The sequence below is a fragment of the Pseudomonas sp. NDM genome (assembly GCF_003105095.1).
Classification (GTDB): domain Bacteria; phylum Pseudomonadota; class Gammaproteobacteria; order Pseudomonadales; family Pseudomonadaceae; genus Aquipseudomonas; species Aquipseudomonas moraviensis_A.
This window is the reverse complement of sequence record NZ_QETJ01000001.1, coordinates 57,672-115,342: the sequence shown is the minus strand read 5'-3', so window position 1 is coordinate 115,342 and position 57,671 is coordinate 57,672. Positions and strand designations below refer to the sequence as shown.

Here is a 57,671-nt window from a genome sequence, read left to right as displayed (position 1 = left end):
GAGCTGACAAGACAATCTCCCGTCGTCATAGCGCATGCGACTACGGCCTCGGTAGAAAGGGGCGCCACAGGGCCACAATCGCTGGAGCGCTATCGAATCCCGGCTCCTGAACGCTTGTCCCTCGCCAATACCGAGGGTTTGAGGACGTACAAAGGACGCGAATACGTCGATGTCGCGGATGGCGGCATCGTGTTGGTCGGAGTCGATCCGCAGACCGGCCTCTACCGCGCCCAACTCGCCGCCGAGCGGGTTGCCTCGGGTCCGCTCATGCTGCGTGACACTGGCAGCGGACTGTGGCATTCGCTCAACGACGGTGACGCCGTTACGTTGGCCGACACTCACCTGCAGACGTTTCACAAGTCTGTGCATATCACCGACGCCAAGGTCGACAGCGACGGGTTGGTGCGCCATGAGGGTCGGCTATACCTGACCCTGCACAATCACGTTTATCAGGTCATGCACGATGTGAGCGCCTCCACTGCGACACAAAAAGCCTGGCGTATCGTCAACCAGAAAGACCCCGTGGCAGCCGACAGCGCAAACATCTACCGGGCCAGCCGCAGCGGCGAGACGCGGCCGGTCAGGCGCGATGACGGCAGTCGCTGGGTCTATCACCTGCCAGACCTGAAAAAAGTCATTCAGGACGCAGAGATTGCGCGCTTGAGTAAAGATACGCTGATGCAGATGTATGAGCCTTTTCACAAGGCCCACACCGATTTGACCAACTCGTCGGCACGTCATAACACCCTCTGGGAAGAAACCCGGAAACTGCCAGAGGGCAGCGCAGAGCGAAACGCAAAATTGCTGAGCCTTGAAGTGCACCTGCTCAAGCATGTGCAAAAGCAGGCGGATTTCGTGGAATCGCTGGTACTCAACAGGAAATGGCTGGTCCTTGCCAAAGCCGGCGGGTTGTTCAAGGAGGAACTGCACACCTTTCGCATAGAACGCGGCGAATTCCTCAACCGCCTCATGGCGGTCATGGACCTGAGGGTCAAGCCTACGATTTCCAGGCTGGATGCCGACAGTTGCAAAAAGATCATTCCTCACCTGAACAAGAAACTGAGGTTTATCGAAGAACGTGAAGTGGTGTTGGCAGAAATCAGAAAAGCCGCGCCTGGAGCGGAGCCGATACTCGAAGAAATCAGGCAGCAAGTACCGTCGGCCGAGCGCATCAACTTCAACAAGCTGACCCTTTACGTACACCTTTATGCGGGCACGCCAGACCATTCGCCCAATACCACCATGCCATCGCTTTCCTGTGTCGACCTGGTCACCGGAGACCTGAAAAACATTCCGCAACACGAGCACCCGATGGCGCTGCTCTTGAGCCTTGACCAGATCAGGGCGGACAGGTCCCGATTTGCAATGCAACTGGTCGCCAACGCTGACACCGATGCTGTGAAGGCCGGGTATCTCAGGGAAATCCTCAATCTGATTGATCCACTCGAGACGCGGATCGAAAACAGGCTCAGCGGCATTCTGGAATCGATCGGCCGCGATCGGGAACTGCCCGACATCGACCACGACATCGATTTCGATTTCCTGCCAGCGCAGCCCGACCCTTCCGAAAGTCCCCGCCCCCTGACACCGAGAAAAGTTTTCCGGGTCCGCCAACACGGCACCTACCGGGTTCTGGTCGGCGAAACGGAAACCGCTCAGGACGGCAATGTCATCGTCAGGGTTCCAGACCCGTTGCGCCCAGGCTCTCCCTCCGCCCGCTATGAAAAAAGACAGGGTGAATGGTTGCCAGTGCGACCGCCTATCGCCAGCACCCCAAGACCCCAGCTGGTCGCCGAGGCGAAACGGTTACTGACCGATGTCGAACAACACGTTGCCAAGGCCAGGGTGGATGAAACCAGAAAAGCCAATCCGAGCGAGATTGTCGAAGACCTGAGCAAAGAAACCGAGCGTATGAACGAGCAGGCGAGACGCCTGGAAGGCCATGAGGACGCGCCCGGTGACCGCGAAATCCTCGACCTGGCTGCGCGTTTGCGAACCGCTGCCAGGTTACTGGAAGCGCATGGCCGAAGCGTTCTTGTGCGCATGTACAAGAACAGCGACGTGCTCGACATCATGCGTTTGAATTATCTGATGGATGCCGACGAAGTCAGCGTGAGCAAAACCGTTGATCGCAAGCAGTTGGGCAAAGGCAAGAGCAAGTCGTTTCTCGACGTTTATTCGATCACTGATCGCGCCAATGACGCACCGCTGTGGGAGGCACATTTCCACTATGACCAGCGCGACGCCCCGCCCCTGAGTTTCACCACACGGGGCGGCCACCTTAAAACCCTAGAACAGAGCCGACGCGGCATCGACGCTCAGCGCCGTGACGAACAGGCCGGCTTGCCGCACGTGGCGATCTGGCGCCAGACCTTCGATGGCAAGACCGCGAGCAAAATATTTGCACTGGCCAACCCGGCTGCTGTGCCCGCCAGGGCTGAGTGAAGGACTCGGGACAACACGATCCATCAGGCAATGACGCCGACCCTGCCATCAGTTCCCGTTCAGTCGGGCTGATGCGCAAACCCTGCAAGGATAGAAAGACATGCCCGTTAAATCGCCTCCAAGAGGAAACAGTTCCGGCAACCCCCCGGTTCGGCAAAACGCTGTGCCAGACGTGGACACCCCGCGTCTCGACTTGCCACTGCGCACAGCTTCAGATATCTCGATACCCGGTGGGCAGTCATCACGACCGGGCCGCTTGCCAACGCCAGCCGATATCGACGCGATCGAGCCGGCACCAGGCGTCACGGTTCATCAGCCCGGGTCGCCCATTGATAATGCGCATGGGGCAAGTCAGTCCCTGGAGCACTACTGGGTGCCCGCGGCCAGCGGCTTGTCGGATCGCAATGCTGACGGTTTGAGAACGCACAAGGGCCGTCAGTACGTCGACGTGCCCGGTGGCATCGTACTGGTCGGCAAGGATCCGGAAACGGGACTGTACAGAGCCAGACGGCCCAGCGAGTCCAGCCCCTCGGGCCCGGTGCTGCTGCGCGACTCCAGTTCAGGTGTATGGCATGAGCTGGAACAATTCGAACCGATCGGTATCGCGTTGTCGGCCACCCGCCTGGAGGCATTCCGTACACCGCTGGACTTCAGCGGCTTGCAAAGCGGCAACGATGGTCTGCACCGGTTCAACGGCAAACTGTATGCGGTGATCGATAACCACAGCTATCAAGTGCTGCACGACGTTGATGCGTCAACCCCGTCGACGACGGTGATGCGTATCGTCCGTGCGCAGGATCCGGTTGCCCGCGACAGCGCCAATACGTATATCGCCACGCGTCCGGGGCGGTCGGAACCGATTATTTTCGATGCCCGCGAAGGCTGGCTGGGAACCGAGGTCGGCGGTGCCGGCGGCATGTTCCGTAGCGAGTCGGGCGCCCCCGCGCACCCAGGCCTGTTGCAACGGCTTGCCACGGCGATCAATCGTTTGCGTACCCCTGAGTCGCGTGCACAAAAGCTCTTTCCGGCACTCGACAGCGAGGGAATCACTCGACTTCTGCGCTCGAAGGGGGAAAACGTCAGCAGCTTTCTGAGCCAGCGCGAGAATGAATACACGTTGCTCAAGGCAGAACTCGCTGCCTGGATCAAGAAGACTTCCCCAGAGTCCGCCACCGACCCTGCGCACCCCTCGGTGGAGCGTGCGGTCGAAGAAATCAAACGCTGCTGGAAGCGCCAGACCGGGGAGACGCTGAAACTTGACCTGGGGGATGCAATCCTCGCCCCACTGACTGCCGATTTCAGCCATGTACGCACGCTGGAGTTGAAAGCGCTTGCCTGGACTGACAGCGCCGACACCTTCCTCGGCAGTTTTCCCAACCTCGAAAAACTCTCGGTCACCCACTCCTCTCTGGATAAGCTGCCCGCCGGCATTGCGAAGATGTCCGGTCTCAAAACCCTGGAGCTGAACTCCAATCACATCGAGCTGAGTGAGCAAACGGCGATAGAACTCGGCGCGCTCCACCAGCTCGAACAACTGGATCTGTCGGGTAACCCGCTCGGAAAAACGCCGGACTTCAGCGGCATGTCGCAACTGCGGTCATTGAACCTGAGCAACGCCGGATTGCAGAGCTGGCCCAGCGGTCTGCGCGAGCAGGGGGCACTGCAGGTGGTCGACCTGCGCAACAACCAACTGCGCGAAATTCCGCAGGCGATCCTCAATCCGCCCAGCGATCAATTCTTGGCCAGCGCCCGTATCAACTCGGTCACCCTGATTGAAGGCAACCCCTTCCCTGCCGGCTATTGGCGATCCCTCGAAGTGTACTGGCGGCGTGTGGCGAACGATTTTCCATCGATGCGCACTGACTCTCGAGCAGATGCGTTCAGACTGGATGGGGAAATTCCTGAATTAGCGATGGTACGACGCATGTACCCGGACAAGGATGTGCAAGCCGCCAGGGAGTATCTGATCGGCCTGGGTGATGACGCCGAGACTCGGATAGCCCAACGGATCGCCGGTTTCGAACTGCTGGAAACGCAACTGCAAGCTTATATAGCCGACAGTCAACCCGGCCCGGCCAGCGTCATGGGGCCGGACAGGATCAACGCAACGCGCCTGGCAAGAATCATCAGAGGCTGCTGGCTGGGCGACTCGGATGGCGTGCTGAAACTGCCACCGATGTACGGCCCGCTGCCGTTGCTGACCGTGGACTTCAGTCACGTCAGAACCCTCGAACTCGACTCGGTGATCTGGTCGGACACGGCCACTACTCTCCTGTCCAACTGCCCCAATCTGCAAAGCCTGACCATCGTCCACTCAGGCCTTGAAAAATTACCCGCCAGGATTGCCGAGCTGGACAAACTCAGCCATCTGAACCTGAGTTCAAACCGGATAAAGCTGGATGAGCAAAGCGCTTCGGCAGTGAGTGCATTGCATCAGTTGAAACACATCGATCTGTCCAACAACCAATTGCGCACAGTGCCCGACTTCAGCGCCATGCCCGGCTTGCAGGTCTTGAACCTGAAAAACACCGGCCTCAATCAGTGGCCGGCCGGGCTGCTGGATAAAACCGGGTTGACCAGCCTGGACCTGCGCGACAATCGCTTGAGCGAGGTTCCCCAGGCGAACCTCAACCCGACACCCGAGACGCTGTCCGTTGTCGCGCGAATCAACAATGTCACGCGGCTTGAAGGCAACGACTTTCCGTCTGCGTACTGGCGAAAATTCGACAGCTACTGGAAGCGCCTCAAAGAATCTCACCCCGAACTGATGGAGCCCGCCCACCCCGCCGTGTTCGATAGCGAAAACTCGAGGGCGCAACGCTATCGAACTCTGTATCCGGCCAAAACCATTAAAGAGTGCAGAGAATTCATCTGGAATCATGACCGAGGCACCGTTGCCCCGCGCTTGCTCGCGCTGGAACAAGAGTTCGAACAGCTGAAAGGCCAGCTCGACGATTGGGTGTTTTCCGGCGCTGGCAACAGGCAGCATTACGTGCGTGCCAATGAACTGCAAATCAACGCCATGACCCGCAATGACCGCACCACCGCGCGTGATCGAATCATCAGTTGCTGGCGGCGTGAAACGGCGCAGGTGCACGCTTTTGATGGCTCGCCAATTGGCCTGGAACTTGACTTGAGCGGCCTGACCTTGCCGACGCTGCCGGATCTGAGCATGGACTTCAGTCACGTTGGCTCACTGCGGTTGAGCGGAATGAGCCTGACGGCGTCTCCGGAAGGTTTCCTCACCCGCTTTCGTCATGTGCGCTGGCTCGACATGTCGAGCAACGGGCTGGGGGACTTACCGCCGGCCGTGGGCGAAATGCATGGGATGACGCGGCTGTTCTTGCAGAACAACCAACTTGAACTCAACGCGGAAACGGCGCAAATACTGGCCGAACGCACTACCCTCAGAGCACTCTGGATAGACAATAATCCGCATCTTGGCGTGCTACCGGACTTCAGCCAGATCCCCGATATGCGTGAAGCCAGTCTGGCGAACACCGGAATCTCACAGTGGCCGACCGGCCTGTTCGATCAACCCAGGCTGACCAGAATCGATCTGAGCGACAATCAGATCACCACGATTCCTGAGTTTGTCACCCCAGTGGCCGTCGAGCGCCTGGCGCATTCGGTTCAGGTCAACAGTGGCACGCTGGTGAGCAATAACCCGTTGTCTGACGCCAGCCGCCTGCAGTTGCAAGCCTACGGCGAGCGACTGAGGCTGGCGAGAACGCCACTGAACCGAAGATCCAACCTGATCTCGACGTCTGTCACCGTTACCCGGCGCCCCATTGCAAGAAACAACATGGAACCGGACCCGCAATGGACCGCGGGATTAACCGTCGATGAAGTCCCCCGCAGAAAAGCGCAATGGCGCACATTGCGCGAACATGAAGGCTCGGACGGCTTCTTCAACATCCTGGCAAGCCGCGTTCACCACGCCGATTTCCGGCGCCAGGCCTGGGACGTGATCGATGTCATCACCCAAGACAATCCGCAGTCGCGAACCTTGCGCAGGGAGCTGTTCGCTCGCGCATGCGAAGCCGGTTGCACTGACCTCGCCGCAGCGACGTTCACCGACCTGCAGGTGCTGGCCATGACGCACAAGGCTCGCGTGCAGGCCAGACAGGACCTGCAGGGCGGGCCATTGGTGGAATTGTCCAAAGGATTATTTCGTTTGAAGCACGTTGACGAGATTGCGGCGGCAGAGATCGCGTCGAGCAAGGCAATCATCGACAATCCGGCAACATCCCCGGAGCTGCGAAACAGCCACAGCCTGCGCATCCGCGATCCCCATGAAATGACCATGGCTTATCGCTTTGGCCTCAAGGATCGGCTGCAATTACCGTTTCAACCGCAATCCCTCACGTTTATCGGCATGGCCGGGGTGACTGCCGCCATGCTGGAGGTAGCTTATAAAAAAATCATTGCGCGGGACGGTTCGCCCGAAGAATTTCAGACGCTGGTATCGATGGATTTCTGGCAGGACTTCATCGTTCACAAATACCAGGCGCAATTCGATGCGAGCCGCCAGCCGTTTCAGGATCGGCAAGAGATGCTGGACAGCCAGTCAGCGCAACGCCTGCTGACCGACGCTCAATACAGATCAAAAACCGATGATGTGACGGCGCAGCTGGCGATTGTCGAAGCGACTTTGATTCAAACGCTGACGCGCAAGGAACTGCAGCCCCGAGCGACCATCGAGGCACCTGCTGTCGACGGCACGCCTGCGGATGAAAGTCCGGGACCAAGCGGCGCGACTGGGTAAGCGGTGCAGCGTGACAGCGGGCCGATCGATTTCGGCCTGCTGTCACTCGTCGTCGTCGAAGTTGTAGCTGCCAGGCGCAAGGTTTTCAAAACGCGTGTACTTGCCGATGAACGCCAGCCGAATGAACCCGATCGGACCGTTACGCTGCTTGCCGATGATGATTTCGGCGATGCCCTTGTGCTCGGTTTCCGGGTGATACACCTCGTCACGGTAAACGAACATGATCACGTCGGCGTCCTGCTCGATCGCTCCAGATTCCCGCAAGTCGGAGTTCACCGGGCGCTTGTTGGGACGTTGTTCAAGGGAACGGTTGAGCTGCGACAGGGCGACTACCGGGCAGTTGAATTCCTTGGCCAGCGCTTTCAGCGATCGCGAAATCTCGGAGATCTCGTTGGTTCGGTTATCACCGCTGGAACCGGGAATCTGCATCAGCTGCAGGTAGTCGATCATGATCAGGCCGACATCGCCATGCTCGCGCACCAGACGCCGGGTTCGCGCACGCATTTCCGACGGGCTGATGCCGGCGGTGTCATCGATGAACAGCTTGCGGTCGTTGAGCAAGTTGACCGCTGAGGTCAGGCGTGGCCAGTCATCGTCTTCGAGCTGACCGGAACGCACCTTGGTCTGGTCGATCCGGCCGAGCGACGACAGCATACGCATGATCAGCGATTCGCCTGGCATCTCGAGGGAGTAGACCAGCACCGCTTTCTCGCTGCGCAACACGGCGTTTTCCACCAGGTTCATTGCGAAGGTGGTCTTACCCATCGACGGACGGCCGGCGACGATGATCAGGTCGGACGGCTGCAAGCCGCTGGTTTTCTCGTCGAGATCCGTGTAGCCGGTGGACAGGCCGGTGATCGCGTCTGCGGTGTTGAACAGGGTATCGATGCGGTCGATGGCCTTGGTCAGCAGCTCGTTGACGCCGACCGGGCCGCCGGTTTTCGGCCGCGCTTCGGCGATCTGGAAGATCTGCCGTTCGGCTTCGTCGAGGATTTCTTCGGCAGTACGGCCTTCCGGGTTGAAGGCGCTGTCGGCGATCTCGGTGCTGATCCCGATCAGTTGGCGCAACGTCGCACGCTGGCGGACGATCTGCGCATAGGCCTTGATGTTGGCGACGGACGGCGTGTTTTTCGCCAGTTCGCCAAGATAGCCGAGGCCGCCGACTTGCGACGTCTGACCTTCCTTGTCCAATTGCTCGGCAAGGGTCACGACGTCGATCGGCGAGTTCTGATCGGCCAGTTTGGCGATGGCACGGAAGATCAGGCGGTGGTCATGTCGATAGAAATCGCCGTCGGAGACTTGATCGAGCACGCGTTCCCAGGCGTTGTTGTCCAGCATCAGACCACCGAGTACGGCCTGTTCGGCCTCGATGGAATGCGGCGGCACCTTCAGGGCAGCGGTTTGCAGATCGTATTGCTCGGGAGCGGAGATATCGTTCATGGCCACTTGAGTATTAGTGAAAAGCGGGGAATTCAGAAAGACAAAGGGCACGACCTGTAAACAGGATCGTGCCCGATGTTAACCGTCTGACGGACAAGCCGCCAGCCGATCGATGTTGCTTAAGCTGCTACCACGACAACGCGTACGGTGGCTTCAACTTCGGCGTGCAGGTGCACGGCCACGTCGAATTCACCCACGTTGCGGATGGTGCCGTTCGGCAGACGAACTTCGCTCTTCTGCACTTCAACGCCGGAAGCGGTCAGTGCGTCAGCGATGTCGTGAGTACCGATCGAACCGAACAGCTTGCCTTCGTCGCCAGCGGTGGCAGTGATGGTCACTTCCAGCTCGGCCAGTTGGGCAGCACGGCTTTCAGCCGATGCCTTACGGTCTGCGGCAGCTTTTTCCAGCTCGGCGCGACGCTCTTCGAACGCAGCCAGGTTGGCAGCGGTCGCAGCGGTAGCCTTGCCGAAAGGCAGCAGGTAGTTACGGCCGTAACCGGCCTTAACGTTTACTTTGTCGCCCAGGTTGCCCAGGTTGGCGATTTTTTCCAGAAGGATCAGTTGCATGTGAAAATCCTCTAACTTTTAACCTTCACCGTTCGCGCTGTCGGTGTCTTTCGACACGTGACGACCGCGAAAATCAATCAGGCTGTCGACAATGGCCAGAACCACGAGCAACGGATAGATCAGCTGCATGAACAACAGCAGCGTGACGTACAACCCCACCAGCCAGAAACCGGCCAGTCGCTTCTGCCCGACCAGCCCATGAATCAGGGCCAGCCCGGCGAACACCAGCGGTACACTGCACAACGGCGTCAACATGGCCATCTGTGCACCGAGATTCGGGCCCAGAAGCATCAACGCCAGCAGTAACATCGCCGGCCCCAGCGGGATGCGGATGGCGCGAAACTCGCGACCGAAACCACCCGGGTTGTACAACAACGCCTGCCAATGCCGCCCGACAATCAGGCTCAGCACGCTGACGATCTGCAACAAGGCCGCAATCAGTCCGGTCAGGACCGGTGCAATCAGGGACGCGAAACGCGCTTGCTCATCGACCGACAATTGCTTGTAGGTCTCACCGAGAAGCGCCGGCATGACCTTTATAAGGGCCTGTGCGAGCATCTCGATCTGGGCCGCAAACGCGACCCCGAGCACCACTGAAAACACCACTCCGATCACTACGCTGACCAGCAGCGTACGGACCCAGGATTCGCTTGCGCGCAAAACCAACGCAAGCACCGCAGACCCCAGCAGCACCAGAAGTGCCCGTGGGTCGTCGGCATACAGCCACCAGATCAAGGCTGGCAGCAGTCCCAGGGACAGAACGCCAAGGGCGTCCGCCAATCCGCGCCGCAGCAGCACAAGGCTCCCGGCGGCAGCACCCAACCAATACAACAACGGCAATGTTGCACATCCGGCCACCACGAGAGTGGCCTGCATTCGGCCTCGCATGATGAACTCAGCTAAGGCGCGCATGCATTCAATCCTTTGCTACTTGTCGACTGCCCGGTCTCAGCGGCCGTGGCTGTCGGTGTAGGCCAGCAGGGCCAGGAAGCGGGCGCGCTTGATAGCGGTGGCCAGCTGACGCTGATAACGAGCTTTGGTACCGGTGATGCGGCTTGGAACGATTTTGCCGGTCTCGGATACGTAGGCTTTCAGAGTGTTGAGATCTTTGTAATCGATCTCTTTCACGTCTTCAGCGGTGAAGCGGCAGAATTTACGACGACGGAAGAAACGTGCCATTTGATAGGCTCCTTAATAAGGTCCGTGGATTACTCGTCAGCGTTATCGCTGTTGTCGCTGTCATCACTGTCGGTGCCTTCGGCGCCTTCGTGCTCAGGACGGTCGCGACGCTCACGGCGCTCACTGCGGTTTTCTTCAGCCTTGAGCATCTCGGACTGGCCGGTAACGGCTTCGTCGCGACGGATGACCAGGTTACGGATCACTGCATCGTTGTAGCGGAAGTTGTCTTCCAGCTCGGCCAGGGCCTTGCCAGTGCACTCAACGTTCAGCATCACGTAGTGAGCCTTGTGAACATTGTTGATTGCGTAGGCCAGTTGACGACGGCCCCAGTCTTCCAGACGGTGGATTTTGCCGCCGTCTTCTTCGATCAGCTTGGTGTAACGCTCAACCATGCCGCCGACTTGCTCGCTCTGATCCGGGTGGACCAGAAAGATGATTTCGTAATGACGCATGAATGCTCCTTACGGGTTGTAGCCTGCCGCTCAAAAACGGTCAGACAAGGAGTGAATGACACTTATGGACTTGCTGGCGCGGGGCACATGCGTGCCTGCCGTCACAGCAAGGGGCGCAATTGTAGAGAAGGGACAGAAGAGGTGCAAGGCAATTGGTGATTATTTGAACAACCACCGATCTTCGCCTTGGCGCAAAGCAATGTAGGAGTGAGCCTGCTCGCGATGAGGGTGCAACATTCAACTTATGTGCTGAATGTAACTCCGCTATCGCGAGCAGGCTCACTCCTACAATTGATTGCGTGAAGCTTATTTTTTCGCGGCAGCCTTGGCTTTTGCACCGCGCTGGCGCTGGGCCTCGAACAGGCACACGCCGGTGGCGACCGAGACGTTGAGGCTGCTGACGCTGCCGGCCATCGGCAGGTTTACCAGATAGTCGCAATGTTCACGGGTCAGGCGACGCATGCCTTTGCCTTCGGCGCCCATGATCAGGATGGTCGGGCCGGTCAGGTCCTGGTCATAAATGCTGACCTCGGCTTCACCGGCCGTGCCGACTACCCAGAGGCCGCGCTGCTGAAGCTTTTCCAGCGTGCGTGCCAGGTTGGTCACGGCCACCAGTGGAATCACTTCCGCTGCGCCGCAGGCGACTTTACGCACAACCGGGGTCAGCGTGGCCGACTTGTCTTTCGGCACGATCACCGCCAGTGCCCCGGCCGCATCGGCCGAACGCAGGCAGGCGCCGAGGTTGTGTGGATCGGTCACGCCGTCGAGTACCAGCAACAGCGGCGCGCCTTCAGTACGATCGAGCAACTCGTCGAGCATCGCCTCGCCCCAGACCTGGCTCGGACTGACTTCCGCGACCACACCCTGATGCACGCCCTCAACCCAGGCGTCCATTTCGCGACGCTCGGCCTGGCCGACCTGCACACGGTTTTCGTTGGCCAGTTCGACCAGCGTCTGCACGCGCGGATCGTTGCGGCTTTCCGCCAGCCAGATCTGCTTGACGCGTTTGGGGTGGTGACGCAGCAACGCTTCTACCGCGTGAACGCCGTAGATTTTTTCCAACTGACTCATGACTTCGCCTTCGGTTTACGCGCCCCGCCGCTTTTGGCTGGAGCGGAACCCGCTTTTGGCGGGCCCTTACGGTGTTTGCTCGGCTTGGCTGGCTTGCCGTCGGTCGCCCTGTCAGGCGCCGACCGCCCGGTCTTTCCCCCGGACGCCGCTTTACCACCGTTTTTCGCATCGGCCAACAAGGCCTTCTTCAATTCACGGCTTTTGCGCAGCTCGGCGTTTTTCGCCACGGCATCGCTCGGGCGATAGGCTTCGGCAACCTTTTCCTTGGCCGGACGACGGCTGGCGGTTTTCGCTGGAGCCTTTTCTTCCGAAGCCTTGGCAGCAGGCGCAGCGGTTTCGGTGCCACGTTTCTTGCGACCGATCGGCGCGCTGATGGTTTTTTCCGCCATCTCGAAGTCGATCTTGCGTTCGTCGAGATCAACGCGCATGACCCGCACTTCAACGGTGTCGCCAAGACGGAAACTGCGACCGGTACGCTCGCCCGCCAAGCGGTGATGCACTGGATCGAAGTGGTAGTAATCGCCCGGCAGCGCAGTGACGTGCACCAGGCCTTCGACGTAAATGTCGGTCAATTCGACGAACAGGCCAAAACCGGTCACAGCGGTGATCACGCCCGGGAACGACTCGCCGACGCGATCCTTCATGAACTCGCACTTGAGCCAGTTCACCACGTCGCGGGTCGCTTCGTCGGCGCGGCGTTCGCTCATCGAGCACTGCTCGCCGAGTTGCTCCAGCGCCGCTTCGTCGTACGGATAGATGCGCGCCTTGGGAATGGTCATCGCACCGGCACGACGAACGTGCGGGGTGTCCTGTTTGGAATGGATCACGCTGCGGATCGCGCGGTGCGTGAGCAGGTCCGGGTAACGACGGATCGGCGAGGTGAAGTGGGTATAGGCTTCGTAATTCAGGCCGAAGTGACCGTCATTTTCAGCGCTGTACACCGCCTGGCTCAAGGAACGCAGCATCACGGTCTGGATCAAGTGGAAATCCGGACGATCCTTGATGCTGGCCAGCAGGGCCTGGTAATCCTTCGGCGACGGACCGTCCTTGCCCTTGTGCAGGGACAGGCCGAGCTCACCCAGGAAAGCGCGCAGCTTTTCCAGACGCTCTGGCGGCGGGCCGGCGTGAACGCGATACAACGCAGGAATTTCGTGCTTCTTGAGGAATTCGGCGGTGGCGACGTTGGCCGCCAGCATGCATTCCTCGATCAGCTTGTGCGCATCGTTGCGCACGGTCGGCCGGATTTCGGCAATCTTGCGCTCGGAACCGAAGATGATCCGGGTTTCCTGGGTTTCGAAATCAATCGCGCCACGCACATGACGGGCCGCCAGCAATACTTTGTACAACGCGTAGAGCTGCTTGAGGTGCGGCACGACGTCGGTGTATTCGCCACGCAATTTGCGCGCTTCGGTAGCTTTCGGCGTTTCCAGCATCGCGCTGACCTTGTTGTAGGTCAGACGGGCGTGGGAATGGATCACTGCCTCATAAAAGCAGTAGTCGGTCATTTCGCCGGACTTGGAGATGGTCATTTCGCAGACCATGGCCAGACGATCGACCTGCGGGTTCAGCGAGCACAGGCCGTTGGACAGCTGTTCCGGCAGCATCGGGATCACGCGCTCGGGGAAATACACCGAGTTGCCGCGAACCTGAGCCTCGTTATCCAGCGCCGAGCCGATCTTCACATAACTGGAAACGTCGGCAATCGCCACGTACAACTTCCAGCCACCGGAGAACAGACGCAGTTTGCCCGGTTTGGCTTCGCAGTAGACCGCATCATCGAAGTCGCGGGCATCTTCGCCGTCAATGGTGACGAACGGCAAATGGCGCAGGTCGATGCGCTTCTCTTTGTCCTTCTCTTCGACTTCCGGCTTGAGCTTGCCGGCTTCCTTCAGAACGGCTTCAGGCCAGACGTGCGGAATGTCGTAAGTGCGCAGGGCAACATCGATTTCCATGCCCGGCGCCATGTAGTTGCCGACCACTTCGACCACATCGCCCTGAGGCTGGAAGCGCGGTGTTGGCCAGTGGGTGATCTTCACCTCGACGAACTGACCGATCTGCGCGTTGGCATTGCGGCCCGGGGTGACGAGCACTTCCTGCTGGATCTTCGGATTGTCGGCAACGACGAAACCGATGCCGCCTTCTTCGAAGTAGCGGCCGACGATCGTTTCATGAGCGCGGGATACCACTTCGACGATCACGCCTTCGCGGCGACCACGCCGGTCGAGCCCGGAAACCCGCGCCAGTGCACGGTCACCGTCGAACACCAGGCGCATTTGCGCCGGGCTCATGAACAGGTCGTCGCTGCCGTCGTCCGGCACGAGGAAGCCGAAGCCGTCACGGTGACCGCTGATGCGGCCAAGGATCAGGTCGAGCTTGTCCACCGGCGCGTAAGTGCCGCGGCGGGTGTAGATCAATTGAGCGTCGCGCTCCATAGCGCGCAAGCGGCGGCGCAGGGCCTCGATCTGGTCTTCTGTGGTCAGACCAAACTCTTCGACCAGTTGCTCGCGGGCAGCAGGCGAACCCCGATCGGCGAGGTGCGCCAGGATCAGTTCGCGGCTGGGAATAGGGTTTTCGTATTTTTCCGCTTCACGAGCGGCCTCGGGATCGAGGGACTGCCAATCGGCCATTAGAGAGTTTTCACCTTGTCTATATGCGGGTTAGTTTGGCATAGGCGCCGGGAAACGGGAAATTTCCGACTCTATAAGGCCTTACAAGGCCCTGTATCGACGCGCAGATACGCTTTTGAACGCCGCTGGTAAAAAAATTCAGTTTTTTCTGCAGCAGGGGTTTACAGTTAAAAAGACGCTCCGTATAGTGCGCGCCATCGACGACGCACAAGCGCTTTCGATGATGCCCAGGTGGTGAAATTGGTAGACACGCCAGCTTCAGGTGCTGGTGACCTTACGGTCGTGGAAGTTCGAGTCTTCTCCTGGGCACCAATTTCGAGTTTGAGACTAGATCAGTTTCAAGACTCACACAAAACCCGCGAAAGCGGGTTTTTTGCATTTGCGGGAAAGCTTTTGTTCACACTGATTTATTAAAACCAAATCAGGGGTTTACAGATCAAAAAGGCCTCCGTATAGTGCGCCACATCAACAGCGGCAACGCTTGCGATGATTGCCCAGATGGTGAAATTGGTAGACACGCCAGCTTCAGGTGCTGGTGACCTTACGGTCGTGGAAGTTCGAGTCTTCTTCTGGGCACCAATTCAAATCCAAGGTTCAGGCCTTGGATTTCCCAAAAACCCGCGAAAGCGGGTTTTTGCGTTTCTGGCTCCCTGAATTTCCGCAGGTCTACCCGACCCCCTTGTCCCGCACAAGCCGCACTTGAGAAACAATATCGTTTATCATTGTTGCAAGTTTTTGCAATGCGACAGTGAGGAACCCTGCGAATGACGTTTCGAAATACCCTGCGCCGAGGCCTGACCTTCACCCTCCTCGGCCTGGCGCTCGCCACTCCCCTCACCCAGGCTGCCGATGCGGTTTCCCTGACCCTCTACAACGGCCAGCACAAGGAAGTCGGCGATGCGATTGCCAAGGCTTTCGAGGCCAAGACTGGCATTCACGTCAACGTGCGCAAAGGCAGCAGCAATCAGCTCGCCAGCCAGATCATCGAAGAAGGCGATCGCTCCCCCGCCGACGTGATCTACACCGAAGAGTCGCCGCCGCTGAACAACCTCGGCGAACAGGGCCTGCTGGCCAAGGCCGATGACGCCACACTGGCGGTTCTGCCGGAAAAATATGTCGCCGCCAATGGCACCTGGATCGGTGTCACCGCCCGGGTGCGCGTGGTAGCGTTCAACCCGAAACTGATCGATGAAAAAGACCTGCCGAAATCGGTCATGGAGTTCTCCGAGCCACAATGGCAGGGCAAAGTCGGTTTCGTTCCGACCAGCGGCGCCTTCCAGGAGCAGGCCGTTGCGATCATCAAACTGCACGGTCGCGACGCTGCCGAAGAATGGCTGACCGGTCTGCGCGCGTTCGGCAAGACCTACAGCAACAACATGGTCGCGCTCAAAGCCGTGGAGAACGGCGAAGTCGCCACGGTGCTGGTGAACAATTATTACTGGTTCGCCCTGCAGCGCGAGAAAGGCAAGCTCGACTCCAAACTGCATTATTTCACCGGCGGCGACGCTGGCGGCTTGATCACCGTGTCCAGCGCTGCCGTGCTCAAATCCAGCAAACATCCAAAAGAAGCCCAGCAATTCCTCGCGTTCATGGCCAGCGAAGAAGGGCAGCGCGTGATCACCCAAACCACCGCCGAATACCCGCTGCACAAAGGCATGGAATCGGATCGCGGCCTCAAGCCATTCAGCGAACTGGAAGCGCCGAACGTCACTCCGGCGGATCTGGGCAATGCTGAAGAAGCCCTGGAGCTGGAACGCGAAGTTGGCCTGAACTGATGGCAGCATCGTTATCGGCCCCCGCCACGCGCGGGGGTTATGTGCCAAGACGCAAACGGCCGTCGATCTGGCTGGTGCTACCGGTTCTGCTACTGGTGGTATTGAGCCTGTTGCCCCTGGCCTACGTCGGAGTGAAAGCCTGGCAGGCCGGCTGGGCCGAGGCGTTGCACTTGTTGTGGCGCCCGTATGTGTTTGGCCTGTTGCGCAATACTTTGGCACTGATGATCGGCGTGACGATCACCTGCGGCGTGATCGGCCTGTCGCTGGCATGGCTGCTGGAACGCAGCAATCTGCCAGGTCGACGCCTGTGGGGCGTGATCCTGTGCCTGCCGTTTGCAGTGCCGGCATTCGTCAGCAGCTTCACCTGGGTGTCGCTGAGTGCGCAGTTCGAAGGCCTCGGCGGCGCGATTCTGGTGATGAGCCTGTCGAAGTACCCGCTGATCTTTCTGCCAGTCGCGGCGACCCTGCGCAATCTCGATCCCTCTCTCGAAGAGTCCGCTCGCACGCTGGGGCAGAATCGCTGGGGCGTGTTTTTCCGCGTCACCCTGCCGCTGCTGTGGCCATCGCTGCTGGCCGGCTCGTTGCTGATTGCCCTGCACATGCTGGTGGAGTTCGGCGCGCTGTCGATCATCGGCCTGCAGACGTTTACCACGGCGATCTACCAGCAATTCGAACTGGAATTCAGCAACGCCAATGCCGCGATGCTTTCTGCGGTGTTGCTGGCGCTGTGTCTGCTCTTGTTGTGGCTGGAGTTGCGCGTGCGCGGCAAGGGCCGGCATGTGCGCACCGGCCAGGGCGCAGCCCGACAGGCCGAACAAGTAAAGCTTGGGCCGTGGGCTGCGCTCGGTCAGTTGTATTGCCTGTTGCTGGCGATCATCGGCAGCGGCATTCCGTTGGGAATGTTGGCGTACTGGCTGGCGGTCGGTTCGTCAGCAGCGTTCCCGGTAGCAGCGATCAGCGAGGCGTTATTGTCGTCGCTGGCATTGTCACTGGGCGGCGCGGCGTTGTGCCTGGTGCTGGCGGTTCCGGTCGGACTGCTGGTGGTGCGCTATAAAGGCCAATTGGCAATCTGGGCCGAACGCTTGCCTTATCTGCTGCACGCGCTGCCGGGACTGGTGATTGCGTTGACGCTGGTGTATTTCGCCCTGCATTACGTGCCGGCGCTGTATCAGACGTCGGGCTTGTTGCTGATCGCCTATGCGCTGCTGTTCCTGCCACTGGCGCAAGCGCCGATCCGTACCGCGCTGAACAAGGCTGCACCGCAGCTGGAAGAAGCAGCGCGTACGCTGGGCGCGTCGTCGTTCACGGCGTTTTGCCGGGTGACCCTGCCGATCATTTTCCCGGCACTGGGCGCGGCGTTTGCGCTGGTGTTTCTCGATGCGATGAAGGAATTGACGGCGACGTTGCTGCTCAGTCCGACTGGACTGAATACGCTGGCGACAGAGGTCTGGGCGCACACGGCGAATGTCGAGTTTGCGGCAGCGGCGCCGTATGCGGCGTTGTTGATTCTGGTCTCCGGACTGCCGGTATATCTGCTGACGACGCGGATGTATTTGAGCCGCTGAAACAGCTATCGCGAGCAGGCTCACTCCTATAGGGGAACGTATTCCAAATGTAGGAGTGAGCCTGCTCGCGATACGGCCAGCCCAGCCAACATCAAGCGCGGAACTGCCCCAGACTGGCTTTCAGCTGCGCCGCCAGACCATCCAGCACCTTGCCACTGGCCGTGGTTTCCACCACTGCCTGCGCCGCTTTTTCGGCCTGTGCATGGATCGTCTCGACACGCCCCCGCACTGCCTGCGCGCCCTGCGCCTGATGCGCTGCCGCTTGCGTCGCCAGACCGATCGCCGCATGCACCTGCTCAACCGAAGCCTGCACCGACTGCTGCAACCGCGCACTGTCGCGCAATACCAGCAAACCTTCGCTGGCCTGCCGTCCGGCCTGGCCAATCGCTTCGACCGCTTCACGCGCGCCCTGCTGCAGAGCGACGATGTGCGCCTGAATATCGCCGGTGGAGCTTTGCGTCTTGCTCGCCAGGGCACGCACTTCATCTGCGACCACAGCGAATCCACGTCCAGTCTCACCGGCCCGCGCTGCCTCGATCGCTGCGTTCAACGCCAACAGATTGGTCTGCTCGGCGATGCCGTGAATGACCGTCAGCACCACTTCGATCTGTTCGCTCTGCTGCGCCAGCCGCTCGATGACTTTCGCTCCGGTATCGACCTGCCCTGCCAGTGCCTCAATCAGGCTGCCGACTTTGGCGGAAGTACGAGTGTTCTCATCAGTGGCCTGGCGAATGTCGACAACCTGCTTCAGCGCCGCCTGCATCGCCTGACTTTCCGACTGCGCCTCGTCGGCCATTTGCGACAGAGCGCGCAGGCTTTCTGCGACCTCATCGCGCTGCATCCCGGCAGCCGCATCGGCGCCGGCATTGCGCAAGGTCATTGCACCGATTTCCACGCCGGTGCGCTGAGCGACGTCGCCCGCCTCGCGCACGATCGGCTGCAACTTGTCGACGAAGCGATTGACCGCCGACGCCATGTCACCAATCTCATCCTTGCTGTTGATCTGCACACGCTTGGTGAGATCGCCCTCGCCTGCCGCCAGATCATCCATCGCCGCGTTGAGCATTTTCAGGCGATTGACCACCCGATGACCCAGCACCACCGCCAGCAACAGCAGCACGCCGCAACCGACCAGCGCCAGGCCGAGGCCGATGCGCCAGCGCAAAGTCGCAGCCGCCTCTTGAACGGTCTGTGCGGTGTTGGCTTTCATTTCGCCAGCGGTGGCCTGTGCCGATTGCAGGCGTGCCTGCATGGCCTTGGCGCTGTCCGCGGCAGCGCCTTTGAGGCTGTCGCCGACCAGTTGATCGCTGCTGGCAATCAGCGCAAGGAAACGCTTGTCGAGCTCGGCCAGATCGGTTTCCACCGACGCCGTGGAAACCCCCATCAGCACCTTGCCGATTTCCACGCCGTTGGGATTGATCGAGGCTTCGAGGTAGTAAACCGAAGGATCGTTTTTCGCCGCATCCAGCACTTTATCCAGCGCACGCTCGCCCTGGCCTTTTTCCAGCAAGGCCTTGTTGATCGGGTTTTCGCGATTGAGATAACGAGTCAGATGTTGGCCGGTGGCGTCGTCGTACACCACGAACAGCACGTTGGGGTTGCGCTGGGCACGGCGGGCGAACTCCGACAGCGTCGGTACGTCGCTGTCCCACATGGCACGCGGCGCTACGGATGCAAGCAACTGCGCCATGTCGTTGGCCGAATCCTTGAGATCCTTTTCGAGGGTCGCCCGTAGTTGCGCCTGCTCTTCTTTGAGGCGGGCAGACAAACCGGCGGTCAGGCGCTGACGAGTGCTGGCCGATAACGCATCAAGACTCGAGGTCACTTCACGCCCGGCCTGCTCCAGTTCAGCGGAGAGCTTTTGACTGTCGGCACCCAGGCGCACGGCCAGATCGGCTTCCAGCGCCGTGACCGTGCTCCGCGTCAGGGCGACTGCGACCAGCACCTGCACCAAAAGGGCGATACCAAGGGTAACGAACACCGGCCGCAACAAACGGCTTTGTAACAGTGAGAGAACGGCTGACACTTTAAATCCCTCTACTTCTGACGCCATTAATTTGATGGCACTCTTGTAGACAGATTCACAGCAAAGGTCATGCCGTCCAACAGGCATAAACGACAAAGGCCCCGATTAAGGGGCCTTTGTTTTTCGCATCAACGACTTATCAGGCAAACGGATGACGCAGGACGATGGTTTCGTTGCGGTCCGGACCCGTCGAAATAATGTCGATCGGCGCGCCGATCAACTCTTCAACGCGTTTGATGTAAGCGCGAGCATTGGCCGGCAGCTCTTCCAGGGTCTTGGCACCCACGGTCGATTCGCTCCAGCCCGGCACTTCTTCGTACACAGGCTGCAGGCCTACGTAGCTGTCCGCATCGGTCGGGGCAACGGCATTGCCTTCGGCATCCTTGTAGCCGACGCAGATGTTGATGGTTTCCAGACCGTCGAGCACATCCAGCTTGGTCAGGCAGATACCCGAGATGCTGTTCACATCGATAGCGCGACGCAGGATGACGGCGTCGAACCAGCCGCAACGACGGGCGCGGCCAGTGGTGGCGCCGAACTCGTGGCCTTGCTTGGCCAGGTGCGCGCCGACGTCATCGAACAGCTCGGTCGGGAACGGGCCGGAGCCGACGCGGGTGGTGTAAGCCTTGGTGATGCCCAGTATGTAGTCGAGGAACATCGGACCAACGCCCGAACCGGTCGCTACGCCACCAGCGGTGGTGTTGGAACTGGTCACGTACGGGTAGGTGCCGTGGTCGATGTCGAGCAACGAACCTTGCGCGCCTTCGAACATGATGTCCTTGCCGGCACGACGCAGGTCGTGCAGCTCGGCGGTCACGTCGAGCATCAGCGGCTTGAGCAGCTCAGCGTATTCCTTGCACTCGGCCAGGGTCTTTTCGAACTCGATGGCTGGCTCTTTGTAGTAACCGACCAGCATGAAGTTGTGGTAGTCCACCAGTTCACGCAGCTTGTCTTCGAAACGTGGCATGTTCAGCAGGTCGCCGACACGCAGGCCACGACGGGCAACTTTATCTTCGTAAGCCGGGCCGATGCCGCGACCGGTAGTACCGATCTTCAGCTCGCCACGGGCCTTTTCACGGGCCTGGTCCAGCGCGACGTGGAAGGACAGGATCAGCGGGCAGGACGGGCTGATACGCAGGCGCTCGCGCACCGGGACGCCTTTCTCTTCCAGCTTGGTGATCTCGCGCAGCAGGGCGTCAGGTGCAACCACCACGCCGTTGCCGATCAGGCATTGCACGCCTTCGCGCAGCACGCCCGACGGAATCAGGTGCAAAACGGTTTTCTCGCCGTCGATCACCAGCGTGTGACCCGCGTTGTGGCCACCCTGGTAGCGCACTACGGCGGCAGCATGTTCGGTCAGCAGATCAACGATCTTGCCTTTGCCCTCATCACCCCACTGGGTGCCCAGGACTACGACATTCTTACCCATAACACTTGTCCTCATTCGCGCAAACTTGGTGCCGGCGATGGCCGGCAGGAAAACTCAAGAAGCCAGTGGCGATACTTGCCAAAGCCCGTTCTGCTGAATCAATTGCCGGTCGCAGTCCGCATCACGGGCGGCGGCCAAAGGTTGTCCAGGCAACGCCTGAACGACACGCTGACCCTCACTGCGCAACTGGCAAACCTGCTGCCAGAGTGCCGCATCCGTACTGTCAGGCATCCAGATACCGCCAGACGGTAGCTCGATCTCAGCACGCCCCAGGGTCACCAGGGTTTTCAAATCGGTAGAGAAACCAGTCGCCGGACGCGCGCGACCGAAGTCGGCGCCGATGTCATCGTAACGACCGCCCTGAGCGATGGACTGACCAACGCCCGGCACGAACACCGCGAACACCACACCGGTGTGGTAGTGATAGCCGCGCAATTCGCCGAGGTCGAAATACAACGGCAACTGCGGGAAGCGCACGGAAAGCCGCTCGGCGATCGCCAGCAGATCTTCCAGCGCCGCCAGAACCGGCGCCGGCGCATTGGCCAGACGCTCGCGCGCAGCATTCAACACTTCACGGCCGCCACACAGATCAACCAAGGCGCGCAGCATGCCCGACAGATCGGCCGGCAGACCTTCGGTCAGGGTAATCACTTCATCGATGGCCTTGCGCTGCAGGGCATCGAACAACTGCTGCTCGACTTCACCGGATAGACCGGCGGCGCGCGCCAGACCACGGTAGATGCCGACATGCCCGAGGTCCATGTGCACATCCGGCACATCGGCCAGCTGCAGCATGGCCAGCATCAGGCTGATGACTTCGACGTCGCTGCTCGGGCTGGCATCGCCGTACAACTCGGCGCCCAGCTGGATCGGGCTGCGCGAGGACGACAATGCACGGGGCTGGGCGTGCAGGACGCTGCCGGCGTAGCACAGACGGCTCGGACCTTCGCGACGCAGGGTGTGCGCATCGATACGCGCGACCTGTGGCGTGATGTCGGCGCGGAAACCCATCTGCCGGCCCGATTGCGGGTCGATGACCTTGAAGGTACGCAGATCCAGGTCCTGGCCCGCGCCGGTCAGCAGGGATTCCAGGTACTCGATATGGGGAGTCACGACAAACTCGTAACCCCAGCTCTGGAACAGATCCAACACCTGACGACGCGCGACTTCAATGCGCGCCGCCTCCGGTGGCAGTACTTCTTCGATGCCATCTGGCAGCAGCCAGCGGTCTACCGTTGCCATTACGCCATTCCCCTTTGATCCGGGCGGCCAGCACGAGGGCGAGCCTTGAGTGAAGCAGAAAATGACCGGGGCGTTCAAAACGCACGCGCATGAACGACGCAGCGAAAGGCCTGTTACCGGCTTCGCCCATCACTTTCCTCGAAAAACGCTCGGGCCGTTCAACCCGACGCCTGCAACAAAAACAGCAATCAAACATGCAGACGCAAAAAAGCCGGGAATTTCCCGGCTGCCGCATCATACACACGTTTTCCGAAAGGATCACCCCGCCCGAGGTTTTAGCCGCCGGGCGGAATGATTCAGGTCAACGTCGTGTCAAGGCTTGGCTTTTTCCAGGTAACGGAAGAAGTCGCTGCTTGGGTCGAGGACCAGGACGTCGGATTTGTTCGCGAAGCTTTCACGGTAGGCACGCAGGCTACGGTAGAAACCGTAGAACTCCTGATCCTGACCGTAGGCCTTGGAGTAGATCGCTGCAGCCTGGGCATCACCGTCACCGCGAACCTCTTCGGATTCACGATAGGCTTCGGCCAGCAACACGCGGCGTTGACGATCGGCGTCGGCACGGATGCCTTCGGCCAGCTCGTTACCCTTGGCGCGGTGCTCGCGAGCTTCACGCTCACGCTCGGTGCTCATGCGCTCGAACACGCTGCGGTTCACTTCTTTCGGCAGATCGATGGCCTTGACCCGCACATCGACCACTTCGATACCCAGCTCTTTTTCCGCCATCTTGTTCAGCGATGCAGTGATGTCAGCCATCAGCGCATCACGCTCACCCGACACCACTTCGTGCAGGGTGCGCTTGCCGAACTGGTCACGCAGACCGGATTCCAGACGACGGGACAGACGCTCGTCGGCGATCTGCTTCAGACCCGAAGTCGCGGTGTAGAAGCGCTCGGCATCTTTCACCCGCCACTTGGCGTAGGCATCGACCATCACGGCTTTCTTTTCCAGGGTCAGGAAGCGCTGCGTCGGTGCATCCAGCGTCAGCAGGCGCGCGTCGAATTTGCGCACCTGGTTGACGTAAGGCACCTTCACATGCAGACCCGGCTGGACATCGGCCTGAACCACACGACCGAATTGCAGCAGCACCGCGCGCTCGGTCTGAGCGACGATGTAGAAGCAATTCCAGCCCACCAATACCACGACGACGCCAACGATCAGGGCGATCAGCGATTTATTGCTCATCAGCGGGTCTCCCTTGTACGCGTCTGCGGCACGTCAGTGACATGCGGCGTGACGTCCGTGTTGTTGCTGGCGGCCGAACCGGTCACCGGTGCATTACCCGAACTGTTCTGGATCATCTTGTCCAACGGCAGGTAGAGCAGATTGCTCTGGCCGTTCTTGTTGCCGGTCACGAGGACCTTGCTGGTATTGCTGAAGACTTCCTGCATGGTGTCCAGGTACAGACGCTCGCGGGTGACTTCAGGAGCCTTGCGATACTCGGCGACCAGCTTGGTGAAGCGATCGGCCTCACCCTTGGCGCGCGAGATGGTCTCGTCGCGGTAACCGTTGGCATCCTCGATGATGCGCTGGGCCTGACCACGGGCTTCCGGCACCACGCCGTTGGCGTAGGTTTCGGCCTGGTTACGCGAGCGCTGCTCGTCTTCACGGGCGCGGATCACGTCATCGAAGGCTTCCTGCACTTCACGCGGTGCCGCTGCGCTCTGTACGTTGACCTGGGTGACAGTGATACCGGTGCGATAGGTATCGAGGAAACGTTGCAGACGCTCCTTGATTTCGCTCGCCATCAATTCACGGCCTTCGGTCAGCACCTGGTCCATGGCGGTGGAACCGACCACGTGACGCAGTGCACTTTCGGTCGCGTGCTGCAGGCTGATTTCCGGCTGATCGACGTTCAGCACGAAGTCCTGCAGGTTGCTGATCTTGTACTGCACGGTCAGTGGCACTTCGACGATGTTCTCGTCTTCGGTCAGCATCTGGCCCTGCTTGGTGTACGCACGCTCACGCGTCACGTTCTCCATGTACTTCTTGTCGATCGGCGGGAAGTAGATGTTCAGGCCCGGGCCGACAGTCTCGTAGTACTTGCCGAAGCGCAGCACCACGGCCTGCTCCTGCTCGTCCACCACGTAAACCGCGCTGTACAGCCAGACGGCCGCCAGCACGACCAGGCCGATGCCGAGCAGACCGCCGAAGCCGCCACTGCTCCTGCCGGAACCGCCGCCGTCATCACCGCGTTTCTTACCACCACCGAACAACCCGTTCAGGCTTTCCTGCAGCTTTCGGAAGGCCTCGTCGAGATCCGGTGGTCCCTTGCGGTCGCCGTTATTGCGGCGCTTGCCACCCCAGGGATCCTGATTATTCGAGTTGCCACCCGGCTCATTCCAAGCCATAGCGCTCTCCATCTGATAAAGCAAAGACGCACCCACGGCGCGCCGACCAATGCTACAGAATGCCTGCCGTCGCGGCACAACCGCTTTTTCAGGCTTTTATTGCAAAGTGTGTTGCTCGATGAATTCCATCGGCTGCAATCCTTCGCGGCTTACCAATCGATTCAGCTCGATCCGGGGCAAACGAACGGCCAGCAGGCTGACACCTTCTTCATCGTATTCTTCTTTCTGCACCGCTCCGAGTTCGAAGAACTGCGCACGCAGTCGAGCGAATCGTTGCGGCAGGCGCAAGGTCCCCACGAACAGGTCACTGCCGAGCAACTCGGCGATCGCTTGTTCGAGCAACTCCAGACCACTGCCATCACGCGCCGACAGCCAGACCCGTTGCGGCTTGCCATCGGCATCGCGCTGGATCTGCGGCTCGACGCCTTCAAGCAAATCGAGTTTGTTATAGACCTCCAGGATCGGCAAGTCCTGAGCGCCAATCTCGCCCAGCACCACCATCACCTGCTCGATCTGCAACATGCGATCCGGTTCAGCCGCATCGATCACGTGCAACAACAGGTCGGAATTGCTCGACTCTTCGAGCGTAGACCGAAATGCCTCGACCAGCTTGTGCGGCAGGTGACGAATGAAGCCCACAGTGTCGGCCAGGACAATCGGACCGAGGTCGTCAAGCTCCAGGCGGCGCAGGGTCGGGTCGAGTGTGGCGAACAGTTGATCGGCCGCGTACACGTCGGATTTCGTCACGTTGTTGAAGAGTGTCGATTTGCCGGCGTTGGTGTAGCCCACCAGCGACACGGTAGGAATGTCCGCACGGGATCGGCCACGGCGCGACTGCTCGCGCTGACTGCGCACCTTCTCCAGCCGCCCCTTGATCTGGCGCAGACGGACCCGCAACAGACGGCGGTCGGTTTCCAGCTGGGTTTCACCCGGGCCGCGCATACCGATGCCGCCACCCTGACGTTCAAGGTGAGTCCAGCCGCGAACCAGTCGCGTGCTCATGTGGTCAAGCTGGGCCAGTTCGACCTGCAGCTTGCCCTCATGGGTACGTGCGCGTTGAGCGAAAATATCGAGAATCAGCCCGGTGCGGTCGATCACGCGACACTCGAAAACACGTTCGAGGTTGCGTTCCTGACTGGGCGTGAGGATGTGATTGAAAATCACCAGATCGGCTTCTTCAGCCTTGACCAGGTCGCGCAGTTCCTCGACCTTGCCGCTGCCGATCAGATATTTGGCGGTTGGCCGATGACGCGGCACGTTAAAAAACGCAACGGTCTCGGCGCCAGCCGAATTTGCCAACTCCTGAAACTCCTGCGGATCTTCGCGCGCCTCAGGGTCCTGTCCATCCAAGTGAACGAGGATGACTCGCTCACCACCACCGTGGCGCTCAAAGAACAAAGGAGACTCCTATCAGGCGTTACCCGGCGCTGCATCGGCATCGCCCTGTTCGTTTTCGGTTGCGCTAGGCAGACGAATTGGACGAACCGGCACGACGGTCGAGATAGCGTGTTTGTAGACCATCTGGCTGACGGTGTTTTTCAGCAGGATCACGAACTGGTCGAACGACTCGATCGTTCCTTGGAGCTTGATACCGTTGACCAGGTAGATGGAAACCCCGACTTTCTCTTTACGTAAAGTGTTCAGGTAAGGGTCTTGTAGCGAATGCCCTTTTGACATGTGCCGCACTCCTTTAAGGATTCAATAATAAAAACAGGTAAATTCAGATGGCTTCGGCCGTCACACCCCCAAGGATAGACGGCAATTGCAAGGACTCAGCTCAATATGGAGATGGTCCCGAGGTATTTCAAGGCGCGTGGCAGATTGTCGCAATCAAGACTGTCCAGCCAGTGTAAATCGTCCCAGCTGCGCAGCCAGGTAAACTGGCGCTTGGCCAATTGGCGCGTGGCGATGATGCCGCGCTCCTGCATCTGGGCCAATGTCAGCTTGCCGTCCAGATAATCCCAGACTTGGCGGTAGCCTACCGCACGTATAGACGGCAACCCGGCATGCAGGTCACTTCTTTTACGCAGGGCTACGACCTCGTCGATGAATCCCTGTTCCAACATATTTGTGAATCTTTGTTCAATTCGCTGGTGCAGAACCTGACGATTCGCCGGAGCGATGGCCAGGTTCGCGACAGTATAGGGCAATTGTTGGCGTCCCGAAGCGGCTGCTTCAGTACTTTGCGCAGATTGTTGCTCACGCAGGGAGGTCATGCTCTGCCCGCTGACTCGATAGACTTCAAGCGCCCGACTCAAGCGCTGCGGATCATTTGGATGAATCCGCGCCGCCGACACCGGATCGATTTGCGCCAACTGATCGTGCAGCGCTTGCCAGCCCAGGCGTGCAGCTTCTTCCTCGATCTGTGCGCGCACCTCGGGATCGGCCGCCGGCATGTCGGCCAGACCTTCGACCAGAGCCTTGTAATAGAGCATGGTGCCGCCGACCAGTAGCGGGATCTTTCCCCGCGCGGTGATCTCGGCCATGGCTTGCAGGGCGTCGCGGCGGAAATCGGCAGCGGAATACGCCTCAGCGGGGTCGAGGATATCGATCAGCCGGTGCGGGTATTGGGCCAGCAGCTCTTTCGAAGGCTTGGCGGTGCCGATGTCCATGCCGCGGTAGACCAGCGCCGAATCGACGCTGATCAATTCGCACGGCAGCACCTTGGTCAGCTCGATGGCCAGATCGGTCTTGCCCGCAGCGGTCGGGCCCATCAGAAATATCGCTGGAGGGAGCTGGCTCATCAACGACCGCGCAGGAACAGTTTGTCCAGATCGTCCAGGCCCAGTTGGGTCCAGGTCGGTCGGCCATGGTTGCATTGGCCACTGCGCTCGGTGTTTTCCATGTCGCGCAGCAGGCCGTTCATTTCCGGCAGGGCCAGACGCCGGTTGGCGCGGATCGCGCCGTGGCAGGCCATGGTGCCGAGCAGTTCGTTGAGGTGCGCCTGAATGCGGTCGCTGGTGCCATATTCCATCAGGTCCGACAGAACATCGCCGACCAGCCGATTGGCTTCCGCCTGTTTGAGCAACGCAGGAATCTGCCGGATCGCCAGGGTTTCCGGGCCAAGCCGCTGCAACTCAAAACCAAGTCGCTGAAACCACGCCGCATGTTCTTCAGCGCAATCGGCCTCGCGCTGACTGACCGCCAGCGACTCCGGCACCAGCAACGGCTGACCACTCAGGTCTTCGCTGGCCATGGCGATTTTCAAGCGTTCGTACATGATCCGCTCGTGGGCGGCATGCATGTCCACCAGCACCAGGCCATGGGCGTTCTCAGACAGGATATAGATGCCCTTGAGCTGCGCCAGTGCATAGCCGAGCGGCGGAATATCTTCCTGACCAGCCGGAAGCGCGTTGGCATTGGCTTCTGGCAGCGGCGCGAAAAACTCTTTGTAAGCGGCTTGCGCCTCGGCGGCAGGCACTGTCGATTGCGGCCGCGGCGTGTATTGGTACTGATAGGCACCGCCAGCGCTGGCACCGGATGACGTGTTGAACGCCGGTTGCGCCTGCGGCTGCTCGAGCAGCGCATTGGCGGCCAGACGCATCTCGCCCTGCGGGCCGAATTCGCCCGCCTCGATTCCGCTGGGTCGAACGATCGCCGTGGTGACCGAACCGGCCAGTTGGTCCTCCGGTCGCACGTCGCCCAGCGCACGGTGCAGCGTGCCGTACAGGAAGTCATGAACCATGCGCCCGTCACGGAAGCGCACTTCGTGCTTGGTCGGGTGGACGTTGACGTCTACTGCTGCCGGATCGACCTCGAAAAACAACGCGAAGGTCGGATGCCGGCCGTTGAACAGCACGTCGCGATAAGCCTGGCGCACCGCATGGGCCACCAGTTTGTCGCGCACCGCCCGACCGTTGACGAAGAAATACTGCAAGTCCGCCTGACTGCGGTTGAAAGTCGGCAAACCGACCCAGCCCCACAGGTGCAGACCATTGCGCTCGATCTCGATCGGCAGGGCCTGTTCGAGGAAACCGGAACCGCAGATCGCCGCCACGCGCCGCGCACGGGCCGCATCGTCATGGGCCTCGTGCAGGCTGAGGATGGTCTTGCCGTTGTGGCGCAGATGAAATGCCACGTCGAAACGCGCCAGCGCCAGACGCTTGATCACCTCCTGCAGGTGATCGAATTCGGTTTTTTCGGTCTTGAGGAATTTGCGCCGGGCCGGGGTGTTGAAGAACAGGTCGCGAACTTCCACCGAGGTGCCGACCGGATGCGCCGCCGGCTGCACGCGCGGTGCCATGTCGCGGCCTTCGGTCTCGACCTGCCAGGCCTGATCGGCATCGCGGGTGCGCGAGGTCAGAGTCAAACGCGCCACAGAGCTGATCGACGCCAACGCCTCGCCACGAAACCCCAAGCTCATCACCTGTTCAAGGTCTTCGAGGTTGCGGATCTTGCTGGTGGCGTGACGGGCCAGAGCCAGCGGCAGGTCATCGGCAGAAATGCCGCTGCCGTCATCGCGCACCCGCAGCAACTTGACGCCGCCCTGCTCGACATCGACGTCGATACGCTTGGCGCCGGAGTCGAGGCTGTTTTCCAGCAGCTCCTTGATAACAGAGGCCGGACGTTCAACCACTTCACCGGCGGCGATCTGGTTCGCCAGCCGCGGGCTGAGCAGCTCGATGCGCGCAGTGTTCAATACCTGGTTCATTCTTTGGACGCCAGTTCGGTGCCGGGAATGGTCAGGTGCTGACCGACTTTCAGCTCATCACTTTTCAGGTTGTTGGCGGCGCGCAGAGTGGCCGGGGAGACTTGATAGCGCACGCCGATCATCGCCAGGGTTTCCCCAGGGCCGACGCGGTGGTCGCGCGGGCCCTGGGCAATCTTGCCGGAATCACGCAGCCAGGCGATGTAGGTGCCCGGTGGCGGATTCTGCTGGAAGAACTGGCGCACGCCGCTGCTGATCGATCGGGCCAGGGCCTGCTGGTGGCTGGATGCAGACAGTTTGTTCGCTTCGTTGACGTTGGAGATAAAGCCGGTTTCGACCAGGATCGACGGGATATCCGGCGACTTCAACACCATGAAGCCGGCCTGTTCCACGCGCTGTTTGTGCAGCGGCGTAACGCGACCGATGTTGGTCAGAACCTTCTGGCCGACGTTGAGACTGGAGGTCAGCGACGCAGTCATCGACAGGTCGAGCAGGACGCCGGCGAGCATGCGATCCTTGTCGTCGAGGCTGACGTTGCCGGCGCCGCCGATCAGGTCGGATCGGTTTTCACTGTCGGCCAGCCAGCGAGCGGTCTCGGAGGTAGCACCACGATCGGACAGGGCGAACACCGACGCACCGAAAGCGGCTGCGGACGGTGCGGCGTCGGCGTGGATCGAGACGAACAGGTCGGCGCCCTTCTTGCGGGCGATCTCGGTACGCCCGCGCAATGGAATGAAGTAATCGCCAGTCCGGGTCAGTTCGGCGCGGAAGCCTTTCATGCCGTTGACCTGACGCTGCAGTTCGCGAGCGATCTGCAGCACCACGTCTTTCTCACGCTGGCCGCGCGAACCGGACGCCCCCGGGTCTTCGCCACCGTGGCCGGCGTCGATCACGACAATGATGTCGCGCTTGCCGGCCGGCGCTGGCGGCAGCTTGATCGCCGGCTCAGTCGGGGTCACCGGCACTGCCGGCAAGGTCGCCACCGACGGCGTTGGAGCTGGCGGCGGCGCGGCATCGGCCGGGTTGTCGAACAGATCGACCACCAGACGGTTGCCGTACTGCGCGTTCGGCGCCAGCGAGAAACTTTTCGGGGTGACGGCTTTTTTAAGGTCGATGACCACCCGCAGGTCGGTCGGCGTACGCTGGGCCGAGCGCATCGCGGTGATCGGCGTGTTCGCGGTCTGCACGTTCAACGGTGCGCCCAACGTGGCGCCATTGATGTCGATCACCAGCCGGTCCGGCGCGGTCAGGGTAAAGACGCTGTGCTGCACCGGGCCACTCAGGTCGAAGACCAGTCGCGTGTTGTCCGGCGCCCGCCACAGGCGCACGCTGTTGACCTTTGAATCGGCCACAGCGTTGACGGTTACTGCCATCAACATCAGTCCAGCGGCAGCCACCAACGCGCGAAAGCGCATACCAAACCCCATCATTTAATTGGATTCCAATGCCAAAGCGGCACACCAGGCCTCGCCACGCGAGCCCTCGGCTAAAATTTTCAGCGAACGCCCGCTGTCTTGCGGGCCAATGGTAATGGTCAGGTCAGGCTTTGGCAAAAAGCCTGCACCTTTATCGGGCCATTCGATCAGGCACATCGCGTCGTCTTCGAAGTAGTCGCGGATGCCGAGAAACTCCAGCTCCTCCGGATCGACCAGGCGATACAGGTCGAAGTGGAAGGCGCGGATGTCACCGATCTCGTAGGGTTCAACCAAGGTGAAGGTCGGACTTTTCACCGCGCCGACATGACCCAGCCCGCGAATGATGCCCCGCGACAGGGTGGTTTTGCCCATGCCCAGATTGCCTTCGAGAAAAATCAGGCCATGGCCCTGGGTCACGCGGGCGATCCGTGCGCCAAAGTCGCTCATGGCCTGTTCATCGGCCAGGTACAGGGTTACTTCAGACACGGTGCATGCTCCTCCAACAACTGACGAATGGCTGGAATCAGATCACTGGCCGCCAGCCCACGGCCGAATTTGCCTTGTTGCAGGCCGGCATTGGCGTGCAGCCAGACGGCCAGGCTTGCAGCGTCGAACGCGTCCATGCCTTGCGCCAGCAATGCGCCGGTCAGACCGGCCAGCACATCACCGAGCCCGCCCGTGGCCATTGCCGGATGGCCTTGATGACACAGGGCCAGACGCCCATCGGGATGCGCGATCAAACTACCGGCGCCTTTCAGAACCACTACCGCTGAATACTTTTTGCTCAACGCCAATGCAGCGGCCGGACGATCGGCCTGTACTTCGCCAGTACTGATGCCGAGCAGGCGCGCCGCCTCGCCCGGATGCGGGGTGATCACGCAATCCCTGGGCAACTGGACAAAACCGCCGGCCAACAGGTTCAACGCGTCGGCGTCCCAAACCTGCGGTACCGACGCATTGGCGGCTGCCGACAACAAGGCGCGACCCCAGCTTGCCTGGCCAAGGCCCGGTCCGACGACCAATACCGAAACCTTTTCCAGCAGGCCCATCAGTTGATTGGCAGACGAGGTGCCGAGGGCCATGGCTTCCGGCACGCGAGTGAGCGCTGCCGGCACATGCTCGGGACGGGTCGCCAGCGACACCATGCCCGCGCCGCTGCGCAACGCCGTTTCAGTGCTGAGCAGAATCGCCCCGCCGAAACCATGATCGCCGCCGATCAACAGCACATGGCCAAAGCGGCCCTTGTGCGAAGTCGGCGCGCGCGGCGCAAGTGCCGGAAGATTAGCGGCGCTGAGGCGTCGAGCGCAGACAGGAATGTCACTGAAAATGTCATCGGTGGCTTGCAGATCGTTGAAGACCAGTTCACCGATATGATCCGCTGCATCGCCGGTCAACAGCCCGACCTTCATACCGATGAATGTCACCGTCAGATCGGCACGCACCGCGACGCCCAGTTCCCGACCGGTGTCGGCGCACAGCCCGGAGGGAATATCGACGGCCACCACCGGTAAACCGCTGGCATTGATGGCGGCGATGGCAGCGGCATACGGCTCACGCACTTGGCCAGTGAGACCCGTGCCGAGCAGGGCATCGAGGACGACACCGCGCAGCTCGTTCTCTGCCTGCCAGCTCTGCACCGCAACGCCAGCAGTTATGGATTCGGCACGGGCCAGTGCGGCATCACCCTGCAAACGCTGCGGATCGCCGACCGCCAGTACGCGCACGGTCCAACCTGCCCGCAGCGCCAGTGCGGCCACCAGATAACCGTCACCGGCATTGTTGCCGTGCCCGGCGAGCACCGTCAGTTCATTCACTGCCGGCCATTTGCGCAGCAGTGCGCGCCAAGTGGCGCGGGCGGCGCGCTGCATCAATTCGAAGCCCGGCGTCCCCGCGGCAATCAGCCGTGCGTCGAGTTCGCGCACCTGCGCGGCGCGGTACAGCGCGTCGGGTAAATCATCTTTCGTCTGCGGCATGCGTCTTCGGGCTCCGATGTCTGGCAGAATTATACGCACCTCAGCTCCGGTTTCTCTCGCCTCATGTCCGCCATCACCACAGACCTGCCCGCCCTCGCCCAATCGATCAAGGATTGGGGCCGCGAGCTGGGCTTTCAGCAAGTCGGCATCAGCGGTCTGGATCTGGCCGAGCATGAGCAGCACCTCGCGCGCTGGCTCGAGGCCGGCTACCACGGCGAAATGGACTACATGGGCGCCCACGGCAGCAAACGCTCGCACCCCGAAGAGCTGGTACCGGGCACGCTGCGCGTGGTCTCGCTGCGCATGGACTACCTGCCGGGCGATACCGAAATGGCCAAACGCCTGGGTGAACCGGAAAAAGCCTACGTGTCGCGTTATGCCTTGGGCCGCGATTACCACAAATTGATCCGTAAACGTGTGCAGCAATTGGCCGACAGGATTCAGGCGCAGATCGGCCCGTTCGGTTTTCGCGCCTTTGTCGACAGCGCGCCGGTGCTGGAAAAAGCCATCGCCGAGCAAGCCGGGCTGGGCTGGATCGGCAAAAACACCCTTGTACTGAATCGCAAGGCAGGCAGTTATTTCTTCCTCAGCGAGCTGTTCGTCGACCTGCCGCTGCCGGTGGACGAACCGCATAGCAGCGAGCATTGCGGCCGTTGCACTGCGTGTCTGGACATCTGCCCGACCAACGCCTTCGTCGGCCCGTACGTGCTGGATGCGCGGCGCTGCATTTCCTACCTGACCATCGAACTGAAAACCGCCATCCCTGCAGACCTGCGTCCATTGATCGGCAATCGCGTATTTGGCTGTGATGACTGTCAGATCGTCTGCCCATGGAACCGCTTCGCCAAGCCCTCCGGGGAAGGCGATTTCAAGCCAAGGCACAACCTTGACAACGCCGAGCTGGCCGAGCTGTTTTTATGGGATGAAGAGACGTTCCTGAGCAGTACCGAAGGCTCGCCGTTGCGGCGGGCGGGGTATGAGCGCTGGTTGAGGAATCTGGCGGTAGGACTGGGCAATGCGCCTTCAACGATTCCGGTGCTGGAAGCGTTGAAGGCGCGACGGGATCATCCGTCAGAGTTGGTCAGGGAACATGTGGAGTGGGCACTGGAACGGCACTCCAGACCTTCAAACCTATAAATGGCAAACAAAGTACTCAGGTTGCTCACGTCCGAGCTGTATCCATATTTCCCGCCGCTCTTATTCTTGCGGAAGTTTGCCCGGGAGACCAATGGCCGCCCGACTGAAGGACTTTGCAAACTCTCGTTGCACTATCCTCCAGAAGATAAATACGATGCCCGCCTCCAGTGATCTTCGTCATATAAACATGCGTTAACTTTCTGGTTTGGCTGTATTTGGCTAGTTCCGAGTACGCAAGACCCGCCTCCCCAGCTGCTTGGCGGGCAGACTTATTGCTTTCAATGAGTTTGTAGAAATCGTCTGCCTTCTTCCGATAATTATCGTAGACGGGGGCGCTGAACACGTCATCCGTCCCGGTGGCCCTGACCAATTGCCAAGGTTCATCTGCCACTGCCTCCACGGGAGCATTGGCTTTTTTGGCCGCAGCCTTGGCGCCTTTTCCACCCTTCTTTAAATATTTCCCCGCTTTTCCTGCGCCCCTGCCACTGAGTCCTTGGCTAAAAGCTGAAGCCATCTTCCTGCCCGCATTCACAGCAGCTTTTGCACCCGCCGCCAAACCTGCACCGAGCGAAGCCAGCCCGAGACCGAAACTGATCCAGCCCAATATCTCGCCTGCTTGAGAATCCGGTGCCAGCTCATTGACCACTTCACTGGCAATACCCGCCAGGCCTGAAGTCACGGCCAGCCCCAGCGCCGCCACTGCCCATGGCGTCGCGGCGCCCATCGTCAACACGCTGGCAACGATCCCGAGAATACTGAGGCCGATGCCCAATATCGATTGCCAGGAGATATGCCCGGTAGGGTCGACACGATTGACAGGATCGCCCAGGCAATAACTGTAGGCATTCAATCCGCCCGCGCCGAACGGACTCATGCTGTCGGGGGCGAGGAATCGCATCAATGTCGGACTATAGGCCCTGTAACCGTTACCCAGCAGATACAGCCCGGTCACCGGATCCAGCTGCTCGCCGTTGAACCCCGCCAGGCTGAACAAACCACCCTCGGCAGGACGATGGCCGTAAGGGCTGTAGGCGCAATCGGTGAGCTGTTCCTTGCCCAGCGTTGCCAGCACGCTTTGCTGCTGATCGGTCCGAAATAGCTGCGCGCCAGCGTGCAAACCAAATTGCTGTTGGCCCACCAGCGCGCCACCGTGACGCACAACACTGGATGAATTTTCACCACTCACCTCATTGGCGACCCGGCCTGCGTGGTAGTAACGCTGCACAGTTGTCTTTTCGGGTTGCGACAGTTCAACCAGATCGTCGAAACCGTCGTAATGGTAGCCACGAATGACTGATCCCCCTGCGCCGGACAATTGCTCAAGACGTCCGAAGGCGTCATAGGCCAGAGTCCGCGCCTGGTCGTCCTTGATCATCCTGCCGTTGGCGTCGTATTCCAGCGTCACTGCCGGTGGATAGTCGACATGGGAATGTTTGACTGCGCTGAGCTGGGCGGGATCGGGATTGTCATAACTGAACGTGGTCAGATTCACGCCCAGCGGGAACTTAGTCTGCACGGTGAGGATGTTATCCAGCGCATCGAAGGTGAACGTTTGCTGGACAATTTCCTTGCCATACGGATCGCGGGGCTTGTGGGTGCCGGCACAGTCGTACTGGATCAGACGCCCGCGCACATCGTAAGTGAATTGCTCGTCACGCAATAGTTGCGTGCCACGCCTGGAGACTTTCTGCGCCAGTTTGCCAGCCAGCGTGTAAGTCGACTCCAGGGTCTGGTCGGGCTGGCCCTGAATCTCGAATGTACGGCGGGTTTCGCGACCGACATCGTCATAGGCAAACCGGGTGATCATCTGACGCTTGATCGAGGTTTCTTCGGTTTTAGTCCAGTCCAGCATCCCCGTCTGTATGTTGTAGTGGAACTCGGTTTTCAGCGTGCCCTGCGAGGTGGATAGCAGGCGACCATGCTGATCGTATTCGGATGTGCTTTCGGCTCCGAGTACATCGACATGGGTGATCGGCCGCCCCTGCAGGGACCAGGTACGGGATGTTGCTTTCGTGACGGCACCAAGGGTCGTCGTTTCGGTTTTCACGCGCCCGGAAGGGTAATAGGTGAAACGGCGTTCCCTGCCGTTTTCGGTACAGGTCAAGGGATTGCCGCTGACGGGGTCATAAGTCATGGTCGTGACCAGCCCCCCCGCCTTGCGCTCAGTCAGCAAACCGCCCAGATCGCGCAAGTAAGTGAATTCGGTTTTCTGGCCATCAGCACTCTTGAACCACTGTGGCTGAGTGAAGCCCGCTTCATAGCCAGCCTCGGACTTTCGTCCGCCCACGGTACTTTGTATCAAACGACCCAGACCATCGTAGGCCTGCTGTCCCAACGCTTTGTCACCGACCTTGATGCCGATCGGCAGCCCTTCATCGCTATGTTCGGCGTAGTCGGTCACTACCTCACTGGCGTCAGGCAGGACGGTGCGAATTATCCGGTCAAAAACGTCGTATTCATATCGAGTGGTATTGCCGACGGGATCTGTCTCGCTGGTTGTGCGCCCGAATCCGTCATAGGTGTAAACGGTCTTGCCGAGACTCTTGTTCTTCAGATTGAAGCTCTCGACACTGAGCGGTTTACCGAAGTCGCTAATGACGGTGAGTGTCCTGCCCATCCCCTGGAGCCGGTTGGTTTGCTGGCGAAGGACCGGATCCATCTCGCTGTGTTCGATACGCCCATCGGCATGCAGCGTCTTGCAGACCTGGCCCCAGGAATCGAATTCGTAGCGGGTGCTGACCGGACACGGCTTGCCATCACGCCAATCCGTCAGCGTCGCTTTCACCTTATGACCGACCGAATCATGCAGGGCAGAATAAAGCGTGCGCGTCTGGATGAGACCGTCCTTGTCGGGATGATCGCAGTCCTTTTCCTGAACGGTGACTACCCGCTCCAGGCCGTCATAGGTCACTCTTTGCTCGCCGCCAACGGGATCGGTAGTCACCACGGTAGCCGGCTGCTGTTTGCTGGCGGCCAGATAGGCCCACCGGGTAGAGGCAGCATAGGGGGTGCCGGAAGCAACCGTTTTGCACACTGCGCGGCCGATCGCATCGTATTCATGCTCGATGCGCTCGCCCTCGACAGCGATTTCAGAGACCTGTAATCCGGTCAGCGTCGACAGCACCTTCTCACTGGCCTGTAGCGCGCCGTCAAATCCGCGTGTGCTGGACTTGACCCGCAACCTGTCACCCTCAAGCTCATAGGAAAACTCGGTAGAGGTTTTTTTATCATTCAGAATGATGCTTTGCTCTTTCGTGGCCCCGTGCTTGAGCGGGTCCTTGGGCGCGTCCAGGTAACTGCGTTCGGTTTTCGAACGCAAGACCTCAACACCTTCCACAACTTCGTAAAAACGCTCCTTGATCGGTAATACGGATGGCAGTTCCGCACCTTCCAACGCCGGGTGCAGGGCATAGTCGTAGTACGTGACCGTCGCAGCACCGCCCGACGCGGCAGCGGTGACCGTCCTTTTCCTTGGAAATCTGGAAAACCCCAGCGGATCCTCGGGGCAATTGTCGCCTCCGCTTGCCGGATGAAACTCCGTCGAAGTCGTCACCCCGCTCGGCTCGACATGCCTGATCAGGTTGCCTTCGCCATCGAACTCGGTGACGGTCGTTTCCTCGCGCTTCTGCTGAGTACGCCGATCGAGGTAAGTCACCGTCTGAACCTTCGGCAGGCGGAACTGCGCCAACTGCTCATTGAAAGGTTTGGCGACAGAACCGTGATACTCCGTGGCGGTGGCGATCTGGGCGTCGCCGCAGGTTGTAACCTCAGCCACCAACAGATGGAACTTGTTGTAGGTGCGTTTAATGCGGGTATGGACTTTGCCGCTCACCAGCAACTGCTCGTCCGAGGTGTAGACATAGTGACCGGGCGCCAGATAGAGCGGATCCAGATCATTGTCCGTGGCCGGGAGAAGGCCTTGTCCGAGAAAATTATGGTCGGAGTATGTGTATGCCCTGCAAAGCCGGGGCTGGCCACGTCCTGGATAAGCATCGTGAGCAATGACAAACGGGAGTGTCTTTTCCCCGTCATTGACGAAATGGTGACCCTGGCGCTTGTAGCGAATGATTTCTACGCCACGCAACGGGTTGACGACGCGCCACAAGTAGCTGGCCTCATCGATGATTTCATATTCCAGCTCCCAGCCGTTACCGACCGGAAGCTCGATGGCCGTTACCCGACTGTTTTTCAAGATCAACTTGTAGGTTGAACTGGACGAAGTGTCAGGATGCCGGGTCAATTTCACTTGACCTTCAGTGCGGGTAATTTTCAGCAGGCATCGTTTGGCATCACGGATTTCGGCCAGTCTGGGAAACTGATTGAATAATTCATGCGTGAGCGAAATGCTCACACCGTTCGCCGCGATTATTTTTTCCGCTACGGCGACCTGAGTGCCAGCCAGGACCTTGAGCAGTTCACGCCGACCATCCTTGTATCGAACTTCATAGCGCCCTGCTCCGGTCACCAATACCTTCGCCGTTTGCAGCTTCATTTCCCTGAACTTCAGACCGGTAGATGTTTCCACAGCCTTGTAGCGCTCACCGTTGGACAGCGTCATGACTTTGCTGAGCATGTCGTAATTGGTCATCGTCAAAGACCAGCCGATGCCGAAACCGGAGTCCGCCTGGTTGAGCGGATTGAAGCTCAGGGAAAGTGCAAATTCAGGACCGTTCAGATCCGACGAGTGCAACTTTCCCAAGGAAAAGGAGCTTGTGTACATGCCGGTGCGCGGGTCAACGCCTCCTGATACAAACTCACCAAAGTTGAAAGCGTTTGAATGAACAGCGGAAGATGAATTATTTGCCATTGAAAAACGTCCCTTTATTTCAAGATTGTGCTACTGGCAGATCAAAAAACGGCCAGCGAGAACCCGCTGACCATGCAGATGAAATCAGGCAGATTGTTTTGTCGAACGCTTCGATTCACCCAGAATGAAAGTTCGCTGCTCTATATCACCTTTGATACCAAGCCAGTGCTCCGTACCGAACTCATCAATAACGGCAACTTCGAAGGTTTCGCCGGTTGCCGGCTTCTCCTCTGTCTGCAGAGTCGTGCGCTGCACAAGAGTCAACACGCCCTGCACATCGTTAATCGGAAAGGTAATGTAACCGAGAGGAGTATTGACCGAGGCCGATCGTCCGTATATCGGCGCCAGATAACCATAGAAAGTTCTGCCGCCGCCACTGTAGTGGTTTATCGTGCCTGACGAGTACACCATCACTGCATCTTCAGCATCATACGGGTTAAGCTCTATATCGTTGCTATACCAGTCGAGCAGCTGAATCTGACGACCGTCAGCGTGAAGTCCGAGATGAAAATACTGAACGCGTTCCTCGTAGACTCTTTCGCTGAACGTGCCGTACTTGTGAAGAGAAAAACTACTCTGGTTATATTTTTTCGGCGGGATCGCCTCCAGTGTGACACTGCTGTCAAAACCAATTCCGTTACTTCGCAATACCACGTTATCCATAACGATTTCAGCGGCTACTTCCATGACACCAGGCCGGGTGGCCGAAACCCAAAACTGAAAAATCTGCACCGGATCAGAGTCGTTGCTTAACCGGTTATGCGTGGCACGTGGGATTTCGGTAATCCGCGGTGCCCCCCCTGACATTTCGTGGGCATAACGGTTTTCCTGCAACGAAACGCTCCAGGCCCCTTCCAGAGGCCGAGCACCGTTATAGTCAATAAGTCGCAGGGACTGTAAGGCGGGGTGCCCATGCAGTGATGCACCATCGCCGTTGTTATCGATCCCGTGCAGAAGCACCAACACGCGCACCTGCATACGTCCGTTGGCATACAGCACTTTATGCTGGCCCGACCTTGTGGCGTCGAGTTTTACCTCGATACGAGAAATACCAATATGATCATTAAACATTTAACAATACCTGGCTGACTGAAGATTTCGCCCTTTAAGGACTCAGCAAAGTATTGAGGCTAGATTTAAATAATAACAGCTGCGACATTAGACAAATTATGAGGAAGTAATATTTCAACATCACCTCCAACAACTCACATAAATACTAATATCTTCAAGAATCGTGAGTTTTATAACGCCGCCTGCAACAACTCCCCTGCCATCCTTTGGTTCTGGCACTCAATGATTGCTCCCCTCCCGACCTGACCGTCACAGAATCAGAAGCGGAGCCATCGAGTAGTCTATTTCTTGTCTGGCTATGTCAGCAAAACAAAGGAGTCGTTACTTTAACCAATATTCAGTCACTCTCTGAACCTGTCGAAAAACCGCTCTCCGAGGACTCACTATCGGAGTCGGACTGTAAAACTACATCCTCCGTATGGATTTCCACCTTTCGATCCATACTGGAATTTTCAAGATACTGACCAATCCGCTGCCTTGACGCGGCACTCAGCGGATTATTCAATAAACCGATGAACAGATCCTGGGTATCCGGAATCTCTAACAGTTCATATCCCACGTCTGAAATATTATTATCATGCAATGCCACGACACCCAGTTTCGTGAGCCGATCTATGCCTGAAGGAACGCTGGTAAGATTTGCGTTGCTCAGCATCAATCCGGTCAAGCCAGCCATGTAGCCTACATGCGGAGTAACTGTCAGAGGATTGTTTGCCAAATTCAAGCGGGTAAGCGTTTCAATTCTGGACAATCCTTCAACTGTGGCCTCGGATAGTGTCAGCGAGCACCCGTCCAGCGCAAGATCGCTTAACTGGCGCATTTGAAATATTCCTGACGGGAATTCCTCTGTCTTTATGCCAAAGACTCCCAAAGATTGAAGATTTGGAAAACTGTCAAGAAATGCACCTATCCGTGCTATCGGTTCATTTGCGGTCAATATCAACTCTGTTACATATTCAAACCGGCTGGACAACCTTGGTAATTCACCCGAAAAATCAACGTAGTGAGAAAAATGATCGTCTCCCTCGTCCCACTTCGAAACCGACTTGCGTTGCCAGATAGCTTGCAACTTTGTGCTGAATTGCTCGCGAGCCTGGCGCTGTCCGGCGGGTGTCGGCGCGCCTTCTGGTTGCGCTGTCGGTGTATGGGGTAATGTCCCTTCGGCCGTCCATACCGCCAATTCCTCACGCAACGTCGCAAGCTCTGTTTCCAGGCGAAACAAAACGTCTGATGAATCACTCTTCAAGCGCTCAGTGATAAATGCCGTCACCTCCTCATCTGGAAGATGCGGATATAGATTACGTACGCGCTCTACAACGGAATTGGGCGATAGCAGGTTGTCGTCACCTCCCCCTCGCAGATGCCCCGTTTGCCCATATCGCGCGATGGCTGGATCGGCGGTAACCGGAAGCGTCGGCAGCCCCAGCAATTCGTTCACGGCATGGTGCGACGGCAACGGCAGTGCACGGATCAGCTGCTGCAGCGCCGCACCCCCGCCTTCTGTCACACCCAGCAAACGGCGATGCCCGGGCAACAACACAAGCCAGATGGCTGAATACAGATCCTTCGAGCCCTCAGGTATTTGGGCGTCGCTGCTTTGGATGACATAGCCATCATCCTCACGAATCAGTATGTGACGAAACGGCGACCGGGCGTCGCCGCTAGTGCTGAGCACAGGCCCGTCCCCAGCCCCCTGGCGAATCTCGAAAGCAATCTGCCGCGGCCAGTTCGCGAGATTTCCGAGCATATGCAGCACTAGCCGATCACTGTCCAGATTGGATACCGCCTCCAGATAAATACCTTCCCTGGCCCTCGCCAGGCGAATATCCCGAAGCGCCACCAGTGCCTCTTTCGCCACTCGCTGTGGCATGCCAGGCTGGTTGTGCATATGTAAACGCTCGGCGGCGCTCATGTTGCGCCATATCGCCAGTGCAGCCGTTTTCGGTAGATTTGGAAATACCCGGCGCATCCGTAAAGTATGTTCATCGCAATTGGCTTCAAATGCGTCTTCCAGTTCCTTGAACCTCGTAAACCGCTCAGGTGCGGCCCCGCGTCCCTGCGCCTGAATCTTCTGATCAAGTTCGAAGCGCCTGATGGTGTCCTCAAGTAAAAACGGCGCAGGACGATCATTAATGAGCACATCGCGCAGGACGACTTCATCGACGCCACTCACTGCCAGCAGGCGTGCAACCGTGGCGTCGGAAAACTGCGCCACAGAACGACCCATCCGGCGGAAAAGTTGTGCGGTTTGTACTGATATTGAATCGGTGACGGTGCTGAAATCGCTGTCAAGCGGGCCCCAGAACCGGCCCTCGCTGTCGGGTTTCATCAGCGGGCCGGAAGGGTCGAGTTCACTGGCCAGCGTGGCACGAAACAGGCCACTCTCGACATCCAGCACCACTTGCACCATATGGTCATCGTCTACGGCAACATACTGACGCTGCTTCACGATCCGCATGCCTTGCGCATCGAACTCGCCGAGTTTTTTGGGTGTGGGTATCCAGTAATCTGCCAGTGAAGACTTCGCGACGTGCATCGTGAGTTCATTGATCACGGAAGAGCTCGGGTTCACGCTCACCCAGATCTCTGGCGTCAATGCGGCCGGGTCAGGCGCCAGAGAAGGATGCGCGGGTTCCAGGCGGCGCGGGATGGGCAGAGCCGGCGTTGATGAAGAAACGGAGGATGACCAGTGAGCATCCTCTACGCTGAAATCGGGGGTTTTGGTTGGGGCGGGTACAGGTTTGACTCTGGGCGGTTTGCCAGTCATGACTACTCATCCTTGATATATGGGTGTGTTGGCCCTCGCATAGCTGGAGGGCCAACGCTAGATATAAATAACAGCACGTTCGGTGCGATTACCTGATAACTGAACACCGCAGCTTATCGGTAGTCGTCATGCCAAAAAGCATATATATATCTATTCCATCCACCGACATTGCATCAGTGGAGACTCAACCTCGCTCCAGGTATAAATTACGCTCGTAGAAGTTCACGCGAATCGCCAGCCTATGCTCCGTGCCGTGTTCATCAATGGCCAGAAAATAAAGTTTATTTCCGTATTTGAATGCTTTTCCGATTTTCGAGTATTCCGACAGCGCTTGTACGACGGTAAACTCGCCGTCGCTCTGAACCCTGACAGTATAATTCTCGTCCTCCCAGGTATGGGCGTCGGGGAAAAAAGCGAATACAAAAGGATCACCTTTAACCGGCAAGGACACTGTCACCTCACGGGTTTCAGGGCTGGCAAGAATGACCTTCATATAATTGGTTTTGCTTTCATTAAGCCTGTTACCCCCCGCAAAATCATGATCAGACCCTTTCTCTATACCGTCTACAACCCAATCAACCAGCTTGATCTGCTGCCCCCGCGGATACAGTCCCAGACGATAGCTCCAGATCCGATTACCCGGCAACTCGTCGCCGCGCCGGGTTTGATACCAACGAAATTCTTCCATGGAGTACGCCGAAGGGGGTTGTGCTTCGATGGTTACACTGCTGTCCTGGACACTGGAAAGTGTGGTTCCGTTGCTGAGAATCCTCTCACCGTTCAGAGACAGACGCGCGCCAATCCGGGTGGTCCCGGCGCTGGACGTGGATACCCAGAACGTGCGCACCTGCGGATGGGCACTATCATTTTCCAGATCATCGTCGTGAACCTCTGAGGCAGTGAGTGAAGGCCTTGCCTCAAGGGTAAAGCGACCTTGCACAGTGCTCGCGGCCCAGCCGTCGCGCAACGTATTGCCGGTGCTGTAATGAATGAGCTCGATACTGTCCATTACATCAGCCGGTACGTGCATGGTATTGCCGTCGGCGTCTACCCCGGTAACCAGAACTTGAACCTTGACCTGCATCCGGCCATTACCGAACAGTGTTTTGCTGCGAGTACTGTCATTGGCGTCGAACTTGACGCTTAAACGGGCGAGGCCTGTAAGTACTGGCGCAATTGTTTGGTGACCGTGTGTAGCGTCCATGCTTTCACTCATGATGCATTTCCTTGAAAAGTTGTATTTGAATATTGACATCGAAAAGATGCCAACAAAAAAACTACAGACCCTTCAAATAAACAGCAAAGCGAAAAATGTAAGAAACATACACTTGCAAGTCCATGGTGATTTACCGGACTTTATTCGACAGGCCAATATTCCCTGCAAAGTTATTAATGCTCGTCGTTATAAACGAATTTTGGCATTTCCCAATGGAAACGGATGGCAAGCAGACGTAACAAAAACCCGCCGAATAGTGTGATCAAAATGGCTTGTTCGCTCGGCACATTCAAATAAAGACACAGCATGTAGCACCACGCGGCAGCGAAGGAGACACTCGCATACAGTTCGCGCCGAAAAATCAGCGGAATGTCGTTGCAGAAAATATCCCGCAGGATGCCGCCGAATACCCCGGTGATCACGCCGCTGACCGAAGCCACCAACATGCCATGGCCCATTTCCAGAGCGGTCATGCAGCCGATCAGCGTAAACGCCACCAGACCGACAGCGTCGAGCACCAGGAACAGCGAGCGCAGATGGCGCATCCAGCGCGCGGTGAATACGGTGAACATTGCCGCAACCGAGGTCAGCACCAGGTATTCCGGGTGCTTGACCCAGGTCAGCGGATAATGCCCAAGCAGCACATCACGCACTGAGCCACCGCCCAACGCCGTGATGCAGGCAATCAGCACCACACCGAACCAGTCCATGCCGCGACGACCGGCAGACAGCGCGCCAGTCATGGCTTCAGCGGTGATGGCAATCAGATAGAGCATCAGCAACATGGGGGCAATCCTGGCAGTGAGGCGCGCAGTTTAGCCACTAGGCGCCGGCACCGACAGAGATGACGCTAAGCTCGCTCCGATTCAAAGCCGCCGTCACGGGTGACGGAACGGAATGCCGGCGGTGGGATTTCAGAAAAAATGAAGTATCAACCGCGTTCCAGCCTGAAGCTTCGTTCTTTGAAGTCAGTGCGGATAGCCAACTTATGCTCAGTGCCGAATTGATCCAGAGCGGTGAAGCGAAAAACTTCCCTGTCCGGGCGAAGCAGAATTCCTGCCTGAAACACTGCATTCCATGCTTCGACTTTATTACCGAAAGCAAATACCACATTCTTTACCGGACCTTCAGCAATCCAGTCCACCAACTTGACTTGCTGCGAATGGGGATACAGGCCGAGATAGTATTTGTAAATACGTTGATTCCTGAATCCGCCGTCGTACCAGACATCTTCCCAACGGAATTGCTCAATCGCGTAGGTGACCGGCAGGATGGCTTCAATGCTGATACTGCTGTCATGCCTGCTCGACAGCGTTGTCCCATTACTGCGGATGACGGTGTCAGCAAACTTTAATGGAAGCACCGATCTGAATGGTTTCAACATTTTCGCTGCAAACCCAGAACGTGCGTACCCGGCGCTGGTCCGAGGCACAGGAGCCACCTGTGGCAGCTCCTGCACAACACCATCAGAACTTGATGAAATGCTTACGGTAATGCTGCAACTCGGCGATGGATTCGCGAATGTCGTCCAGCGCCAGGTGCGTGCTGCCCTTCTTGAAGCTGTCACGCACGTCCGGCGCCCAGCGCGCGGCCAGTTCCTTGAGTGTGGAAACATCGAGGTTGCGATAGTGGAAGTAGCTTTCCAGCGCCTTCATGTGGGTGTAAAGGAAACGACGGTCCTGGCAGATGCTGTTGCCGCAGATCGGCGACTTGCCCTTCGGCACCCATTGTTCCAGGAAGGCGATGGTTTCGGCTTCGGCCTCGGCCATGCTGATGCGGCTCTCGCGCACACGCTGGGTCAGGCCGGAGTTGCCGTGAGTGCGGGTGTTCCACTCATCCATGCGCGCAAGGACTTCGTCGCTGTGATGGATGGCGATTACAGGACCTTCAGCCAATGTGTTCAGCTCACTGTCGGTGACGATGGTAGCCATTTCGATGATCACGTCGTTGTCCGGGTCCAGACCGGTCATCTCCAGGTCGATCCAGATCAGGTTCTGCGGGTTTTGCATATTCGGGCTCCTAGGCAATGCTGCGCAGTTTAGCCTAGGCCGGTGGCCGGGCGTGCTAAACTCGCGGCCGTTTTACCTAATCGCTGCATTCTTCAGACGGAACACCCATGGCCAAACGCCAACTCAATCGTCGTCAAAACTGGCGCATCGAAAAGATTCAGGGCGAGCGCGCCGCACGCGCCGCCAAACGCGAGTCCTCGGCGGTCGAAGCCCTCGAGGGCGGTGACCTCGGCCCTGAGCAACACGGCCTGGTGATCGCTCACTTCGGTGTACAGGTCGAAGTCGAGGCCGTTGACGGCGAACTCGCCGGTCAAGTGTTCCGCTGTCACTTGCGCGCCAACCTGCCGGCGCTGGTGACTGGCGACAAAGTCGTCTGGCGCGCCGGTAACCAAGGCATCGGCGTGATCGTCGCGCAACTACCGCGCAGCACTGAACTGTGCCGCCCGGACAGCCGTGGTCAGCTCAAGCCGGTTGCCGCCAACGTCGACATGATCGTCATCGTTTTCGCGCCGCTGCCCGAGCCCCACGCCAACCTGATCGACCGCTATCTGGTTGCCGCCGAACATGCCGGCATCCGCCCGCTTCTGCTGCTGAACAAATTCGATCTGATCGACGAGCAGAACGCCCCGGCGCTCAACGCGTTGCTGGCGGTGTATCGCACGCTGGGTTACCCGGTGCTGGAAGTTTCGGCGCACCACGGCGACGGCATGGAACAGCTGCAAAAGCAGCTCGACGGGCGCATCAGCGTATTCGTCGGCCAGTCCGGCGTCGGCAAGTCGTCGCTGGTCAACAGCCTGCTGCCGGAAGTCGAAACCCGTGTCGGGCCGTTGTCCGAGCTGTCCGGACAGGGCACGCACACCACCACCACCGCGCGTCTGTTCCACTTCCCCGGCGGCGGCGAACTGATCGACTCCCCGGGCATCCGCGAATTCGGTCTCGGCCACGTCAGCCGCGCCGATGTCGAAGCCGGTTTCATCGAGTTCGACGACCTGCTCGGCACCTGCCGCTTCCGCGACTGCAAGCACGACCGCGAACCGGGTTGCGCGCTGCTCAAGGCGCTCGAAGACGGCCGCATCCAGCAGCAGCGCATGAACAGCTACCGCTCGATCATCGCCAGCCTGCCTGAAAACGGCTATTAAACAGCCGCGCCGGCAGCCCTGCGCCATGGGCCGCCGGCTGTCGGATCGCATCTGACACAATCACGCCCTTTTTAAACATCAGCCCTGTCTGTAGGCTTTTGCGCGCCTGCCTGCAGGACCTTTCTGTTTTGCCGCGCGGACCTTGTAGGTCTTTACCAGCGGTCTACATTCGTTTCCTCCTTCGCTTACTGCGATCCAAGAGGAATCCAATGCAAAGCTGTCATTCATTCATCAGCCAATCGTCTCGCATCGCCCACGTGTGCAATCCCCACAGAATCGTCAGCGCGAACAGCCTGCACACGGTGGTGTAACCATGCGCAAGGCACTGTTTATCGGCATCAATGACTATGCGCATATTTGCGGGTTGAGCGGCTGTTGCAACGACGCCATGGCCATGGCGTCGGTACTCAAAACCAACGCCAATGGCGACCCCAATTTCAAGAATGTCGTGTTGACGTCCGCTGAGGACTATCTGAGCCGGGAGAAAATCGAGGACCAGATCCGCGAGTTGTTTTCCGGCGACAGCAACGTCGCTCTGCTGTACTTCGCCGGCCATGGTGATTTCGACGCCGACAGCGATGAAGGCATGCTGATCCCCCAGGATTACCGTACCCCCAAGGACGGCATCCGCATCAGCGACATTCTCAACTGGGCGGACAAAGCCACGCGGATCAAAAACAAAGTGATCATCCTCGACTGCTGCCAGAGCGGCTCGGCCGGCGAAGTGCGCGCCTTGCGCAGCGAGAGCAGCATGGTCGGCGAAGGCATGAGCATTCTCACCGCTTGCAAAAAAACCGAGCCGGCCATGGAGGGCGCGCAGCATGGCGTATTCACCGGCCTGCTCCTGCAAGCGCTGCATGGCGGCGCGGCGAACATCCTCGGCAAGATCACCCCCGGCAGCCTGTATTCCTTCGTGGACAACGCCCTCGGCCCCTGGGAACAGCGTCCGGTGTTTAAGACCAATGTGTCGCAGTTCATTTCCCTGCGCGAAGTCTCGCCGCTGATCCCCAAGGACATCCTGCGCAAATTGCCGGACTGGTTCGCCGAAGCCGAATCGGTGTTCCCGCTCGATCCCAGCTATGAGCCGACTGAAAAGGCGTTCGTGCCCGAGCATGGCGAGGTCTTCGCCCAGTTGCAGAAGTGCAACCGCCACAGCCTGATCGAACCGGTCGACGCCGAGCACATGTATTACGCCGCGATTCACTCGACCGGCTGCCGCCTGACGGCGCTCGGCGCCTATTACCGCGAACTCGCCCTCAAAGGACACTTCTGATGCCCGTCTTTATCAGCTACCGCCATATGGATCGCGCTCATGCGATTGCCATCAACACCCGCCTGACTCAGGCGAAGATCAGGACTTACCTGGACGTGCTCGATCCGGAATCGCAGACCACCGACGACATCACCGGGGTCATCACCCGCAACATCACCGAATGCACGCATTTGCTGGCGGTGGTGTCGGAGAGGACAGCGCTGTCGTGGTGGGTGCCGTTTGAGATTGGCGAGGCGACGATCAGCAACCGGCGGATCTGTACGTTCAAGACCGGGCCGGCGGAGCTGCCGATCTATCTGGACAAGTGGCCGAAGCTGAGTACCGCTAGCGATCTGGATTTCTTTATCGAGGCGTATCGGGATGAGGTGTCGAACCAGCGCTCGATGACGCTGGACTCGATCAGCGAGTCGGTGAAAGGGGCCTACAAGCGTGATGCAGAGATGTTTCATGAACAGTTGAAGAATCGGATTCGTCGTGGGTTCTAGAACGCCGTCACGTCTGAAAAGCCCCTCACCCTAACCCTCTCCCAGAGGGAGAGGGGACTGACCGTGTCGCGTTCAAGAATAACGTCGACTTGAAATTACTCAGTCGAACTCAGGTTTTGGCCCCCCGGAAATCGGCTCCCTCTCCCTCGGGAGAGGGCTGGGGTGAGGGGCAGAGGTCTGTCTGGTTACACAACTCTCAAGCCGAAAAAAAATCCTGACAAAAAAGCCGACATCACTGTCGGCTTTTTTGTCACTTACTGCTTCGGCGCAGGCGCTGGCGCAGCCCCACCCGGCTCAGCCGGCTTCGGTGCGGCGTCATCGAACAGATTCAAGCGTTCGCGCAACTCGTGAGCCGGCACTGGCTGCTTGTCCGCCGGCAATGCGTTCGGATCAACCGGGGCTGCCGGAGCAGCACCGTTCTGCCCCTGATCCGCCGGTTTCGCCGCCTCAGGACCCTGCGCACCTTCAATCGCCGCCTGGGCTTTTTTGGTCAGCACGACAATGTCGATCCGGCGGTTCACCGGGTTGAACGGGTTTTCCCGGTCGAACAATGCCGACGAGGCATAACCCACCACACGCGCCACTTGCGCATCCGGATAGCTGCCGGCGACCAAGGCACGACGAGCCGCGTTGGCACGGTTGGCCGAGAGTTCCCAGTTGCCGTAATCGCCAGTGCCGATGTATGGCTTGGCGTCGGTGTGGCCACTGATGCTGATCTTGTTCGGCACCGCTTTGATGGTGTCGGCCATGGCCAGCAGGATGTCTTCGAAGTACGGTTTCAGGCGCGCGGAACCGGAGTCGAACATCGGCCGGTTCTCAGCGTCCATGATCTGGATGCGCAAGCCGTTCGGCGTGATTTCGAAGAGGATCTGATCCTTGAATTTCTGCAGTTGCGGGTTCTCGTCGACCTTGTTCTGCAGTTCTTGCAGCAGCAGCTCGAGACGCTCCTTCTCGACCTGTTCGGCCATGCCTTCCACCTGTTCGGTGTCGACCGTGACCTTGTCAGGCTGCGGCTGCGACTTCACTTCCGGGTTGAGGGTATTTTCCGGCGCCAGGGTCGGCGTGCCACCGAGATCGATGATGTACGGCGTGCCGCTTTCGGAGAAGCCGACCGGGTCCTTGAAATAACCGGCGATGGCGATCTTCTGTTCCGGCGTGGCGGTGGACAGCAGCCACAGCACCAGAAAGAATGCCATCATCGCCGTGGCAAAGTCGGCAAAGGCGATTTTCCACGCCCCGCCGTGGTGCCCGGCGGCAATGCGCTTGACGCGCTTGACGATGATCGGCTGATTATTTTCCATAACTTAACGACCGCGAACCGCTTGTTCCAGCTCGGCAAAGCTTGGACGGTGCGCCGGGTACAGAACCTTGCGGCCGAACTCGACCGCCAGCGACGGCGGCATGCCGGATGCCGAAGCCACCAGCGAGGCCTTGATGGCTTCGTAGACGTTCAGCTCTTCCTTGGCATCGTGGGCCAGGGAATGCGCCAGCGGGCCGAAGAAACCGTACGCCGCGAGAATACCGAAGAAGGTACCGACCAGTGCCGCACCCACGTGCAGACCGATCGACGCCTGGTCGCCCTCGCCCAGCGAGGCCATGGTCACCACAATACCGAGTACCGCCGCGACGATACCGAAACCGGGCATGCCGTCGGCGATGCCGTTGACCGCGTGCGATGGGTGTTCGAGGTCTTCCTTGAGGCTGTACAGCTCCATGTCGAACAGGCCTTCCAGTTCATGCGGGGCCATGTTGCCGGAGGACATGATGCGCAGGTAATCGCAGACGAACGCGGTCATGCGTTCATCCTTGAGCACGGCAGGGTACTTGGCGAAGATCGGGCTCGCGGCGGCATCTTCGATGTCGCCCTCGATAGCCATCATGCCTTCGCGGCGGCTCTTGTTGAGGATCTCGTAGATCAGCCCGAGCACTTCCAGGTAGAAGGTGTGGGTGAAGCGCGAACCGAACATGCTCAGGGATTTCTTGAGCACGTGCATCGTCATGTAACCGGGGTTGGCCTGGAGGAAAGCGCCGAGGGCCGCACCGCCGATGATCATCACCTCGAAGGGCTGGATCAGGGCGGCAATCTTGCCGTGGGAGAGCACGTATCCGCCGAGCACGCTCGCGAATACGACGATGATGCCGATAATTTTAGCCATAGGTAGAAGGTACTTGTTTAAGTCGGGTTCAAGGTCATATTCGGAAGTTAAAAAATCTCTTCTTCTACTTATCGGCAAAACTGCGCCAGACTATAGCCAGTTCAGGCGAAAAGCCAATTTAGCCCATGCCGGGCGCGTCTACAGTCAGTGAAGATCTCGTCCAGACATGGCTAATGAAACGAACATTCCATCGGTAAAACCGACTACCCTCCAGGCGTGGGTCAAGCTGCTCGACAGCGTCCGCCTGCCCGTGCCGCAAGAGGCTCACGACAAAGTCTGCCGGGCAATCCGCGACAACCGCAGCTCGCTGCGCGATATCGCCGACCTGATGCAGGACAGCCCGGCGCTGGCCTTGAGCATCATCCGTGAGGCGAATCGTCACACCCACGGCACGATGGCTGCGCCGGCGGAAAATCTTGAGGTGGCAATCAATCGCCTGGGCCTGGCCCGTACCGAAGAACTGCTCGCGCGCCTGCCCGCCGAAGCGCACATGCAGATCCCCAAGGCCCTGCGCCAGTTGCAGTTGATCAGCCAGCATGCGACGCAACAGGCCAACGGTTTTTTCGCCAGTCGCCTGGCACGGCTGTGGCAGGACATTCATTGGGGCAGCCTGTTGTTCCTCTCGCCGCTGTGGCCGTTGGCGCTGACCTATCCCCAGTTGCTCGAAGAGTGGGAATTGCGGGTGATCCACAAGGGCGAATCGGCACGTGTGGTTGAAAAACAGTTGTTCGGCGTGCGCCTGTTGAAAATTGCCGAGGCACTGGTGCATGCCTGGCACCTGCCGATCTGGGTCGAGCAAGGCTACAAATTGCTGCTCAGCGAACAACGCGAACTGGTCAAAGTGCTGCGCATCGCCCGTGACAGCGAACACCCGCTGCGCCAGCAGAACCGCCTCGACGATGACCCGACGCTACGGCGCTGGCTCAACCAACCGGCGAATACCGTGCTGCTGGCCAACGGCCTGGCGCTGTCGGCGCAACAGGCCTGGGACAGTCCGCACAGCAAACGCTGGCAGTACCTGACCAGCCTGTACCTGCAAATCTCGATGGACGAAGTGCAGCAGCAGTTGCACCAGCAAGCGGCGAACAGCGCACGTCAGCATGCAATGCCCGATCTGTGGCACCCGGCAGTTTCGCTGATCTGGCCGTGGGGCAGCCGTCGCTTGCCTGCCGGCATGCTCCCGGCAGCAGCACCCAATTCGGAAGATCTGGGCCAATGGCGTCGGCAATGCGCCGAGCTGCTCGCCGAGCCCAGCCGCTTCACCAACGCGATGAGCCTGACCGTCGCTGCCCGCGAGGCACTGGTGGCCAGCGGCATGCGCCGGGTGATGATTCTGATGGCTGACCGCACCCACTCGACCCTTCGCGTGCAGCAAACCGCTGGCCTGCCGAAAGACGCGGCGGCGCTGAGTTTTGTCGTCAGCCAAAGCAAAGTCCTGCAGCGTCTGCTCGCCCAGCAGGCACAGGTGCGAATCACCCCGGAGAACAACGCCCAGTTCTCCGCCTTGTTACCTGCGGGGCTGCGCACGCTGTTTCGCGGCGAGCATCTGTTCCTGCGGTCACTGGTCAACAACGGCCGGGTGATCATGATCGTCGTCGCCGATCAGGGCGGCGGCCCGTTTGCCGACATCACCGTGCAAGCCTTCGGCAAAACCGCGCAGTGCATAGAAAAAGCCCTGCACAGCTTTAGCAGCCGTGGCCAATGAGCCTGCGCTACAATCCTCCCCTTTGTGCTCTGGAGACCTCACATGTCTGACTTCTCTGGCTTGCCGCTCGTCATCGAGCCGAGCGACCTGCTGCCGCGCCTGGAGTCCCCGGAACTGATTCTGGTGGACCTGACCAGCCCTGCCCGGTATGCCGAAGGTCACTTGCCCGGCGCACGTTTTGTCGACCCGAAACGCACCCAGCTCGGCCAACCGCCGGCGCCGGGACTGATGCCGGCGAAAGCCGATCTGCAAGCGTTGTTCGGTGAGCTTGGCCATCGCAAGGACGCGGTCTACGTGGTGTATGACGATGAAGGCGGCGGTTGGGCCGGGCGCTTCATCTGGCTGCTCGACGTCATTGGCCACGACAAGTACCACTATATAGACGGTGGCCTGCCGGCCTGGCTGGCGGCCGGCATGCCCATGTCGATCCAGGTGCCCGCCGCGGTCGGCGGCCCGGTGTCGCTGACCCTGCACGATGAACCGACCGCCACCCGCGAATACCTGCAAAGCCGTCTCGGCGCCGCCGATCTGGCGATCTGGGATGCGCGCGGGCCGCTGGAATATTCCGGCGAGAAAGTCCTCGCCGCCAAGGGCGGCCACATCCCCGGCGCGGTCAATTTCGAATGGACTGCCGGCATGGATCAGGCACGCCAGCTGCGCATTCGCACCGACATGCCGCAGATCCTCGAAAACCTCGGGATCACCAAGGACAAGGAAATCATTACCCACTGCCAGACCCATCACCGGTCGGGCTTCACTTATCTGGTGGCCAAATCCCTCGGTTATCCGCGGGTCAAGGGCTACGCCGGTTCCTGGGGCGAATGGGGCAACCACCCCGACACGCCTGTCGAGATTCAAGCTTCCAAGGACAACTAATGAAAGAGCGTCTGTTTATCCTCAGCCAATACCTGCTGCCGCATCACCTGCTGTCGCGCCTGGCCGGCTGCATCGCCGAATGCCGCGTGCGCTGGTTCAAGAATGCCTTCACCCAGTGGTTTGCCAAGCGTTATCAAGTGGACATGTCGCAAGCGCTGGTCGAAGACCTGACCGCTTACGAGCACTTCAACGCATTCTTTACCCGTGCCCTGAAAGACGGCGCGCGTCCGCTGGACGAAACCCCGGGCGCGATCCTCAGCCCGGCCGACGGCGCGGTCAGCCAGCTCGGCCCGATCGAGCACGGTCGCGTGTTCCAGGCCAAGGGCCACAGTTTCAGCGTGCTCGAATTGCTCGGCGGTGATGCGGCCAACGCCGCGCCATTCATGGGCGGTGACTTCGCCACCATTTACCTGTCGCCGAAGGACTACCACCGCGTGCACATGCCGCTGGCCGGCACCCTGCGCGAAATGGTCTACATCCCGGGCCGGATCTTCTCGGTGAATCAGACCACCGCCGAGAACGTTCCCGAGCTGTTCGCCCGCAACGAGCGCGTGGCGTGCATCTTCGACACCGAACGCGGACCGATGGCGGTGGTGCTGGTCGGCGCGATGATTGTCGCTTCGATCGAAACCGTGTGGGCCGGTCTGGTCACGCCACCAAAGCGCGAGTTGAAAACCTTCCGCTACGACGAAGCCGCGCGCGCACCGATTCACTTGGAGAAAGGCGCTGAACTGGGGCGCTTCAAGCTGGGTTCGACGGCGATCGTGCTGTTTGGCCCGGATCAGGTGAAGTGGGCCGAAGAGCTGGTGGCCGGCTCGCCAGTGCAGATGGGCCAGGGTCTGGCACTGCCAAAAGCGTGATCCTGTTCGCGGAAGCAGCCTGGGCTGCTTCCGCAAACCGCGGCAATTGCTGCTATGGTTTTGCTCATGAGCCAAAACCTCTTCCCTCCCAAGTTACGCGCTCCGACTCCGACGCAAACGCGCCTGTCGTTCTGCGACGCCACCCCGCGCGACCTCAAGCGCTGGATCGCTGGCCTGCCCAAAGCCAACATCGGCGAAACCGCGCGCCTGCTCTATCAGGGCCTGGGCGAACTCAACCTGCTGCTCACCCCCAGCGATAATCGCCTGCAACTGCTGGAGTTGCTGCGGCCCGAGGTGTATTTCGTCTGCCAGCATCTGGAACGGCATTTTTTGCATCAGGCGATCATGCTCGACGAGCGCTCGCGCAAGGTCAGCAACCTTTGCCAGGCGCTGCAGGGTCAGCTGGCCATCGGCTATAAACAGATCGTCCTGCGCATCCTGCCCAAATACAGCAAGGACCGCGCGACGCTGGTCAGCACCGCAATGCAACGCGCCGCGCATGCGCTGAAGGCGCAACTGGTGCGCGCCACGCAGCTGTACAGCTCACCGCCGGAACACGTGTGGTTCGAACTGCATCAGCTGTATCGCAGCGCTGCGCAATTACAGCTGCACCAACGGCGGCTGCGCGATGATCTGGCGTTTTTGACCAGCGAACTGAGCGTCGAGCAGACCTACATCGCCGCACTGCTATTGGGCAGTGCCCGTTGCAATCAATTGCGCCAGAGCCAGATAGCCAGACTGGCGGAGGTGATCGAGCCATGGAGCGCCCTGCTCAAGCTGCATCCGGGCAGCACAGACGACGGTTTGTTTGCGGTCAGCCCGGAACTTGATGTCGGTCCACGCTATCGCAAGATGTTTCGCAGCGAACAACAGAGCGGACTGCTGGGCTTCGATCCGCAACCGCTGGTCAAGCAGCTCGAAACGCATTTACGGCAGCAGCCGACCTCGACACCCTTACCCGTCTCCGCCGGCCTCAGCATCGATACCCTGCAACATCTCCACGCCACCTGGGGCCAGGCTGCCGAACGCAGCTTCCATCGCAGCGCCGGGCAAGGCACATTGACCGTGTGCGTCGGCATGAGCGCCCTGCACTTCTACCTCGGCGGCGAGCGCACCTTCAGCGAATTGCTCAAACATCCCGGTGCCCGCGCGGCAAATTTCAGCAGCGTGGTCGCCAACGGCGAAAAGGACAGCTGGAGTCAGGCGTTCGACGCCGCACCGCAGAGTAACGATGAGCTGTTGCCGTACGAAGAAATCCAGTACGACCAATTAGCCGAGGATGAAGGCCCCGGCAACGCGCCGAACTATCCGACCTACGCCTTGCCCGTGATCAACCACAGCCCCGGCGGCTATTGCCTGGCCTGGCCGAGCGAGGTGCCCGCCGAATTGCAGGCCGGGGAAATGCTCGGCATTCAGGACAGCGAAAGCAGAGGCTGGAGCATTGCGGTGATTCGCTGGATCCGCCAGGTACGCGGCAGCGGCACGCAGATGGGCATCGAACTGGTCGCGCCACACGCCCAGCCGTGCGGCCTGCAACTGGTGCGTTCAAAGGACGATCACGGCCATTACTTGCGCGCTTTGCTGCTGCCGGAGATCAGCGCGATCGACTTGCCGGCCACCGTACTGGCGCCGCGCCTGCCGTTTCAGGAAGGCAACAAAGTGCTGATCAACACTCAAGGCGAGGAACACCGCGCCGGGCTGGATCGGCGGGTGGCGAGTACCCACAGTTTCAACCAGTTCGCCTATCGCTCGCTGGATCCTGCGCAGAATGGCGGGGGTGAAGAGGATTTCGATTCGTTGTGGAATTCGCTCTAGACCGAGGCGCGGCCTTCGCGAGCAGGCTCGCTCCCACACTGGAATGAGGTTCCCTGTGGGAGCGAGCCTGCTCGCGAAGGGGCCGGTTCAGGCGCTCAAGAACTCAAAGCTGCCCGTCGCGATCGCGGAAGCCCAACAGATACAACACACCATCGAGACCCAGCGTTGAAATCGCCTGCTTCGCCGACTGCTTGACCAGCGGCTTGGCGCGGAACGCCACACCCAAACCGGCAATTGCCAGCATCGGCAGGTCGTTGGCGCCGTCGCCGACGGCAATGGTCTGCTCCAGGCGCAGACCTTCCTTGTGCGCCAGTTCCTTGAGCAGATCCGCCTTGCGCTGTGCATCGACAATCGGCTCGATCGCCACGCCAGTGCACTTGCCGTCGATCACTTCCAGCTCGTTGGCGAACACGTAGTCGATGCCAAGTCTGGCTTGCAGCTGTTTGGCGAAATAAGTGAAGCCGCCGGACAGAATCGCGGTTTTGTAACCGAGGCGCTTGAGTTCGGCGAACAGGGTTTCGGCGCCTTCGGTCAGACGCAGCGAGGCGCCGATCGAGTCAAGCACGCTGACGTCGAGGCCCTTGAGCAGGGCCAGACGCTCTTTGAAACTGGCACGGAAATCCAGTTCGCCGGCCATCGCGCGCTCAGTGATTTCCGAAACCCGATCACCTACGCCTGCTGCCTTGGCCAGCTCATCGATGACTTCCGCTTCGATCAGCGTCGAGTCCATGTCGAATACCGCCAGGCGCCGGTTGCGGCGGAACAGCGAATCTTCCTGAAAGGCGATGTCGACGTTCAATTCCTGCGCGACGCTGAGGAATTCGGCGCGCAAGGCCTGCGGATCGGCGGCTTCGCCGCGCACGGAGAATTCGATGCAGCCCTTGCCCTTGTCGGCCGGGGTGTCCAGCGGCATGCGCCCTGACAAACGGTCGATATGGTCGATGTTCAGGCCATATTTGGCGGTAATCGCGCTGACAGCCTGCAATTGGCCGGCGGTGACTTTGCGCGTCAGCAGAGTAACGATATGGCGTTTCTTGCCCTGATTGCCCACCCACTGCTGGTAATCCTCTTCGGACACCGGGGTGAAGCGGACTTGCTGGTCGAGTTCGTAGCCCTTGAACAGGATGTCCTTGAGCACCGACTTGCCCTGCTCGGAATCGGGAATTTCAACCAGGATGCCGAACGACAGGGTGTCGTGGATCACCGCCTGACCGATGTCGAGAATGTTCACACCACCTTGTGCCAGAACACCGGTGATGGCCGCCGTCAGACCCGGACGGTCGACTCCCGTGATGTTAATCAGGACGATTTCGCGCAACGCGCACCCCCGCAACTGGAAAAAAACCGCATTCTACCCACTTTCAGTGACCATCGGGCACCGCGAGC

Annotated in this window: 42 protein-coding genes and 2 tRNA genes (1 of these 44 only partly in view); 15 read left to right on the top strand and 29 right to left on the bottom strand. The window is 59.4% G+C overall.

What is annotated here, in order from left to right; all coding sequences use genetic code 11:
* Both DCO47_RS00445 and DCO47_RS00440 read left to right on the top strand, forming a co-directional pair.
* On the top strand, window positions 1-2,445 hold the 3' portion of the coding sequence (locus DCO47_RS00445) for a hypothetical protein (RefSeq protein WP_256590068.1). Its footprint begins 168 nt before the window's first position; the window shows 2,445 of its 2,613 coding nt (coding positions 169-2,613); its start codon lies beyond the left edge, outside the window; its stop codon occupies window positions 2,443-2,445.
* 373 nt (window positions 2,446-2,818) lie between these two features.
* Window positions 2,819-7,213: an NEL-type E3 ubiquitin ligase domain-containing protein gene (locus DCO47_RS00440; protein WP_256590067.1), complete on the top strand. Its 4,395-nt coding sequence runs from the start codon at window positions 2,819-2,821 to the stop codon at window positions 7,211-7,213.
* Between the two features lie 42 nt (window positions 7,214-7,255).
* Here the strand turns inward: DCO47_RS00440 and dnaB are convergent, their stop codons facing one another.
* The 7 genes from dnaB to rnr all read right to left on the bottom strand — a co-directional run bounded on the left by dnaB (window position 7,256) and on the right by rnr (window position 14,548).
* Complete coding sequence (dnaB, locus tag DCO47_RS00435) at window positions 7,256-8,653, bottom strand: replicative DNA helicase (protein WP_016771936.1); 1,398 nt, start codon at window positions 8,651-8,653, stop codon at window positions 7,256-7,258.
* 119 nt (window positions 8,654-8,772) lie between these two features.
* Window positions 8,773-9,219, bottom strand: a complete 447-nt coding sequence (gene rplI, locus DCO47_RS00430) for a 50S ribosomal protein L9 (RefSeq protein WP_003221136.1) — start codon at window positions 9,217-9,219, stop codon at window positions 8,773-8,775.
* Window positions 9,220-9,237: 18 nt separating this feature from the next.
* Window positions 9,238-10,131, bottom strand: coding sequence for a hypothetical protein (locus tag DCO47_RS00425; RefSeq protein ID WP_042608968.1), 894 nt, complete (start codon window positions 10,129-10,131; stop codon window positions 9,238-9,240).
* Window positions 10,132-10,167: 36 nt separating this feature from the next.
* Window positions 10,168-10,398 (bottom strand): 30S ribosomal protein S18, encoded by a 231-nt coding sequence (gene rpsR / locus DCO47_RS00420; RefSeq protein ID WP_002551829.1) that lies wholly within the window; start codon window positions 10,396-10,398, stop codon window positions 10,168-10,170.
* Window positions 10,399-10,427: 29 nt separating this feature from the next.
* The gene (gene rpsF, locus DCO47_RS00415) at window positions 10,428-10,850 is read right to left on the bottom strand and encodes a 30S ribosomal protein S6 (RefSeq protein ID WP_016771938.1); all 423 of its coding nucleotides are present in this window, start codon (window positions 10,848-10,850) and stop codon (window positions 10,428-10,430) included.
* Between the two features lie 306 nt (window positions 10,851-11,156).
* Window positions 11,157-11,921 carry a 23S rRNA (guanosine(2251)-2'-O)-methyltransferase RlmB gene (gene rlmB, locus DCO47_RS00410; protein ID WP_024011372.1) on the bottom strand — a complete coding sequence of 255 codons (765 nt, stop codon included), beginning with the start codon at window positions 11,919-11,921 and terminating at the stop codon, window positions 11,157-11,159.
* The gene (rnr, locus tag DCO47_RS00405; protein WP_064363092.1) at window positions 11,918-14,548 is read right to left on the bottom strand and encodes a ribonuclease R; all 2,631 of its coding nucleotides are present in this window, start codon (window positions 14,546-14,548) and stop codon (window positions 11,918-11,920) included. Before rnr ends, rlmB begins: the two co-directional genes overlap by 4 nt.
* 225 nt (window positions 14,549-14,773) lie before the next feature.
* Here rnr and DCO47_RS00400 point away from each other — a divergent pair.
* The 4 genes from DCO47_RS00400 (at window position 14,774) to DCO47_RS00385 (ending at window position 17,888) form a co-directional block, all read left to right on the top strand.
* Window positions 14,774-14,860, top strand: a tRNA-Leu gene (locus DCO47_RS00400).
* A 180-nt stretch (window positions 14,861-15,040) separates the two neighbouring features.
* A tRNA-Leu gene (locus DCO47_RS00395) sits at window positions 15,041-15,127 on the top strand.
* Window positions 15,128-15,312: 185 nt separating this feature from the next.
* Window positions 15,313-16,323, top strand: coding sequence for an extracellular solute-binding protein (locus DCO47_RS00390; RefSeq protein WP_016771941.1), 1,011 nt, complete (start codon window positions 15,313-15,315; stop codon window positions 16,321-16,323).
* Window positions 16,323-17,888, top strand: a complete 1,566-nt coding sequence (locus DCO47_RS00385) for an iron ABC transporter permease (protein ID WP_116657196.1) — start codon at window positions 16,323-16,325, stop codon at window positions 17,886-17,888. The genes DCO47_RS00390 and DCO47_RS00385 overlap by 1 nt, the downstream gene beginning before the upstream one ends.
* A 91-nt stretch (window positions 17,889-17,979) precedes the next feature.
* Here DCO47_RS00385 and DCO47_RS00380 read toward each other — a convergent pair whose 3' ends face one another.
* The 3 genes from DCO47_RS00380 to DCO47_RS00370 form a co-directional block, all read right to left on the bottom strand.
* The gene (locus DCO47_RS00380; protein ID WP_116657195.1) at window positions 17,980-19,914 is read right to left on the bottom strand and encodes a methyl-accepting chemotaxis protein; all 1,935 of its coding nucleotides are present in this window, start codon (window positions 19,912-19,914) and stop codon (window positions 17,980-17,982) included.
* Window positions 19,915-20,053: 139 nt separating this feature from the next.
* Window positions 20,054-21,343, bottom strand: coding sequence for an adenylosuccinate synthase (locus DCO47_RS00375; protein WP_042607807.1), 1,290 nt, complete (start codon window positions 21,341-21,343; stop codon window positions 20,054-20,056).
* 54 nt (window positions 21,344-21,397) lie between these two features.
* Window positions 21,398-22,585 (bottom strand): ATP phosphoribosyltransferase regulatory subunit, encoded by a 1,188-nt coding sequence (locus tag DCO47_RS00370; protein ID WP_042607806.1) that lies wholly within the window; start codon window positions 22,583-22,585, stop codon window positions 21,398-21,400.
* Between the two features lie 49 nt (window positions 22,586-22,634).
* Between DCO47_RS00370 and DCO47_RS26890 the strand changes: the two genes are divergently transcribed.
* A complete protein-coding gene (locus tag DCO47_RS26890) occupies window positions 22,635-22,880 on the top strand; it encodes a hypothetical protein (protein WP_133247382.1) in 246 nt (81 codons plus the stop codon).
* Between the two features lie 17 nt (window positions 22,881-22,897).
* On the opposite strand, the gene hflC is transcribed toward DCO47_RS26890, so the two are convergent.
* The 9 genes from hflC to DCO47_RS00325 form a co-directional block, all read right to left on the bottom strand.
* Window positions 22,898-23,767 carry a protease modulator HflC gene (hflC, locus tag DCO47_RS00365; protein WP_016771945.1) on the bottom strand — a complete coding sequence of 290 codons (870 nt, stop codon included), beginning with the start codon at window positions 23,765-23,767 and terminating at the stop codon, window positions 22,898-22,900.
* Window positions 23,767-24,933 carry an FtsH protease activity modulator HflK gene (gene hflK, locus DCO47_RS00360; protein ID WP_024011368.1) on the bottom strand — a complete coding sequence of 389 codons (1,167 nt, stop codon included), beginning with the start codon at window positions 24,931-24,933 and terminating at the stop codon, window positions 23,767-23,769. The genes hflC and hflK overlap by 1 nt, the downstream gene beginning before the upstream one ends.
* A gap of 96 nt (window positions 24,934-25,029) precedes the next feature.
* Complete coding sequence (hflX, locus tag DCO47_RS00355; protein WP_042607805.1) at window positions 25,030-26,331, bottom strand: ribosome rescue GTPase HflX; 1,302 nt, start codon at window positions 26,329-26,331, stop codon at window positions 25,030-25,032.
* A 12-nt stretch (window positions 26,332-26,343) separates the two neighbouring features.
* A complete protein-coding gene (gene hfq, locus DCO47_RS00350) occupies window positions 26,344-26,610 on the bottom strand; it encodes an RNA chaperone Hfq (protein ID WP_016771947.1) in 267 nt (88 codons plus the stop codon).
* Between the two features lie 95 nt (window positions 26,611-26,705).
* The gene (miaA, locus tag DCO47_RS00345) at window positions 26,706-27,677 is read right to left on the bottom strand and encodes a tRNA (adenosine(37)-N6)-dimethylallyltransferase MiaA (protein WP_116657194.1); all 972 of its coding nucleotides are present in this window, start codon (window positions 27,675-27,677) and stop codon (window positions 26,706-26,708) included.
* Window positions 27,677-29,584, bottom strand: coding sequence for a DNA mismatch repair endonuclease MutL (mutL, locus tag DCO47_RS00340; protein ID WP_116657193.1), 1,908 nt, complete (start codon window positions 29,582-29,584; stop codon window positions 27,677-27,679). Before mutL ends, miaA begins: the two co-directional genes overlap by 1 nt.
* Entirely contained in the window at window positions 29,581-30,960 is a 1,380-nt protein-coding gene (locus DCO47_RS00335; RefSeq protein WP_371919849.1) for an N-acetylmuramoyl-L-alanine amidase, read from the bottom strand. The genes mutL and DCO47_RS00335 overlap by 4 nt, the downstream gene beginning before the upstream one ends.
* A 51-nt stretch (window positions 30,961-31,011) precedes the next feature.
* Window positions 31,012-31,482 (bottom strand): tRNA (adenosine(37)-N6)-threonylcarbamoyltransferase complex ATPase subunit type 1 TsaE, encoded by a 471-nt coding sequence (gene tsaE / locus DCO47_RS00330; protein WP_042607801.1) that lies wholly within the window; start codon window positions 31,480-31,482, stop codon window positions 31,012-31,014.
* Window positions 31,470-32,969 carry an NAD(P)H-hydrate dehydratase gene (locus DCO47_RS00325; protein ID WP_116657191.1) on the bottom strand — a complete coding sequence of 500 codons (1,500 nt, stop codon included), beginning with the start codon at window positions 32,967-32,969 and terminating at the stop codon, window positions 31,470-31,472. The genes tsaE and DCO47_RS00325 overlap by 13 nt, the downstream gene beginning before the upstream one ends.
* A 63-nt stretch (window positions 32,970-33,032) precedes the next feature.
* Here DCO47_RS00325 and queG point away from each other — a divergent pair, with 63 nt between their 5' ends.
* A complete protein-coding gene (gene queG, locus DCO47_RS00320) occupies window positions 33,033-34,106 on the top strand; it encodes a tRNA epoxyqueuosine(34) reductase QueG (RefSeq protein ID WP_116657190.1) in 1,074 nt (357 codons plus the stop codon).
* Window positions 34,107-34,131: 25 nt separating this feature from the next.
* Here queG and DCO47_RS00315 read toward each other — a convergent pair whose 3' ends face one another.
* The 7 genes from DCO47_RS00315 to orn all read right to left on the bottom strand — a co-directional run bounded on the left by DCO47_RS00315 (window position 34,132) and on the right by orn (window position 45,976).
* Window positions 34,132-38,913, bottom strand: coding sequence for an RHS repeat domain-containing protein (locus DCO47_RS00315; protein WP_116657189.1), 4,782 nt, complete (start codon window positions 38,911-38,913; stop codon window positions 34,132-34,134).
* Between the two features lie 84 nt (window positions 38,914-38,997).
* Window positions 38,998-39,984, bottom strand: a complete 987-nt coding sequence (locus DCO47_RS00310; protein ID WP_116657188.1) for a hypothetical protein — start codon at window positions 39,982-39,984, stop codon at window positions 38,998-39,000.
* A gap of 337 nt (window positions 39,985-40,321) precedes the next feature.
* Window positions 40,322-42,751, bottom strand: a complete 2,430-nt coding sequence (locus DCO47_RS00305; RefSeq protein WP_133247381.1) for a DUF6543 domain-containing protein — start codon at window positions 42,749-42,751, stop codon at window positions 40,322-40,324.
* A 184-nt stretch (window positions 42,752-42,935) separates the two neighbouring features.
* A complete protein-coding gene (locus DCO47_RS00300; protein ID WP_116657186.1) occupies window positions 42,936-43,967 on the bottom strand; it encodes a hypothetical protein in 1,032 nt (343 codons plus the stop codon).
* Between the two features lie 173 nt (window positions 43,968-44,140).
* Entirely contained in the window at window positions 44,141-44,752 is a 612-nt protein-coding gene (locus DCO47_RS00295) for a trimeric intracellular cation channel family protein (RefSeq protein WP_042607795.1), read from the bottom strand.
* Between the two features lie 146 nt (window positions 44,753-44,898).
* Window positions 44,899-45,408, bottom strand: a complete 510-nt coding sequence (locus DCO47_RS00290; RefSeq protein ID WP_064363118.1) for a hypothetical protein — start codon at window positions 45,406-45,408, stop codon at window positions 44,899-44,901.
* 25 nt (window positions 45,409-45,433) lie between these two features.
* Window positions 45,434-45,976, bottom strand: coding sequence for an oligoribonuclease (gene orn / locus DCO47_RS00285; RefSeq protein ID WP_042607793.1), 543 nt, complete (start codon window positions 45,974-45,976; stop codon window positions 45,434-45,436).
* Window positions 45,977-46,083: 107 nt separating this feature from the next.
* On the opposite strand from orn, the gene rsgA reads away from it, so the two are divergent.
* The 3 genes from rsgA (at window position 46,084) to DCO47_RS00270 (ending at window position 48,873) form a co-directional block, all read left to right on the top strand.
* On the top strand, window positions 46,084-47,115 hold the full coding sequence (gene rsgA / locus DCO47_RS00280; RefSeq protein WP_024011360.1) for a small ribosomal subunit biogenesis GTPase RsgA: 1,032 nt from the start codon (window positions 46,084-46,086) through the stop codon (window positions 47,113-47,115).
* A 313-nt stretch (window positions 47,116-47,428) separates the two neighbouring features.
* Window positions 47,429-48,388, top strand: a complete 960-nt coding sequence (locus DCO47_RS00275) for a caspase family protein (RefSeq protein ID WP_116657185.1) — start codon at window positions 47,429-47,431, stop codon at window positions 48,386-48,388.
* Window positions 48,388-48,873, top strand: coding sequence for a toll/interleukin-1 receptor domain-containing protein (locus tag DCO47_RS00270; RefSeq protein ID WP_042607791.1), 486 nt, complete (start codon window positions 48,388-48,390; stop codon window positions 48,871-48,873). The genes DCO47_RS00275 and DCO47_RS00270 overlap by 1 nt, the downstream gene beginning before the upstream one ends.
* A gap of 254 nt (window positions 48,874-49,127) precedes the next feature.
* On the opposite strand, the gene motB is transcribed toward DCO47_RS00270, so the two are convergent.
* Both motB and motA read right to left on the bottom strand, forming a co-directional pair.
* Entirely contained in the window at window positions 49,128-50,174 is a 1,047-nt protein-coding gene (gene motB, locus DCO47_RS00265) for a flagellar motor protein MotB (protein WP_064363123.1), read from the bottom strand.
* A gap of 3 nt (window positions 50,175-50,177) precedes the next feature.
* The gene (gene motA, locus DCO47_RS00260) at window positions 50,178-51,029 is read right to left on the bottom strand and encodes a flagellar motor stator protein MotA (protein WP_024011357.1); all 852 of its coding nucleotides are present in this window, start codon (window positions 51,027-51,029) and stop codon (window positions 50,178-50,180) included.
* Window positions 51,030-51,195: 166 nt separating this feature from the next.
* Between motA and DCO47_RS00255 the strand changes: the two genes are divergently transcribed.
* The 4 genes from DCO47_RS00255 (at window position 51,196) to DCO47_RS00240 (ending at window position 56,285) form a co-directional block, all read left to right on the top strand.
* Window positions 51,196-52,734 (top strand): HDOD domain-containing protein, encoded by a 1,539-nt coding sequence (locus DCO47_RS00255; protein WP_116657184.1) that lies wholly within the window; start codon window positions 51,196-51,198, stop codon window positions 52,732-52,734.
* A 42-nt stretch (window positions 52,735-52,776) separates the two neighbouring features.
* Complete coding sequence (gene rhdA, locus DCO47_RS00250; protein ID WP_064363127.1) at window positions 52,777-53,610, top strand: thiosulfate sulfurtransferase; 834 nt, start codon at window positions 52,777-52,779, stop codon at window positions 53,608-53,610.
* Window positions 53,610-54,470, top strand: coding sequence for an archaetidylserine decarboxylase (gene asd / locus DCO47_RS00245; RefSeq protein ID WP_024011354.1), 861 nt, complete (start codon window positions 53,610-53,612; stop codon window positions 54,468-54,470). Before rhdA ends, asd begins: the two co-directional genes overlap by 1 nt.
* 66 nt (window positions 54,471-54,536) lie before the next feature.
* Window positions 54,537-56,285, top strand: coding sequence for a molecular chaperone (locus DCO47_RS00240; RefSeq protein ID WP_116657183.1), 1,749 nt, complete (start codon window positions 54,537-54,539; stop codon window positions 56,283-56,285).
* A gap of 103 nt (window positions 56,286-56,388) precedes the next feature.
* Here the strand turns inward: DCO47_RS00240 and serB are convergent, their stop codons facing one another.
* Complete coding sequence (gene serB, locus DCO47_RS00235; protein ID WP_116657182.1) at window positions 56,389-57,603, bottom strand: phosphoserine phosphatase SerB; 1,215 nt, start codon at window positions 57,601-57,603, stop codon at window positions 56,389-56,391.
* Window positions 57,604-57,671 lie beyond the last annotated feature (68 nt).

Bases quoted from the DNA above. Each gene is read 5' to 3' on its own strand.
- orn (WP_042607793.1), bottom strand. From the start codon at position 45,976: ATGCAAAACCCGCAGAACCTGATCTGGATCGACCTGGAGATGACCGGT.
- miaA (WP_116657194.1), bottom strand. From the start codon at position 27,677: ATGAGCCAGCTCCCTCCAGCGATATTTCTGATGGGCCCGACCGCTGCG.
- rpsF (WP_016771938.1), bottom strand. From the start codon at position 10,850: ATGCGTCATTACGAAATCATCTTTCTGGTCCACCCGGATCAGAGCGAG.
- DCO47_RS00305 (WP_133247381.1), bottom strand. From the start codon at position 42,751: ATGACTGGCAAACCGCCCAGAGTCAAACCTGTACCCGCCCCAACCAAA.
- DCO47_RS00425 (WP_042608968.1), bottom strand. From the start codon at position 10,131: ATGCGCGCCTTAGCTGAGTTCATCATGCGAGGCCGAATGCAGGCCACT.
- DCO47_RS00375 (WP_042607807.1), bottom strand. From the start codon at position 21,343: ATGGGTAAGAATGTCGTAGTCCTGGGCACCCAGTGGGGTGATGAGGGC.
- mutL (WP_116657193.1), bottom strand. From the start codon at position 29,584: ATGAACCAGGTATTGAACACTGCGCGCATCGAGCTGCTCAGCCCGCGG.
- motA (WP_024011357.1), bottom strand. From the start codon at position 51,029: ATGGCTAAAATTATCGGCATCATCGTCGTATTCGCGAGCGTGCTCGGC.
- DCO47_RS00370 (WP_042607806.1), bottom strand. From the start codon at position 22,585: ATGGCAACGGTAGACCGCTGGCTGCTGCCAGATGGCATCGAAGAAGTA.
- DCO47_RS00335 (WP_371919849.1), bottom strand. From the start codon at position 30,960: ATGTTGATGGCAGTAACCGTCAACGCTGTGGCCGATTCAAAGGTCAAC.
- rhdA (WP_064363127.1), top strand. From the start codon at position 52,777: ATGTCTGACTTCTCTGGCTTGCCGCTCGTCATCGAGCCGAGCGACCTG.
- motB (WP_064363123.1), bottom strand. From the start codon at position 50,174: ATGGAAAATAATCAGCCGATCATCGTCAAGCGCGTCAAGCGCATTGCC.
- DCO47_RS00385 (WP_116657196.1), top strand. From the start codon at position 16,323: ATGGCAGCATCGTTATCGGCCCCCGCCACGCGCGGGGGTTATGTGCCA.
- hflK (WP_024011368.1), bottom strand. From the start codon at position 24,933: ATGGCTTGGAATGAGCCGGGTGGCAACTCGAATAATCAGGATCCCTGG.
- DCO47_RS00310 (WP_116657188.1), bottom strand. From the start codon at position 39,984: ATGTTTAATGATCATATTGGTATTTCTCGTATCGAGGTAAAACTCGAC.
- hflC (WP_016771945.1), bottom strand. From the start codon at position 23,767: ATGAGCAATAAATCGCTGATCGCCCTGATCGTTGGCGTCGTCGTGGTA.
- asd (WP_024011354.1), top strand. From the start codon at position 53,610: ATGAAAGAGCGTCTGTTTATCCTCAGCCAATACCTGCTGCCGCATCAC.
- DCO47_RS00270 (WP_042607791.1), top strand. From the start codon at position 48,388: ATGCCCGTCTTTATCAGCTACCGCCATATGGATCGCGCTCATGCGATT.
- rsgA (WP_024011360.1), top strand. From the start codon at position 46,084: ATGGCCAAACGCCAACTCAATCGTCGTCAAAACTGGCGCATCGAAAAG.
- rnr (WP_064363092.1), bottom strand. From the start codon at position 14,548: ATGGCCGATTGGCAGTCCCTCGATCCCGAGGCCGCTCGTGAAGCGGAA.
- hfq (WP_016771947.1), bottom strand. From the start codon at position 26,610: ATGTCAAAAGGGCATTCGCTACAAGACCCTTACCTGAACACTTTACGT.
- DCO47_RS00295 (WP_042607795.1), bottom strand. From the start codon at position 44,752: ATGTTGCTGATGCTCTATCTGATTGCCATCACCGCTGAAGCCATGACT.
- DCO47_RS00390 (WP_016771941.1), top strand. From the start codon at position 15,313: ATGACGTTTCGAAATACCCTGCGCCGAGGCCTGACCTTCACCCTCCTC.
- DCO47_RS00240 (WP_116657183.1), top strand. From the start codon at position 54,537: ATGAGCCAAAACCTCTTCCCTCCCAAGTTACGCGCTCCGACTCCGACG.
- DCO47_RS00325 (WP_116657191.1), bottom strand. From the start codon at position 32,969: ATGCCGCAGACGAAAGATGATTTACCCGACGCGCTGTACCGCGCCGCG.
- DCO47_RS00275 (WP_116657185.1), top strand. From the start codon at position 47,429: ATGCGCAAGGCACTGTTTATCGGCATCAATGACTATGCGCATATTTGC.
- DCO47_RS00255 (WP_116657184.1), top strand. From the start codon at position 51,196: ATGGCTAATGAAACGAACATTCCATCGGTAAAACCGACTACCCTCCAG.
- queG (WP_116657190.1), top strand. From the start codon at position 33,033: ATGTCCGCCATCACCACAGACCTGCCCGCCCTCGCCCAATCGATCAAG.
- dnaB (WP_016771936.1), bottom strand. From the start codon at position 8,653: ATGAACGATATCTCCGCTCCCGAGCAATACGATCTGCAAACCGCTGCC.
- rplI (WP_003221136.1), bottom strand. From the start codon at position 9,219: ATGCAACTGATCCTTCTGGAAAAAATCGCCAACCTGGGCAACCTGGGC.
- DCO47_RS00315 (WP_116657189.1), bottom strand. From the start codon at position 38,913: ATGGCAAATAATTCATCTTCCGCTGTTCATTCAAACGCTTTCAACTTT.
- rpsR (WP_002551829.1), bottom strand. From the start codon at position 10,398: ATGGCACGTTTCTTCCGTCGTCGTAAATTCTGCCGCTTCACCGCTGAA.
- DCO47_RS00300 (WP_116657186.1), bottom strand. From the start codon at position 43,967: ATGAGTGAAAGCATGGACGCTACACACGGTCACCAAACAATTGCGCCA.
- rlmB (WP_024011372.1), bottom strand. From the start codon at position 11,921: ATGAGTCAGTTGGAAAAAATCTACGGCGTTCACGCGGTAGAAGCGTTG.